Genomic DNA, 44197 nt, shown 5'->3' on the forward strand with positions numbered 1-44197 from the left:
TTAATAGCTTCTAATTGATGCTCTTTTGCAAAGTCTTCATCTTCTTTGCTAAGATGATTAACACTCAATAAGGCTTTATATTTATTTTTCTCGTATTCTTGCTGGTCAATTTGCAAAGGTTTATCGTTTTTATAAACCTTGGTTTTTGCATGAGCATAGAATATATCACCTTTTGATGGATTTTGTATGAGTGATAAAACAGGGCGATTGTCATGAACCAAACTTATCATAACGCAAAATTCATCACTGCCTTTTAAAAAACCACTTGTTCCATCAAGAGGATCGATAAGCCAAAAAGTTTTTAATTCTTCACACTCTTCTTTGCTGAGTAATTTTTCTTCTGATAGAATTTTAATATCCGTAGAACCCAAAATATCATTTAGAATTTTATTAGAAGCAAGATCTGCTGATGTAAGCGGGCTTTTATCTTCTTTTTCCCAAGTTTTGAAATTTTTTCTCTCTTCTAAAATAGCTTTAGAAGCTTGATTGCTAGCATTTATAGCAATTTCTAAAAATTTATCAAGATTAAGCATGATTATAAACTTTCTATAAGATTTTTTAAAATTATACAAGAAGATTTTGTGGAATTTTTAATTTCCACAAAAATTTTAATTAAATTTTACTAGTTTCACCCAAATAAAGTTGTCTTGGACGGACTATTTTAAGACTTTCTTGCTCTTTTTGTTCTATCCACTGAGCTATCCATCCTGGGGTGCGCCCTATAACAAATAAAGTAGCAAACATTTCATTTGGAATACCTAAGGCTTTTAAAATAAGTCCACTATGAAAATCAACATTCGGATATAACCCTCTTTGAACAAAATAATCATCGCTTAAAGCAATCTCTTCTATACGCGTTGCTACTTTAATAAGATTGGTATCAATACCCAACTCATCAATAAGTTGATCACGAAGCTTTTTCAGTACTTTTGCTCTAGGATCAAAATTTTTATAAACCCTATGCCCAAAGCCCATCAAGCGGAAAGGATCGTTTTTATCCTTAGCTCTTTTGATGAATTCATCTACCCTATCAACACTACCTATTTGCTCAAGCATTCTAATAACACCTTCATTAGCTCCACCATGTGCATGACCCCAAAGCGCACCAATACCTGCTGCTATACAGGCATAAGGATGAGCATGAGTTGAACCCACAGCACGAACTGTTGAAGTTGAAGCATTTTGCTCATGATCTGCATGAAGCATAAAAACTGTATCAAGTGCTTTTACTTCTATAGGTTTAAGCTCTACATGATCGTAAGGATAGGTTCTTAACATATATAAGAAATTTTCTGTAAAACCACGATCTAAATTTGGATAAGCCATAGGAAAGCCGTGTTTATATCTATAAGCGGTGGCCACTATAGTAGGGATTTTAGCTACTATTCTAGCTGCCATTTCCATATATTCTTCTTTTACATTCATGTTTAAATGATCAGGATAAAAAGCACTAAGCGATGAAACAGCACCTTGTAAAACTGCCATAGGATGAGCATTATCAGGGAAAGAATCAAAAAGACGGTGCATACCTTCATGGATAAAAGAACGTTTTTTCATTTCATAACGAAACGCTTCAAGACGCGTAGCATCAGGTAGTTCTTTATAAAGTAAAAGATGAACCACATCTAAATAAAGTTTGTTTTCAGCAAGCCACTCTATAGGATAGCCACGGTGCATTAAAATTCCGTTTTCTCCATCAATATAAGTGATTTTTGATTTACAAGTAGCTGTAGAAGTTAAGCCCTCATCATAAGAAAACATTCCTGTTTGTTTATAAAAACTTGACATATCTACAACGCTTGGCCCAGTTGTACCATCATATATAGGAAATTCATAGCTTTTTCCATTTCTATTATCGGTTATAGTAACGGAATTTGACATTTTCGCTCCTTTTATTGTTACTTTTATTAATTCTAACAAAAAAGGACGATTATGAGTTTTTTTATTATTAAATTTTTAAGATTTTGTTTGCTTTTTTGAGTAAAAAAGTAACTTTCATTTTTTAGAATTAGAAAGAAATTTAATCATACTCATAACAATAATAGCCTCAAATAACGCTGTTAAAATAAGCGCTGAATAAAGCTTCTCATCAATAACCTTGCCCGAATAACCCAGAGTAGCTGTTGCTATAAGCAAGGTTAAAGGCATAGAATGACTAAGACCAAATAAAATCATATTTTTAAAACCAATTCTTTTTAAAAAAACACTTGCACATAAAATTCTTAAACCCACCATAACAAACATAAGTAAAAATGCTTGTAAAACGATTTTATAATCTAAAATCATTTTAAGATCAAAGGTTGAACCTATATGGATAAAAAAAATAGGGATCAAAAACCCGTGTCCAAAAGTAGAAAGCTTGTGCTCAAGATCTTTTTTATGATCAAAAAAAGTAGCTATAAATGAACCTGCTATAAAAGAACCAAGAACGATTTCAAGTTTTGTAATAACCATAGCAACAATGATCAGTATAAAAATGGCCATACAAAATCTTATATCTTTTTCATTTTTATCTTCCCATGGCATAAGCACAACTTTAAGCTGAGGATACCACCAAAAAAGCACACCAAGCATTTTAAATCCAAGCAAACAAAGCCCCAAAAAGATATTAAGATATAAAATACTTTGCGCTACATCAATAATACCTGTTCCTTCGCGCAAAAAAGCTCCCGCTATAGTCAAAAGCACAATAGAAATCACCTCAGCTAAAGTAGCTACTATCATAGCAATATTTAACCAGTAACACTCTTTTCCAAAATCCTTAAAAAGTAAAGATAAAAGCCCTACACTCATCACAGGTATAATGATAACAAATACTAAAGAAAGTCCAAAAATCCATACTATAAAAGAAGATAAAGCATAAAGTAAAAAAATATAAAAAAAACTTTTTTTAGCAATTTCTTTATCCATATTAAAGAAGGCTCTTAAATTTACCTCCATACCCGCTATAAACATTAGATAATAAAAACCTACATTGGCTAAAAGTGCAAAATTTTCACTTTTTCCTATGAAACCAAAATGCGCTATTATCGCTCCTAAAATAATTTCAGTAGCCGAAAGAGGCAAGCGTAAAATTTTTGCAATATGCGGAGAAAAAAGTAAGCATAAAGCTATAACGATAAGAATTTTTAAATCAATTAAAGCCTGTGTATCAATGACACTCTGATGCAAAAGTAAATCCCATTTCTTTTAATTTTATTATATCTTGACTTGGTTCTTCACCTTTAGTGGTTAAATAATCCCCTATAACAATAGCCCCAGCACCTGCTTGAAAAATTTCATATTGTCTTTCTTGTAATACCACTTCACGCCCACCTGCTACCATTACCACGCTTTGCGGTAAAGCCTCTTTGGTATCACGAACAATTTTTAAGGCTTCATCAGCGCTAAGTCTTGGAACTTGTAGTTTTAAATTTTCATTTGCTATAAAAAAATTAATAGGCGTTGAAAAAGGTTGTAATTCTTGCAAAGATTTTCTAAAACTTAGCCTATCTTCTTCACTCTCACCCATACCATAGATTCCACCACAACAAAGCATAAGCCCTGCTTCTTTAGCGTTTAAATTGGTTTGAAATCTACTTTCCCAAGTATGCGTGGTGCAAATTTGTGGAAAAAATTCCTTAGAACTTTCAAGATTGTGATTATAAGAAAAAATTCCTGCTTTTTTAAGTTCTTTGAGTTGTTCCACGCTTGCCATACCATTACAGGCAATTAAAAGCAAATTAGGCACTTCTTTTTGCACAGCCTTAGCAGCTTCGCAAACATACTCAAGCTTTTCATCATCAAGCCCAAGTCCTGCTGTAACCAAACAAAAACCCAAGGCTTCATTTTTCTTTGCCATTTTTGCTTCTAAAACGATTTGTGAAAGTTCTTTACGACGATATTTTTGAATATCTGTTTTTACATGAGCGCTTTGGGTGCAGTATTTACAGTCTTCTGAACAATTTCCACTCGCTATATTTGAAATAGCACAAAGCATGATTTGCATTCTAATCCTTCATTTCTTTTTTGATTTTACACTTTAAACATTCTAAGAATGTACCTTTTTTAAGCTCTTTTATCACTAAAGTTTCGCCACACTCTTCGCATTTTTCTTCACTTGGTTTGTATTTGCTTATAAAATTGCATTTTGGATAAGCACTACAGCCATAAAATTTACCACGTTTTGAAAAGCGTTCTACGATTTCACCTTTTTGACAACTTGGACAAGTAATGCCTGTACCATTAGCTTTAGCTTTTGCGGCTGTATTTTCGCTTTCGTTTTTGCTTTCACTTTTTAAATTTCTTGAATACTTGCATTTTGGGAAATTTAAACACGCTACAAATTCTCCAAAACGCCCTTTTCTAATAGCAAGCTCTCCGCCACAATCAGGACAACTTTCGCCTAGTTTTGTGACAGTTTTTTGACTAGCTATTTTTGTTTTTCCTTCTTCGATTTTTCTCATAAAAGGATAGTAAAATTCTTTTAAAGTTTCTTGCCAATCTGCCTTATCTTCTGCGATTTCATCTAGGGTATTTTCAAGGTTTGAAGTAAATTTACTATCTACTATATCGCTAAAATTTTTCTCAAGCACTTCGGTTACATTAAAAGCAACATCGCTAGGAATGAGTTGTTTTTTATCTATTGTTACATAATCACGGCTTGTAAGTATAGAAATGGTTGGTGCATAAGTAGAAGGGCGACCTATGCCTAAACTTTCAAGTTTTTTTACAAGTCCTGCTTCTGAATACCTTGAAGGTGGTTCGGTAAAATGTGAGTTCATTTCTAAATTTTGCACTTTTAAATTTTGGCCTATTTTAAAATTTGGCAAAATTTTATCCTTATCCATATCACCATAAACTTTATAATATCCATCAAAAAGGATTTTTCTACCGCTTATTTTAAAAACTGCTCTATCATTTTTTACAAATACATTTTGAGTTTGAGAGATAGCAGGACTCATCTGACAGGCTAAAAAGCGATTGTAAATAAGTGTGTAAAGTTTTAACTCATCTTTGTCTAAAAATTTAGCCGAAATTTCTGGAGTAAAACTTAAATTTGTAGGGCGTATAGCTTCATGAGCTTCTTGAGCGCCTTTAGTCTTTGTAGTATATACATTTGCTTTGCTTGGAAGATAGTCTTTGCCAAAATTTGCTTGTATGAATTTTCTTGCATTTTCTACTGCTTCTTTGGCTAAATTTAAACTATCGGTTCTCATATAAGTAATAACCCCCATCACGCCTTCATGGGTATTTACTCCTTCATAGAGCTTTTGAGCTATCATCATGGTTTTTTTAGGGTTAAAACCAAGGCGATTGCTGGCACTTTGTTGTAAAGTTGAAGTCATAAAAGGAGGCGGCGGAGCGATTTTTCTTTCTTTGCTTTCAATGTCACTTATACTATAAACTTCATTTTTACAAGCTTCTAGTATAAGTTTAGCACGATCTTTGTTGGTAATGGTAAGTTTTTCTATCTTGGCTTTATCAAACTCAACTAGTTCTGCATCTAAATCTTTTTGAAAAATCATATCAATACTAAAGTATTCTAGGGGTACAAAGGCACGAATTTCTTTTTCACGATCGACTATGATCTTTAAAGCCGCACTTTGAACACGCCCAGCACTAAGTCCTCTTTGAATTTTTTGTCCTAATAAAGGGCTGAGCTTATACCCTACAATGCGATCTAAAAGACGTCTGGTTTGCTGAGCATTTACAGAGTGCATGTTTAATTTTCTTGGATTTTTTAAAGCATTTTCTATAGCGCTTTTAGTGATTTCATGAAAAACAATGCGTGGTAAGGTGTTTTCATCTTTTCCTATAGCTTTTGCAATATGATAGGCTATAGCCTCTCCTTCTCTATCTTCATCCGTTGCAAGATAGACTTCTTTGGCATCTTTGGCTTTGCTTTTAAGTTCTTTAACTAAGGCGCTATGATCACTTGTGATTCTATACTCAGGGATAAATTCATCATCTTCTATTTTAATCCCAAAGCTTGATTTAGGCAAATCTCTAATATGTCCTTTAGAAGCGATAACTTCATAATCTTTTCCCAAAAAATTTCCTATGGTTTTAGCTTTTGCAGGAGATTCTACTATGATTAAATTTTTCTTCATTTTGCACCCTTGTTAAATAAAAAGCTGAATTTAGCTAAAAATATTTAAAATTCTACTTATAAAATATATTTTAATCAAGCTAAAATATTTTAAAAACAAAACTATCATAACAAAATAAATAAAATATAATTTTAAGTAATTTTAAATACAAACCATAATTTTTGGAGTATAATAAAATAAAAAAGGTAAAAATTATGAATGACAAAACTTATAAATTTCATCCAAATGACACAAAAATGGATAAAAAAATAATTCAAATTACTGAAAAGTCCGGATTTAAAGCAGCTGTGTTTTCTATGGCTGCTATGACTATGCTAGGAAGTGTGGTCATTTCATCTGCTCTACCTGCTATCAACAGACATTTTGAAGAACTTTTAACCCAAAGTGGCGCTACTCTTGCTTCAAGTTTCACATTAGCTCATCTTGATATACTTGTTCGCTTAGTTTTAACCATCCCTGCTATTTTTGTTGTCATTTTATCTCCATTTGCTGGTATTTTAATGGATAAATTTGGCAAATTAAAATTCATTCTTCCAGCTATGGTGGTTTGGACTATTTCTGGAGTAAGTGGCTTTTTCTTAAATGATATTTATGCTATACTGACTTCAAGAGCTATTTTTGGTATGGCAACTGCTTTTATAATGACAGGCGCTTCGGCTTTGCTTGGGGATTATTATAGTCGTGGTGGCTTTAATCGCAGAGAAAATGCTTTAAGTCTTCAAGGATTTTTTTGTGCGGTAGGGGGTGCTGTTTTTATTTCTATTGCGGGATTTGTTTCAAGTTATTCTTGGCGTTATCCTTTTTTGGTATATGGACTTGGAATTTTAATTACCTTAATGGCTATCATTTATCTTTTTGAACCTAGAAAATTTAAATTCTATAATCATACAAAAATAGAAACAAAAACAAATTATTGGCAATTTTTCCCTATCTATTTTATAGGTTTTTTTATCATGGTAGTTTATTATATTTCGCCAACTCAACTTCCTTACTATATAGAAGAACATTTGGGATTGGATCCTAAATATATAGGTATTTCGATGTCTGTATCTGCACTATGTTATGGTTTTTTCTCTCTAAGCTATAGATATATTATAAAATTCTTAAGTATTAAAACTATCTATGTTTTAACTCTTTTTATCGTATCTTGTTCTTTTTTGCTGCTTTTTTTAGTAGATAGCTTTTTCACAGTTTTAATCGCCTTAGCTTTGCTTGGAATGGGTGGAGGTATTATGCTTGTAAATAATACGGCTTATCTTTTTTCAATCTGTCCTGAAAATGCTCGCTCTAGGGCTTATGGAATTTTAGCAAGTTGTATATTTTTAGGACAATTTTTAAGTCCTATTATCTCTCAACCTATCGTTAGACAAATGGGTCTTGTAGATGCTTTTTTAATATGGTCAATAGTAATTTTTATAGTGTGCATTGTGTTTTTATTTTTAAAGCAAAAACCTAGGATAAATTAATCTTCAAGCATTGCATCTGTTTCTAAAAAGTTTCCAATATTTGATTTAATTTTAAAAATTTTCCAAAATATAGAGCTTGGATATGTTAAAAATTAACAATTTAAATAAGAAATTTGGGAACAGTGAAATTTTAAAAAACATCAATCTTGAAATTAAAGAGGGTGAATTTTTAACCTTAGTTGGAGAAAGCGGAAGTGGCAAATCAACTCTTCTGAGAATTATAGCCGGCCTTGAAGAGCCAAGTCAAGGTGAAATTTTAAACCTTAACAATCAAGATATAAGCAAACAAAATCCAAGAGATAGAAATTTTGCTATGGTTTTTCAAAGCTATGCCTTATATCCTCACTTAAGCGTGAGAGAAAATCTTGCTATGCCTATTAAAGCAAGAGCTAAATTTATCCATAAGCTTCCTCTGGCTTCTTTTTATATTAAGTCCTATAAAGAGTTTAAAACTCATTTGGAAGAAAAAATTGAACAAGTAGCAACAAAACTTAAAATTACACACCTTTTAGATAAAAAACCCAAACAACTCTCTGGAGGACAATGTCAAAGAGTCGCTCTAGGTAGGGCTATTATAAGAGAACCTAATATATTTTTAATGGATGAACCTTTATCGAATTTGGATGCTAAATTACGCATTCACACAAGAGCTGAATTAAGTGCTATGCATAGAGAATTAAATAAGACCTTTATATATGTCACGCACGATCAAAGCGAAGCTATGACTATGAGCGACAGAATAGCTTTTTTGGTTGATGGTGAGCTTTTGCAAGTTGCAAGCCCTGATGAAATGTATAACAACCCCAACCATTTAAAAGTTGCTCAATTTATAGGAACACCTACAATCAATACCTTATGCGTTGAATTAAAAAGCTATGGTTTTGCTTTAATCAATAAAAACTTATCTAAACATAAAAAAGTCTAGCCATAAGAGCAGAAAATTGTTTTATAGATCCGCATTCACAAATTAAGGCCAAAATTTATAATATTGAAAATATGGGAAATGAATATTTAATTTATACCAAACTCTTAAAAAATGATAATAATTTTATTTTAAGTTTAAATACACAAGAAGGTAAAAAGCTTCAACTAGACTCTGTTGTAGGAATTAACCTTGATTATTCAAAAGCCTTTATCTTTGATGAAGAAGGTAAAAGAATGGATATTAAACTTTATAATTTGAGTTTTGCAGCATGAAAAATTCACTTGCGACTTTTTGTTTTATTTCTCCTGCTGTTTTATTAATGCTTTTATTTTTGATTTTACCTATTATATGGGTAATTATTTTAAGTTTTAGTGACTATCAGCTTGGAAACGGCGATTTTCATTTTGTAGGATTGATTAATTATAAAGCCTTACTAAAAGATCCTGTTTTTTTCGCTTCAGTAAAAAATACTTTAATTTACGCCCTTATTGTTCTACCTTTAAGCGTTTTGGGAGGTTTGGCTTTAGCCTTGCTTATAGAATCTAAAAATAGTGCAAAATCATTTTATAGAGCTGTCTTTTTTCTACCTGTTATGGCAACCTTGATAGCCATGAGCATGGTTTGGGAATATATTTTACATCCGGATATAGGAATTTTTAATAAAATTCTTGCTTTATTTGGGGTTAATGCAATCAATTGGCTTTCAAATAAAGACACAGTTTTATATACTCTTGCTGGGATTGGAGTATGGCAACAACTGGGCTATAATATGATCTTATTTACAGCTGGATTAATGAGCATACCTACTTCGGTATATGAAGCAGCAAAACTCGATGGATTAAACAAAACTCAAATTTTATTTAAAATCACCCTACCCTTGCTTTTACCTATTTTATTTTTTGTTTTAATTATAAGTTCTATAAAAGCTTTTCAAGTTTTTGATACCGTTCAGGTTCTAACAAATGGAGGGCCAAATCATTCTAGCGAGGTTTTATTATTTACTATTTATCAAGAAGCTTTTATGTTTTTTAGAACAAATTATGCCTCAGCTATTTCTGTAATATTTTTATTATTTATTTTGATTTTAACTCTTCTTAAAATTAAATTTTTGGATAAAAAGGATTGATTTATGTTTAGAATTTTGCGCCATCTTATTTTGGGTATATTGTCATTATTTTTTATTTTTCCTTTTGTATGGATGGTTATAACTAGTTTTAAACCTGAAAATGAAATTTTTTCCAATGCTTTTCATTTTTTCCACAAAATTTTACCCTAATTGAAAACTACACAAAAGCTTTTAAGGAAAATGACTTGTTGCACTTCCTTTTTAATGGATTTTTTGTATGTTTTGCCATTTTATTAATACAAATTATAATCGCTTATCCTTGTGCTTATGCTCTATCCAAATACAAATTTAAAGGACAAAAGTTTTTGCTTGTTATTATAGTGTGCTCTTTGCTTATTCCAACTCAAGCTATTTGCGTTCCTTGGTATATTTTAATGTATTATTTTGGAGTTTTAGATTCATATCTAGCTCTTATTTTGCCTTTTAGCATTTCAGTCTTTGGGATTTTTTTAATTAGGTAATTTATCAATTGTATTCCCAATGATATAATTTATGCAGCAAGAATGGATGGTTTAAATGAATTTAGCATACTTTGCAAAATTATATTGCCACTAACCACCCCTGCTTTGATTTCTTTTGGAATTTTTTCCATAGTTGCTCATTGGAATGATTATTTTTGGCCTTTAATTGCTGTAAGTTCCCCACAATATTTCACTCCAACCCTTGGAGTAATTTCTTTTAAAAACAATGAAGCAGGTACGGATTATGGAACCTTAATGGCCGCCTCAACAATAGTAGTAGCCCCTCTAATAGGTTTTTTACTTGCACAAAAAAGATTTATACAAGGTATTGCCAATACAGGCATAAAATAGCTTGTTAAAACTTATTAGAATTACATTATTCTAATAAGTTTTAACAATTTTAAAGGATTTAAAATGAAAAAAATATTTTTCACCTTAGCTCTTTTTGGAGCTTTAAATTTAGCCCAAGCAAAAACAGAACTTGTTGTTTCTTACGCTTATCCTTGGTTTAAAGATTTGCACGAAAAACTTAAAGAAGATTTTGAAAAACAAAATCCAGACATAGAAATAAGATTTTTAGCACCCGCACAAAACTATGAAGAACAAAGTGCTAGACTTTTAAGAGAAAAAATGATCAACAAACTCCCTGATGTAAGCTTTAACAGCTATAGCCATTTACCTACATTGGTAAATAAAAATATTCCTAAAGATTTAACACAAAATCTTATCAATAAAAAAGAATTAGGCTTTAATGATAATGCTTTTAAAGCAACCACTTTAGAAAACAAAATATATGCTATTCCTTTTGCAAGCTCTTTACCTGTTGTATATTATAATATGGATTTAGTCAAACAAGCAGGATGGAATAAAGAACTTCCTAAAACATGGGATGAACTTTTTGATTTAGCTCAAAAAATCAACTCATTAAAATGGAAAAAGCGGGGTGTATTTTGGAGAAACAGATACTTGGCTTATATTAGCTTTAAGTCTTGAAAGAGGCGGAAAACTCATTAATGAAAAAGGCAAAGTAGATTTTAACAATAAAGCATGGCAAGAAACTTTTAAACTTTTAAGTGATTTTCACACTTTAGCAAAAATGCCAGCTATAAAACGCTCTGAAGCTATAAGCTCATTTTATGCGGGAAATTTAGGCATACTTATACAAACCTCAGCAGCTCTAACTCAAACAGAAAAAAGCATTAACTTTCCTCTAAAACTTTCTAAATTTCCAGGTGTTCAATCAGGAGGAGAATTACCCGTAGGTGGATCCGTAGTTATGCTAACTAATGATAAAAATAAAGAGGCAGCTTTAAAATATATTCATTTTGTAACAGGGAAAGCCAACGCTTATGTACCTCAATATACAGGCTATATGACTAGCAATTTATTGGCCAATGCAAAATTAAAAGATTTTTATAATAAAAATCCAAATTATACCATTGCTCCTTCTCAAATAGAACTCATGGGAAATTGGCCTTCATTTCCAGGAGATAATGCTCTAAAAGCTACAAATACTTTATGGAATTATGCTGAAAAACTCCTTATGGGAACAAGTACAAATTATGAAGAGATTGCAAAACAAGCCCAAGAAGAAATCAATGCTTTATTACCTTAAAAGGGTATAAGATGATATTTTTTGATTTTGATGGTGTTTTGGTTGATAGTTTAAAACTTTGGGAGCAAGCTTGTCAATTTAGTGCAAAGAAATTGGGTTTTAAAGGAGTATTTCCTCAAAAACCTTATGCAAAATTAAATCCTGTTGCTCACAAAGAAATTGGGAGAATTCTAGGTTTTAATCCTTTAGAATTTGAAAAAATAGCGGATGAGTATTTTTTAGAACACATCCATACTTTAGTCTTTTTTGATAAAACAAAAGAATTATTAAAGGATTTGAGTTTAGATTTTAAACTTTCCATATTAAGCGCTAGTAATGAAAATTTAGTTCGAATTCTCCTTGAAAAAGAACAAGTTTTGAAATATTTTACCAATCTTCATTGTACAAGCTCGATACCAAAAGCACAGACGCTCAAAAAATTTAAACAAAATCACTCTATCATGATAGGTGATTGTATTAGCGATATAGAAGCTGCACTAGAAGCTAATGTTTATTCTATAGGAGTGCTATGGGGTTGGCAAGATAAAATCATGCTTGAAAAAGCTAATATCTTAGTCAATAATCATGCTCAATTAAAAAATGCTATAAGGAGTTTTTATGAAATTCATCCATTTAACTGATATACACTATGGCGATAAAAAAGAAGCCATTTACTCAAGAGAACCATCAGCTATGATGCGTTTAGCTATAGAAGATATCAATAAAAATCATAGCGATGCTGATTTTGTATTTATAACAGGAGATTTAACTCACAAGGGGAGTTTAGAATCTTACACTCTTTTAAAACAAGATTTAACCAAACTTAATATGCCTTATTATTTGATCTTAGGCAATCATGATGACAGAGCTAATGCATTAGAGATTTTTGATAATTTAAAGCAAGATGAAAATGGTTTTATACAATATGAAATACAATGTAATGACAATAATGTTTTTTTAGTACTAGACACTATAAAACTTAAAAGTCACGGAGGTGAGTATTGTCAAAAACGCCAAATTTGGCTAAAAAATGCCTTAGAGAGAAACCAAAACAAAAATATATTTATTTGCTTACATCATGCTCCTTTTAAAACTGGCCTTAGAGCTATGGATTTTATAGGACTTGATGAAAAACACTCTTTAGAACTTTATAAGCTATTTAACTCATATAAAAATATAAAACACTTATTTTTTGGGCATTATCATAGCACTCTTTGTGGAAGATGGAAAGATATTTCCTTTTCTTCTCTTAAAGGTATCAACCATCAGGTTAAATTTAATTTAAATAGCAATGAAATATTATTAGAATTTAGAAATCCAGAATATGCTGTCGTTTTACTCAATAATGAAGTTTTAAATATTCATTACAATGATTTTACTTTTGATAAAAATTTAATTTTTCATGAAAAATAAATTATCCAAGCAGGAAAAATTTCCTGCTTGGATAATTTTAAATTACAAACCTACCGCACTTAAAGTTTGGTATTTACTCATATAAATTTGAGCTTCAATTTTTCTCATCGTATCAAGTGCTACTTGAACTACAATAAGTACAGAAGTACCGCCAAAATGAAAAGGTACACCCATAAATTTCACCAAAACCCAAGGTAAGGTTGCAACAAGCCCTAAATAAATAGAACCTGATAAAGTTAAACGAGAAGCCACTTCGTTAAGATAACTTGAAGTTCCTTCACCTGGACGAATTCCAGGGATAAAACCGCCTTGTTTTTTCAAATTTTCTGCTATGTCTTTAGCGTTAAATACGATAGAAGCATAAAAATAAGCAAAGAAAATTACAAACAAGAAAGTTAGAACATGAAACAAATAACCATTTGGATTTAAAAAGTCATTAATGGCTTGTAGATAAGGATTTGTACTAGTTTGTAAAATTGTTGTTGGAAACATCAAAATCGCACTAGCAAAAATCGGTGGAATAACCCCACTAAGATTGAGTTTAATAGGAATATAATTCATAATGCGTTTGTTTTGATTTTGCATTACAACTTTACGAGAATAAGAAATAGGAATTCTTCTTTCTCCAAGTTCTATATAAATAATCACCCCTATGGTGATTAAAATCAAAGCAAAAATTGCAAAAGCGGTTAAGAAATTCATCTCGCCTGAATTGATTTGTCCTACAGTTCCTGAAATCGCTCTTGGAATACCTGAAACAATACCTGCAAAAATGATTAAAGAAATACCATTTCCTATACCTCTTTGTGTGATTTGTTCGCCAAGCCACATTAAAAGCATAGTTCCAGCAAGCATAGAAATAGCACAAAGTGCGATAAACATATTTAAATCTTCCACCATTATAGCCCCTGCACCACCACGACCGTGCAAGCTTTGCAAACCTATAGCAACGCCTATACTTTGAACCAAAGTAATCACAATAGTCGCATAACGGATAATTTGCATATATTTTTGCATACTATCACGCTCTTTTTTCATCTTACCAATATTTGGAAAAGTTGCTGCAAGAAGCTCCATAATAATAGAAGCAGTGATATAAGGCATAATACCTAAAGAAATGATAGAAAAGCGTTCAGCCGCTCCACCACTAAAAACATTAAATAAACCCAAAGCATTGTTTTGATTGTTATTAAAAAATTCCGCAATCACATCAGCATTGACGCCAGGAACTGGCACATAAGCCAGAACCCTATAAGCAAATAAAAATGCTAAGGTGATTAAAATCTTATTCGTCAATGCTCTATTCATTATTTTGATCCGGTGACGCTAATATTCTCGTCTTTGATTTTTGATACTAAGTCTTTTGCACTTGCACCAATTAATTTGATTTTATTCACAGATTTTGAAATTTTGTGAACACTTTTAATGCTCTCAAATGTAATTTCACTAAGCTCTTTTACAGCTGTGATTTTTTCAACATTGATCACATAAGGTTTTTGAATTTTAGAAGTAAAACCTACTTTTGGTAGTCTTCTTTGAAGTGGTTGTTGACCCCCTTCAAAACCTCTTTTTTCATTATAACCTTTTCTAGCAGTTTGACCTTTACCCCCTTTAGTAGCAGTCTTACCCATGCCAGAACCTTGACCACGGCCAATTCTTTTAGTTTTATGCGTTGAACCCGCTGCTTTTGTTAAATTCATCTTCTTATCCTTTTAACATTGTTAAAGCTTTGATTGTAGCACGAACCACATTAGCTGAATTATTTGAACCCAAAGACTTGGTTAAGATGTCTTTAATACCTGCAAGTTCCACGATAGGGCGTGTAGAACCACCTGCAATAACTCCTGTACCTTCACTAGCTGGTTTAAGTAAAATTCTACTTGCGTTATATTTTACCTCTACATCGTGAGCGATAGTTGAGCCTTTAGTTTTAACTTCAACGATATTTTTAAACGCATCGTCAACAGCTTTACGGATGGCATCTGGAACTTCCTTAGCCTTACCATAACCAACACCTACTAAACCTTTGCGGTTTCCAACGATAACTAAAGCAGTAAATCTAAATCTTCTACCACCTTTAACAACCTTAGTAACTCTGCCGATATCGACGATTACTTCTTCAAATTCTTCTCTATTATATTTTTCCATCGATTTACCCCTTATAGCCTAATGCCATTTTCTCTTAAAGATTCAGCCAATGCTGCGATAACACCATGATATACATAACCATTTCTATCAAAAACAGCTTGTTCTATCTTTTTAGCTTTTAAAGTTTTAGCAAATTCAGCAGCGATTTTTTTAGCACCTTCTTTATTTGCTTTAACGCCAAGTTTGCGTCCATCAACTGCTGCTAAAGTTACAGCTTTTACATCATCAATCGCTTGGATATATAGAGTTCTGTTTGATTTAAATACAGAAATTCTTGGAAAATTTTCACAACCTGAAATTTTCGCTCTAATTCTTTTTTTTCTTTTGATTCTTAAAGTTAGTTTTCTTTTTAATACATTTGCTCTCATATTCTACCCTTACTTCTTAGATGTCTTACCAGCTTTGCGGATAATGCGTTCATCAGAATACTTAACGCCTTTTCCTTTATATGGCTCTGGTGGTCTAAATTCACGAATTTGAGCAGCAACTTGACCTACAACTTGTTTATCACTTCCTTTAACTGCAATAGTATTTTTATCCACTACAATTTCAATTCCTTCTGGAATATCATAATTAATAGGATGAGAAAAACCAAGGCTTAGTTCTAAAACTTTACCTTTTAAAGCTGCTTTATAACCAACTCCATTGATTTCAAGAGTTTTTGAAAAACCTTGAGTTAAACCTACAACGATATTGTAAGCTAAAGCTCTGTAAGTTCCCCAATAAGCTCTACTTTGTCTGTCTTCACCTTTTGGAGAAAAAAGAATATTATTATCTTTAATCTCAACATTTACATTTGCTTTAGTATCAAGTTCTTTTGCTAAATTTCCTTTTTTAAATTTAAGCAAATTTCCTTCTAATTTTACTTCTACTCCTGCTGGAATAGCAATCGGTTGTTTACCTATACGAGACATATTTTTCCTTTTTATTTGTCTAGGATATTTCTACTTTTTTAAAAGAATGGATACCCAATGCCATAAAAAGCAGATTTTTTACCAAATGGTACATAAAATTTCGCCGCCAACACCTGCTTTATAAGCTTCATCATTAGCTAAAACGCCATGACTTGTGCTAACTACGATAGTACCATAACCATTTTTAAAACGCTTGATTTCATCTTTACCTTTATAAACACGACGACCAGGCTTAGAAATTCTTTTAAGCTCATTGATAACACTCTTACCTTTTTCATCGTATTTTAAAACTACATTGATAAATTTCTTTTTATCTTCTTCAATAACATTAAAACTCTCAATATAGCCCTTAGCTTGAAAAATTCCAACTAAAGCTTCTACAACTTTAGAATGTAAAAGCTTGGTTGTTTCAAGCTTTCTCATTCCTGCATTTCTGATACGAGTGAGTGAATCTGAAATAATATCATTTATCATATTTTATCCTTACCAACTTGCTTTCTTAAGACCTGGAATCAAACCTTCGTTGCCCATTTTTCTTAAGCAAACTCTGCAAATTCCAAAATCTCTATAAACCGAATGCGGACGCCCACAAATTTGGCATCTTGTATAAGCTCTAACTTTAAATTTAGGCTTGCGTGCCGCTTTTGCAATCATTGATTTTTTAGCCATCTTACTTTCCTTTTGTAAATGGCACACCGATAAGTTCTAATAACTTTTGTGCCTGTTTGTCATTTTGTGCTGTTGTAACTATAGAAATGTTCATACCATGAGTTCTTAAAATTTTATCATACTCCACTTCTGGGAACATCAACTGCTCATCAAGACCGAAGTTATAGTTTCCGCGTCCATCAAAACCATCTCTACTTAAACCTCTAAAGTCTTTCACCCTTGGCAAAGCAATAGAAATTAATTTATCAAGAAAAGCATACATATTTTCTTTTCTTAAAGTTACCATTACACCCACAGGAAAACCTTCGCGAACTTTAAATCCTGCAACTGATTTTTTAGCTTTAGTAATCACAGCCTTTTGTCCTGCAATTAAAGAAATAGTATCTGCAACATTTTGCAATACTTTTTGATCTTTAGCCAACTCACCAGCACCTACGCTGATAACTACTTTTTCGATCACAGGGATAAGCATAGGATTTTTAATATCAAATTCTTTAACCAATGCAGGTTTAATGCTTTGATTATATTTTTCTTTTAATCTCATCATCGCTTACTCCTGAACTTTTGCCACATTGGAAATATCCATTGGCATTTCTTTATTGATAAAACCACCATTTGGATTTTTCTCACTCGGCTTAATAGCTTTTTTAGCGATTTTACATCCTTCAACTACCACTTTAAGTGTTTTTGGATATACCGCTAAAACTTTACCTGTTTTACCTTTATCATCGCCTGTGATAACCTTAACGCTATCACCTTTTTTGATTTTTAATTTAACCGCCATTATAATACCTCCGGTGCTAGTGAAACGATTTTCATAAAGCCACCATATCTAACTTCTCTGCCCACTGGCCCAAAGATACGAGTTCCGATAGGCTCTCTTTTGTTGTCAAGAATAACCGCAGCATTTTCATCAAAACGAATCAAAGAACCATTATCTCTATGAATTTCTTTTTTAGTTCTAACGATAACCGCTTTTACCACTTGACCTTTTTTAACTTTTCCATTTGGTAAAGCTTTTTTAACAGATGCAACGATTACATCACCTACGGTAGCGTATCTTCTTTTGCTACCCCCTAAAACCTTGATACACATTAATTCTTTTGCACCGCTATTATCAGCAACTGCAAGTCTTGTAAAACTTTGAATCATTACTCAACTCCTGTAGCTAATACAGATTTTAAGCGAAATGATTTTCTTTTTGAAAGTGGTCTGCATTCTACTGCAACAACAGTATCACCCACTTTAACTTCATTTCTCTCATCATGAATTAGATATTTTTTAAAGCGTTTAACAATTTTTCTATATCTTGGATGAACCACTTTTCTTTCAACCAAAACACTTGCGGTTTTTTCACCAGCGATTTTAACAACAACGCCTTGAATTTCTCTTTTAAATGCCATTTTCTATCCTTATCTTAAAGCGTTAATTGCTGTATTTATTCTAGCAATGTCTTTTTTTACTTGGCTAATCTCTTTTGGATTAGTAAGTTGCATTGTTTTTAGCTTTTGTTTTAAAGTGAATAAAAGCACCTTTTTTTCTTTTAGCATTGTTGCAAGCTCAGCTGCTGTTTTATCTTTAATCTCAGTATATTTCATTTTGGCTCTCTCTTGTAACAAACTTAGTTTTAAATGGAAGTTTATGCATAGCTAAAGTCAATGCTTCTCTTGCCATTTCTTCGCTTACTCCTGCCATTTCATAAATAATACGACCTGGCTTGATATTCATTACCCATTCTTCAACAGCACCTTTACCTTTACCCATACGAGTTTCTAAAGGTTTTTTTGTCAAAGGCTTATCTGGGAAAACTCTAATCCAAGTTTTTCCTTGTCTTTTAACAAAACGAGTTAAAGCGATACGCGCTGCTTCGATTTGGCGTGAGTTAATGCGTCCTGCTTCAGTTGCTTTTAATGCAAATTCACCAAAAGTAAATTCTGTTCCACGATTAGCATAACCTCTGTTACGCCCTTTCATCATTTTGCGATATTTAGTTCTTTTTGGCATTAACATGATTATTTACCCCTTCTTGTGCGTCTTGGCTTTTTAGCTGGAGCACTTTCTTCAGTTTTTTCAGGTTGCATACCTTTGTGCAATACTTCACCTTTAAAGATCCATACTTTAACCCCTATGTTTCCATAAGTAGTTCTAGCTTCTGCAAAACCATAATCAATTTTTGCTCTTAAAGTATGAAGTGGAACGCGTCCTTCAAGATACCATTCTGTTCTTGCCATTTCAGCACCGCCTAAACGACCAGAAACTGAAACTTTAATCCCTTTAGCACCTGCTTTTTGCGCACCTTGAATTACTTTTTTCATCGCTCTTCTAAAAGCAATTCTTTTTTCAAGTTGAGTTGCAACACTTTCAGCAGCAAGTTGAGCTGAAGCTCCTGCTTTTCTTTCTTCTTTGATATTGATATTTACATCTTTACCGATTAAATCTTGCAATTCTTTTCTTAAATTATCAACATCACTACCTTTTTTACCGATGATGATACCTGGTCTTGCGGCAACTACAGTAACGCGAAGTTTTTTAGCAGTTCTTTCTACTAAAATTTGACTGATTCCTGCGTAATAAAGTTTTCTTTTTAAGAAAGCTCTGATTTTGTAATCTTCACCGATATTTTCTACTAAATTTGCTTTAGTCGGAAACCATCTTGATTCCCAATTTCTATTGATTCCTAGTCTTAGACCAATTGGATTAACTTTTTGTCCCATTAGCTTTCCTTTTTCGCTGTTGCTTTTTTAGTGCTTGTTGTTTTTTTAGCTGGAGCTTTTGTTGTAGTAGTCTTTTTAGCTGCTGGAGCTTTTTTAGCTACTGTTTTTTTCTCTTCAGCTTTCACTTCTGCTTTTGCCACTTCTACTAAAATATGTGAAGTTGGTTTTCTAATACGACTTGCACTTCCTCTAGCTCTTGGTCTAAATCTTTTTAATACCGCAGCTGCGTCAACACGACAACTTTTTACAACCACTTCGTTTGCTTCAAAGCCACCATTTGCTACTGCACTTGAAATTGCATTTGCGATGTATTTTGCACCTTTATTTGGCATAAATTTTAAACTAGCCATAGCTAATTCTGCATTCATCCCCTGAACTTCTCTAGCAATCAATCTTGCTTTAGTTGGAGATAATCTTATGAATTTAATTAATGCTTTACTCATATCTTATCCCTTACTTACCAATTTTCTTTTGCACAGAGCCTTTATGCCCTTTGAATGTGCGTGTTGGAGCAAATTCACCAAGTTTATAACCGATGTGATTTTCAGTAATATAAACCGGAATGAAGCTTTTACCATTATGAACATTAAATGTAAGTCCTATCATATCAGGAGTAATTGTGCTTCTTCTTGACCAAGTTTTAATTGGTTTATTATCATTAGCCTTTTTAGCAGCGATGACTTTTTTCATTACATGATCATCAACAAAAGGACCTTTTTTTAGTGATCTAGCCATCTTACTTTCCTTTTCTTCTTGAAATTATTAGCTTATCGCTAGCTTTTTTACGACGAGTTTTCGCACCTTTAGTTGGTTTACCCCATGGAGTTACTGGATGACGGCCTGAATTTTTCTTACCTTCACCCCCACCGTGCGGGTGATCTACTGGGTTCATTGCAGAACCACGAGTTTGCGGGCGGATACCTCTATGGCGATTTCTACCTGCTTTACCGATAGTTACATTAGCCCATTCTTCGTTACCTACTTCGCCGATACTTGCCATACATTCAGCTAAAACTTGTCTCATTTCGCCGCTTGCAAGTCTTAAAATAACATATTTTTCTTCTTTACCCATAAGTTGTGCGTAAGCACCCGCAGAACGAATCATTTGACCGCCTTTACCTGGCTTTAACTCAACATTATGAACAATAGTACCCACAGGAATGTTTTTAAGTTTCATTGCGTTACCTGGTTTAATATCAAGTCCGCTTTCAGCAGCTGCAACGATATCGCCAACGCTTAATCCACGTGGTTGAAGAATATATCTTTTTTCCCCATCTTTATAAGCAATCAAAGCAATTCTACAATTTCTATATGGATCATACTCGATTGCTTCTACTTTGCCTTCTATACCGAATTTACGACGTTTAAAATCAATAATTCTGTAAAGTTTTTTAGCACCCGCTTCTTTATGACGACTTGTAATTCTTCCATAGCTATTACGACCTGCGTGCACTGGAAGTTTAACAAGTAGTGAGCGCACACTTGGTTTAGCTGTAATATCTTCAGAACTTAAACCTGTGATATATCTTCTACTTGGAGTATATGGTTTATAAGTTTTAATTGCCATCTTAAGCCTCCGTATTTTCTAAGCTAACACCTTCAGGTAGCTTAACATAGAATTTTTTGTAATCGTTTCTTTGACCTAAACGACCTCTAAAACGCTTAACTTTTCCATCCATTCTTAATGAATTGATGCTTTTTGGAGTTACACCAAAATACTCTTTTAAAACCGCTTTTAAGCCTGTTTTAGTCATCTTTGGTGAAGTTTGAATAACTACGACACCTTGCTCTTGCAAATTCAAACTTTTTTCTGTGTAAAGTATAGTCTTTATATCAGTAATATCTGCCATAATTATCCCTCTTTTGTAATAGATTCTAACGCTGATTTTTCTATGATAACAGCATTAAATACAGATACTAAATAAGCATTTACTTCAGTTACATCAACTACATAGCAATTTGCTAAATTTCTGTAAGCTAAAAGTGTTTTTTCATCTAGTAAATCTTTAACGATTAAAGCATCTTTGACGCCAAGTTTTTTAATCACAGCGTTTGCATCTTTTGTTTTACCACTTTCAATAGCCAAAGAATCAGCAGTAAATAATGCTCCCTTAGCTGCTTTATCTGCTAAAGCTCTTTCAAGCGCCAATCTTTTTTGTTTTTTATTTACTTTTTGGAAGTAGTTTCTTTCATTTGTTGGACCAAAAGCAACCGCACCGCCTACCCAAACGTTAGTTCTTGTTGAACCCGCTCTAGCACCGCCACGACCTTTTTGTCTCCAAGGTTTTTTACCACCACCACTTACATCACTTCTACCTTTAGTATGAGCTGTATTTGCTCTTAAACTTGCAAGGTAAGATTTTACATATAAGTAAAGATTGTGTGGATTTACTTCCGCATATTTTGAAGGTAAATCAAGTTCACCTGCTTTTTCTAATTTATCATTTAAAACAACTACTTTACTCATTTTGCAATCCTTATTTTACCCATAGCACCATTATAACCTGGTACTGCACCTTTAACTACTAAAATTTTGTTTTCAGCATCATAAGATACAACTTCGTTTTTAACGGTCACTTTAGTATTTCCATAGTGTCCTGCCATTTTCATACCTGGTTGAACACGACCTGGCCATTCTCTATTGCCAATAGATCCGTGGCGTCTGTGAAATCTAGAACCGTGACTTGCTGGACCCCCTGCGAAGTTATGTCTTTTCATAACACCGCTATAACCTCTACCTTTAGTGTTAAAGCTTACTTTTAAAATTTTTGCTTCATTTAATGGAGTTTCATCTAAATCTCCTGCTTCAGTATTTGCTACTTCTAAAGTCGCAAATCTATTGTATTCTGCAGAAAGATTATACTTTTTTTGTTGTCCTGCGACACATTTATTACTTGCTTTACCTTTTGGATATGCTACTAAAGCCTTTCCGCCTTCAACTTCACATACTTTTGCATTTACAACTCTTAGTAAAGTTACAGCGATACTTGGATTAGTAATTGTTCTGCTCATTCCGATTTTTTCTACAATATATTCCATATCTTATCCTTACTTACCCATAGCTCTTACTTCAACGCTTACTTCTGGCGCTAAATCAAGCTTAGTTAAAGAATCAACTGTATCTGGAGTCGCTGCTACTATATCTAGCATACGTGCGTGAATTCTTATTTCAAACTGCTCACGAGAATCTTTGTTAATGTGTGGAGATTTTAAAACTGTATAGCGTTTGATTTTAGTAGGCATTGGTATCGGACCTCTGATATCCGCACCTGTTCTTTTAACAGCTTCTACGATTGCTGCAACTGTTCTGTCTAGTACTCGATGGTCATAAGCTTTTAGCTTAAGCCTAATTCTTTCCATAATATTTCCTTTAAAAAGAACTCGTTAGTTAAAAACTAACCAATTTATAAAAATTGAAATGAGAGTATATAAAATCTTGTTTTCAAAGTCAAGGAATTTGATGAAATTTTTCTATTATTTTCCTTTTAAAAAGGATAAAAATAGAATTTTTAGAATTTAAAAATTATCATTATTTTTTAAATTTTTGCATATAATGGTCAATATCTTATTTCATTAAATTTCAAAAAATCTCTTAATTTTTCATATTCTCCATTTTCCAAATAGCGATGTTTTCCCGCCTTTAACATACCAAGATCTAAAGCCCCAAAAGCAACACGCTTAAGATCCATGACTTCAAGATCAAAATGTCCAAAAAAGCGTCTAAGCTCTCTATTTTTACCTTCATTTATAACCACTCTAAGCTTAGTATAACCTCCACTTGATCCAAAAATTTCAAAGTCTATAAAAGGAGCAAAACTCATAGAGGTGATTTTGGTTTTTGCGTGTGCGCCTTTTTTTTCATTTTTAATCTCAAGCCCATTTTGCATGGCTTCGATGACTTGTTTGCTCACCGTACCTTTAACTTTAAGGTAGTATTCTCTTTCTAAATCGCTATGCATTAAAGCATCAGCAATCACAGGAGAATCTGTAAGCAAAAGCAAGCCCTCGCTTGCATAATCCAGCCTACCTACGCTAAGCCAAGTACTAAATTGTCTTGGCAAGGTATCGTATATAGTTTTTCTTCCACGATCGTCTTTTTTACTGACAATTTCACCTTTTTGTTTATGGTAGATTATCACGCTAAATTGCGTTCTTTTTTGCACTCTTTTGCCCTTAACAAAGACTTTATCATCAAATTGAACTTCATCGCTTAAAAGGGCAATTTTGTTGTTTATTTTTACTAAGCCTTGTTTGATAAGTTCATCAGCTTCACGGCGTGAATAACGAGTGTTATGGGATATAAATTTATTAATTCTCATTTGATCTTCCTTAAAAGGGCGTTTTTGCCCTTTTTTACATTACAAAAATAGTTGGAACTATGGTTGGGTATTTTTTAATCTTTCTAAAGATATGTTTTCTTAAGACTTGGCGGATTTGATTTTCTAAAAATCTTGGATCATTGAGTACTTCATCTTTAACATTGATGAAAAATTGTCCTAAAACTTCAGCCATATCTTTGCTAAAAGCATGATCGTGTTTGTCAGCTACTAACCCATAGCTAAATACTCTTGGTTTATTGATCAGTGTTTTTGTGGCTTTGTCAATTTGTGCGATAATAACCACTATGCCACTATCTGCAAGTTTTTGGCGATCTATAACTACATCATCGGCGATTTGTTTGTTGATTTGATTATCTACAAAAACTTTACCTGTTTTTACGGTTTTTATGCGTTTGACATATTTTTGGCAAAGTTCTACTTGATCGCCATCACTCATAAGATAAATATTTCTTTCAGGGATACCGCACTTCATCGCTGTTTCTTTGTGTTTAGTGATGTGATTGTATTCTCCATGAACTGGTAGGAAAAATTTAGGCTTAGTAAGGGTTAGCATAAGCTTTTGCTCTTCTATACTAGCGTGTCCGCTTACATGAATTTCACTAAATTCTTGATACGCTACTTTAGCTCCTGCTTTTAAAAGATAGTCAAGCACCGCAGAAACACTTGCCTCATTTCCTGGTATGGCTTTAGCTGAAATAATCACTTGATCTGTAGGTTTGATTTTTATAAATTTATGCTCATCAGTTGCCATTCTATAAAGCGCACTCATGGTTTCGCCTTGACTTCCTGTAGTTACGATAAGCACTTCATTGTCTTTATATTTACTTACTTCATCAGCATCGATGAAAATTTTTCTATCAAGTTTGATGTAGCCTAATTCCATAGTGGTATAAAGATTTCTTTCCATAGAACGACCGATCACACAAACTTTTCTACCGTATTTTAAACCATAAGTGATAGCTTGATAAACGCGGTGGATATTAGAACTAAAAGTACTCATGATCACCCTGCCTTTGGTACGTGCAAAGATTTGATCAAAAGTTGGCCCTACGGAGCTTTCACTTTTTGTATAACCTTCTTTGTACGAATTTGTACTATCGCTTAAAAGACATAAAACCCCTTCTTCTCCATAATGTGCCAAACGTCCTAAGTCTGTTGGATAGCCATCGATTGGAGTTTGATCAATTTTAAAATCACCTGTGTGGATAATCGTTCCTGCTTTTGTTTTGATCGCAAGTGCTGAAGCATCAATGATAGAATGCGTGATGTGGATCCACTCTATATCAAATTCGCCTATCTCATAAACACGGCGTTTTTCTACAGGGCGAAACCATTTGCGTTCTGCTTTTAAGCCATGTTCTTCAAATTTGTTTGAAATCATTCCTAAAGCCAAAGGTGTAGCGTAGATAGGAAATTGGAATTCTTTAAAGAAATAAGGCACTGCACCGATATGATCTTCGTGTGCATGAGTGATCACTATACCACGAATTTTATCTTTAATTTTTCTTACATAGTCAAAATCAGGGATGATAATATCTACCCCATGCATAGTTCCATCAGGAAAACTCATACCTATATCTACTATAATTGCATCTTTATTGGTTTCAAAAACACTGATATTTCCACCAATTTCTCCTAAACCTCCTAAAGGAGTGATGCGGATTTTATGCTCGCTAGAATTATTATATTTTAAAGGGTGTAAGCGGTTTTCATGTGAAACACGGTTAGCTTCTATGCATTCTGCAAGAGCGATTTGCCAATCTTCATTACCTGTGAGTTTTGAAGGAAGATTGCGATTTTTCTTCTTTTTTTTCTCAGTTTTATTTTCTGAGTTTTCAGAATTTTCCTTGTTGGAATTTTGATCAATTTTTGGAGTATCATTTTCATTTTGCAAAGAATCAGCTAATTTTTTTCTACGATTTTTATATTTATAGCGTTTATTGTTTTTTGAATTTGAGTTCGGATTTTGTTCGTTTTTATTTATCTCTTTGTTTTCGTCCATATTCATCCTTTAATTTGTCATAAATTTTAAGGTATAAATCAACGCAAATTTCATGTGGTCTGATGTTTTCTTTTAAGCCAAAAGTGCTTAAAACTTCTAAAACTTTTGCTTTATATGTTTTTAAATTTCCTAAGAGTTGTTTTCTAGGAGCTTTAAAACAATCTTTTAGAAAATTTTTGAAATTTTCTATTTCGCAAAGTTCATCAAAATCCTTAGTTTTAATCAAACTCATCACCGCTGACATAACTTTTGGTGGAGGATTAAAACATTGTGGATCAACATCAAAAAGTATTTTTCTTTCGCAAATCATTGCACTTAAAACACCTAAGGAAGAAAACTCACTATTTCCTTCTTTAGCGCAGAATTTTTCAGCCATTTCCCTTTGTACCATTACAATAAGCCCTAGACAATTTTTATCTTCTAAAGCTTTTAATATAATGTGACTTGCAACATAATAAGGCAAATTTGCAACCAAAAAATATGGTTTTTCATCAAGACTAGGATTAAAAGCTTCGCTTGCATCTTGATGGATCAAGTTAAATTTTCCACATTCAAGTTCTTTTTGAAATTTCTTTTTTAAAATAGGTATGAGATCATTATCGATTTCATAAGCTTTTACTTGAGAAATTTTTAAAAGTTCTTGCGTTAAATCACCTAAGCCAGGCCCAATCTCAATGATATTGTTCATCTCTTTGGGTATGGCTTGGATGATTTTTGCTAATACGCTTTTATCGATTAAAAAATTTTGTCCGTATTGTTTTTTTGCTTTAACCATAAGAAATAATTTTATCTAAAAATTCTTAATTAAGTCTTTTTAGGTAGAATTATTTTTTGTAAAATTTCATAAGGATCAAAATGATTGTTTGTGCGGGTGGAAATGAAAATTTTTCTTTTGCAAAAGCTATAGGCATAGGTTTGGTTGAATCAGCTTTTCATTTGAGTCAACTTTGCTTCAAAGAAAAACCATCAAAACTTATATTTATAGGAACTTGTGGGCTTTATGATAAGGGAGAGATTTTAGAAATTTATAGAAGTTCGCACGCTTTTAATGTAGAATTTTCTAAAATTTCACATGCATTTTATACTCCTGCAAAATATGAAATTTGCTTAGAAAAAGAAAATGTTTCTCGTGAAACAATAAAAATCAATTCTTCAAATTATATTTGTCAAAATTCAAAAGCAGCAAAAGAATTTTCAAAATTAGGTTTTTTTGCAGAAAATATGGAAGCCTTTTCTGTTTTGAGCGTAGCTAAAAATTTAAATATTGATGCAGAGTGTATTTTGTGTGCAACAAATTTTTGCAATGAAAACGCTCACGAAGATTTTATAAAAAATCATCAAAAGGCAAAAGAAAAATTAGAAGAATACTTAAAAAAATATCATTATATTTAAAAATTCAAAAAAGGAAAATAATTTTGAAAGAGCTTGTTAATATTTTAGATTTTTTACCTGAAGAATTAGGAGAAAAAATCAAACCGATGTTTCGTGTGAAACAAATTTATCAATGGATTTATCAAAAATACGCCAATAATTTTTCCGATATGTCAAATTTACCAAAAGATCTACGTTTAGAACTTGCGCAAAATTTTCATTTCTCTCCTGTAAAATGTGTTAAAAATGAGCAAAGTAAAGATGGAAGTATAAAATATCTTTTTGAACTCGTTGATGGTTTAAGGATAGAAAGTGTGCTTTTGCCTATGAAAGAAGAAAAAATAGACGAAGAAGGCAAAAGAATTTCTCATGCGAGATATACTATCTGTGTTTCTTCTCAAGTAGGTTGTAAAAGTGGATGTAGTTTTTGTCTTACTGCCAAGGGTGGTTTGAAAAGAAATTTAAGTGCAGGTGAGATAGTCGGACAAATTTTATGGATCAAAAAACAAAACAATATCCCTTATGAACGCCGTGTAAATATAGTATATATGGGTATGGGCGAGCCTTTGGATAATCTTAAAAATGTTTCTAAAGCGGTAAAAATTTTAGCGCAAAATGAGGGACTTGCTATAAGTCCTCGCCGTCAAACCATCAGTACTAGCGGTTTGGCAAAACAAATCAAAGAATTAGGTCAAATGAACTTAGGTGTTTTACTTGCTATATCATTGCATGCGGTTAATGATGAGCTTCGAACCGAACTTATGCCTATCAATAAAGCTTATAATATCGCTGCGATTATGGATGCGGTGCGTGAATTTCCTATAGATCAAAGAAAAAGAGTGATGTTTGAATATCTTTTAATTGATGGTATCAATGATAAGCTTGAACACGCTAAAGAATTAGTCAAGCTTTTAAATGGCATTAAAGCCAAAGTGAATTTAATACTCTTTAATCCACATGAAGGAAGTTTATATAAACGCCCTAGTTTAGAAAATGCGATTAAATTCCAAGATTTACTAAGTAATAAAGGTGTAACTTGTACTATAAGAGAAAGTAAAGGACTTGATATCTCAGCTGCTTGTGGACAGCTTAAAGAAAGGGCAAAAGAACAATGACGATGTTAGATATTTTCGAAATCATTTTTATAACAACTGTTGTAATTATAGGTTTTGGTGGAATTGTTTTTGTAGTAACAAAAGAAAAAAAATAATTATTACACTTAATGGTGTCAAGGGGGAGACTTGAACTCCCGACCTCCGGCTTATGAGACCAGCGCTCTAACCAGCTGAGCTACCCTGACTAAAAATAAAAATATAATTATACTACTTTTTACTAAAAATTTTCTGATTTTTAAAAAAAATAATTTTATTTTCAATATTTAAAAAATTTCTTTATTTTTAAAGCTTTTATAGATATAATAAACGCTTTATTTCATAGACAGGTGTCCGAGCGGTTGAAGGAGCACGCCTGGAACGCGTGTAAAGTGCAAGCTTTCGAGGGTTCAAATCCCTTCCTGTCTGCCATTCTTATTTTTAATATTTAAAATACTATTGTTTTGTCAAAAGTTATTTTATTGTTTATAAATTCTTAAATTTTTGATAAAATATTAAAAATTTTATTTATTAGGTTTTTTATAATGCTACAATCAAGACTTTTGATGAATTTAAGAGGAATAGGAATATCTTTTATACCAAGATATTTTTTTCAAATAAATTTAGATAAAATTTTTAATGATATTTTAAAATACAATATTAAAGACTTAGAAGAAATACAAACTCGAGTTAAATATTATAATCAAATAAATGAATTTTTTACACCTACAGCAAAGGAAAAAATAGGAAAATTTCCTTTTAAAAGCACCTCTTATGCTTTTGATGCTTATGAAGTCAGTAAATACTTCAAAGATGAATTTTTATGGAATAAAGAATTTGGCGATGTAAGACATACTTTTAAAGAAGCAACTATTTGCAAATCGAGATCTTTGGAAAATAATATAAATAATATTTTATTAAAACTTGATAAAAATAGGCACTTTTGCTTTTTAAAAGATAACATAAACTATGAAAATAAAAAGGATATAGCAATATTTAGAGGAGCAGTATATCAAAATCATCGAAAAGAATTTTTTGATTCTTATTTTGGTAGAACTTTTTGCGATATAGGAGATACTTCAAAACAACCTAGCCAATGGAAAAAAAACTTTTTAAACAAAAAAGAACAAATGAAATATAAATTTATAATTTCTTTAGAGGGTAACGATGTAGCAAGCAACTTAAAATGGGCTATGAATTCTAATTCTTTAGTTTTAGCTCCAAAAATAACTTGCGAAACTTGGTTTATGGAAGGAACTTTAAAACCAAATTATCACTTTGCTTTGATTGATAATGAGAATTTGTCAGCAGTAATTGAATATTTTAAAAGTCGCCCAAAAGATGCATTGGAAATTATTAATAATGCTCATCAATATATTAAGAAATTTTTAGATAAGAAAAAAGAATTCCATATAGGAATTTTGGTTTTGACCAAATATTTTTATTATTCTAGACAGCTTGAACTTAACAAAAAAAGAGATATTTTAGAATTAATCAAATAGTAAAATTACTCTCATTAATTCTCTAATTTTTCATAAAAAATAAATCTTTTTATACATATATTACATCATAAATTAAAAATTTGATTTTAGTTTTCAGCCAAAAACAAGTAATATTGCGATAAAATCTCAGACTTATAAAGGGGCATTAGCTCAGCTGGGAGAGCACAACGCTGGCAGCGTTGGGGTCAGCGGTTCGAACCCGCTATGCTCCACCATATGGTTCCGTAGCTCAGCTGGTAGAGCACTACCTTGACATGGTAGTGGCCGTTGGTTCAAGTCCAATCGGAGCCACCATCACCCTTCCTTATACAAAGGATTATCATGCAAAACACTATCATACAAAAAGCCGTCAATAAAGATTTAAATTCTATACTTGAAATCACAAAAGATGCTTTAAATGCTATGAAAGCTATGAATTTTCACCAATGGGATGAGAATTATCCCAATGAAATAGTTTTTCAAGAAGATATACAAGCACAAGAACTTTATGTGTTTAAAGAAAATGATGAAATTTTAGGCTTTATCTGTATCAATGAAAAATTTGAACCTGAATTTTACAAACAAGTTATTTTTAACAAAAATTATGATGATAAAGCCTTTTATCTACACCGTTTAGCTGTCAAACAAAATGCAAAAGGCAAAGGCGTGGCACAAAAACTTTTAAATTTTTGCGAAAATTTTGCCTTGGAAAATCACAAGGCAAGTTTAAGAGCAGATACTCATAGTAAAAATTTTCCTATGAATTCGCTTTTTAAAAAGCTTGATTTTAATTTTTGTGGAAACTTTGACATACCTAATTACCAAGATCCTTTTTTAGCTTATGAAAAAATTCTAAACCAAAAAGCTTTTTGAGTTTTTTTCATAGGCTTTGATTTGTGCTTCATGTTTTAAAGTTAAAGCTATATTATCAAGTCCTTCCAAAAGACAAATTCTGTGAAAATCATCTAAATCAAAAGAAAAAATCTTATCTTTAAAAAATACTCTTTTTTCCAACAAAGAAATTTCTATATTTTTATCTTGGGATTTTTTTAACTCATCAACTATTTCCAAAACCTCATCTTTAGCAAGTTCTATAGTGAGCAAACCGTTTCCTAAGGCATTGTTTTTAAAAATATCCGCAAAAGAAGGTGCGATAATAGCTCTAATACCATAATCAACCAAAGCCCAAGGCGCATGCTCTCTTGAAGAGCCACTACCAAAATTTTCAAAACTCACCAAAATAGAGCTATTTTGATATTCTTTTTTATTGAGATTAAAATCCATATTTAAAACACTTTCTTTATCATCTAAATAACGCAAATCATGGAACAAATGCTTGCCAAAACCTTGCTTAGACACTGCAAGTAAAAATTGCTTAGGTATAATTTGATCTGTGTCTATATTGGCATATTCTAAAGGACAAGCTATACCTTTGTGTATAATAAATTTTTGCATATTAAACTCCTAAATACTTTCTATTATCACAAATAACACCTTCTATGGCACAAGCTGCTGCACTTGCAGGACTCATCAAATGAGTGATAGAACCTTTGCCTTGTCTGCCTACAAAGTTACGATTTGAAGTTGAAGCAACTCTTTGACCTGAATTTGCTTTGTCATCATTCATACCAAGACACATAGAACACCCTGCATATCTCCACTCACACCCTGCCTCGATAAAAATCTTATCAAGTCCTAAATTTTCAGCTTCTTTTCTTACTTGCATTGAACCAGGCACAATTAAAGCTTTAACATTTTTATGAATTTTGCGCCCTTTTAAGATATCAGCGGCTATTTTAAGATCTTCTAAACGCCCATTTGTGCAAGATCCTATAAATACAATGTCGATTTTTACCCCTTCTATAACTTGATCTTGCTCTAAATTTACATAATATAAAGCATCAAACAAAGATTTTTGCTCGCTTTGATTTTTAAAATCACTTATTTTTGGAATTTTTTCATCTATGCCAATCACTTGCGAAGGATTTGTTCCATAGCTAATTTGTGGTTTTATCTTGCTTACATCTAGAGTAATACTCTCATCATATTTTGCTCCTTCATCACTTCTTAAACTCTTCCAATACTCACAATACTTTTGAAATTCTTCTCCTTTAGGTGCAAATTCCTTTCCCTTAATATACTCAAAAGTGATCTCATCAGGAGCTATCATACCTACTTTCGCTCCAAATTCTATAGCCATATTACAAAGAGTCATTCTAGCTTCCATACTTAGATTTCTTATAAGTTCTCCGCAAAATTCTATAGCATAGCCTGTGCCTTTTGCTGTGCCGTATTGTGCGATCAAATACAAAATCAAATCCTTAGCATAAACGCCTTTTTGAAACTGCCCTTTACATTCGATTTTCATAGTTTTAAGTTTGGCTTGTTTTAAAGTTTGCGTTGCCATGACATGCTCTACTTCACTCGTGCCTATACCAAAGGCTAAAGCTCCAAAAGCCCCATGTGTTGCCGTATGAGAATCCCCACAAACTAAAGTAACCCCAGGTAAAGTAAAGCCAAGCTCAGGACCTACTATATGAACTATGCCTTGATTTTTATCTCCAAGTCCTAAAAGCCTTACTCCAAATTCCTTAGTATTTTGCATCAAAGTTGTAATTTGCTCTTTTGCCATATCAGAACAAGCATTTAAATCCACGCTTTTAGTTGAAACATCATGATCTATGGTAGCCAAAGTTAAATCCGCTCTTGCCATTCTACGCTTAGCCATTTTAAGCCCTGAAAATGCTTGAGGGCTTGTTACTTCATGGATTAAATGTCTATCGATATAAAGTATAGGAAGTTCGTTTTTGCCTTCATAAACCACATGAGCATCAAAGACTTTCTCATATAAAGTTTTAGCCATTATTATTCTCCTTTAAAATTTCTAAAATACAATCCCCCATTTCATCGGTATTTAAATACGACTTAGCATTTAAATCCTTAGTCATTTTTCCTTGTGCCAATGCTAAAGATATAGCATTTTCTATATCCTGTGCGGCTTGTTCTTCTTTGAAACTATACTTTAACATCAAAGCCGCACTTAAAATTTGAGCTATGGGATTAGCTATATTTAAATGAGCTATATCAGGCGCACTTCCACCTGCTGGCTCATAAAGTCCAAAACCTTTATCGTTTAAACTTGCTGAACTTAACAAACCCAAAGATCCATTAATGGCAGCTAACTCATCACTCAAAATATCACCAAAAAGATTTGAACAAAGCATAACATCAAAAATGCTAGGATTTTTTACAATCTGCATCGCAGCATTATCCACATACATGTACTCTAAGTTTATATCTTGATAATCTTTTGCAACATTTGCCACCACTTCTCGCCACAAAATAGAACTTGCTAAAACATTCGCCTTGTCGATTAAATGCACTTTTTTCTTTCTTATTCTTGCACTTTCAAAAGCGATATGAGTTATCCTTTCTATCTCTTTTTTAGTGTAAATTTCAGTATCATACGCACTTTCTTTGCCTAAATCTTGCTTACCAAAATAAATCCCACCTGTAAGCTCTCTAACACATAAAATATCCACTCCTTTTTGGATAATCTCATTTTTTAAAGGTGAAGCATGAGTTAAACTTTCATAAATTTTACAAGGACGCAAATTTGCAAACAAATTAAAATGCTTTCTTAAAGGCAAAAGCGAGGTTCTTTCAGGTCTTTGATCTATGGGTAAATTATCCCACTTAGGCCCACCCACAGAGCCAAATAAAATCGCATCACTTTGCTCACAAAGCTTTAAAGTTTCATCACTTAAAGCCACTCCATAAGCATCTATACTTGCACCGCCTATTTTAGCTTCATTAAATTCAAAACTAAAATTGTATTTTTGTGAGATAAAAGTTAAAATTTTTAAAGCTTCTTTCATCACCAAAGGCCCTATGCCATCTCCTGCTAAAACAGCTACTTTATAAGTTTTCATGCCATTTTCCTTTCTTCTACTTTTAAAGAGCGATAAATCGCATTGTAAGCACTCACAAAAGCTTGTGCTGAAGCTTCTATAACATCTGTTGAAAGTCCTTTTCCATGGAATTTTCTCCCTTTAAATTCCAAATCCACATCCACTTGCCCTTGAGCATCTACTCCTGAACTTTTTGCATTGATACTATAAGCTTTTAACACAGGCTTTAAATTTGTTATCCTAGCAATGCAGTTAAAAACTGCTTCAACAGGACCATTTCCTGTGCAAGCTTCAGTTTTTAGCTCTTCTTTGATACGCATACAAACACAAGCGGTTGGGATATTGCCACTAATCACGCTTAATTTTTCAAGTATAAATTCATTTTCTTCTTCATTTTCATAGCTTAAAAACATCAAAGCTTCCAAATCATAATCATATACTTGACCCTTTTTATCCGCAAGGCGTAAAAAACGCTCATAAACATCATCTAAATTATAAGTATTTTCATCATAGCCTAAATTTTCAAGGCAAGTTTTTATCATAGCCCTTCCACTTCTTGCCGTCATTAACATACGATTGTCATGAATTCCTATGGCACTAGGGCTTATGATCTCGTAAGTTTGCCTATTTTTAAGCACTCCATCTTGATGAATGCCTGAACTATGAGAAAACGCATTGCTACCCACTATAGCTTTATGCGAAGGTATGCTTTCATTAGTGATAGCTGAAACTAATTTTGAAGTTTTAAAGATATTTTCACATTTAATATCAGTATAAAAACCTTTTAAATAATCTTTCCTAGTTTTTATCGCCATAACCACTTCTTCTAAAGCACAATTGCCCGCCCTTTCGCCAAGTCCATTTATAGTGCACTCTATCTGTCTTGCACCTTGTAAAATAGCACTTAAGCTATTGCCCGTTGCCATACCTAAGTCATTGTGACAATGCACAGAAATGATAGCTTTGTCTATATTTGGCACTTTGTTAAATAAAATTTTGATGATATTAGCAAATTCACTTGGCAAGGTATAGCCTACGGTATCTGGGATATTTATAGTTTTAGCGCCTGCTTTTATCGCATTTTCCACCATAAAACAAAGATTATCTATCGGAGTTCTTCCTGCATCTTCGCATGAGAATTCTACATCATCAGTATAAGATCTTGCTCTTATAATCGCTCTTTTTGCCATAGACAAAATTTCATCAAAATCTTTTTTTAATTTATCTTGCATATGCAAAGTCGAAGTGGCTATAAAAGTATGAATTCTAAAATGCTTTGCCACTTTTAAAGCTTCATAAGCCATATCTATATCTTTATCCAATGCTCTAGAAAGTGCACAAATAGTTGAGTTTTTAACCTTAGAAGCGATCTTTTGCACCGCTTTAAAATCCCCTTGTGAAGATACCGGAAAACCTGCTTCTATAACGTCTACGCCTAAATTTTCAAGCGCTAAAGCGATTTGTAATTTTTGATTGATACCCAAAGAACTGCCTAAAGCTTGTTCTCCATCACGCAAAGTGGTATCAAAGATTATGATTTTATTATCTTTCATGATTTAATCCTTTAAAACCAAACAGACTGAATGAATTAAAAATTCAAAAACTTAACAACAATGATAAAAAATTAAAAATGTAAAAAATGATTAAAAATAAAATTGAGTTTTAGAGTGAGAGTTGCAGTAGCAGATTAAAAGTATTGTCTTTACTTTTTTGTTGGACTGAATTTGAAATTTCAAAAATTTGTTTCATCTTTTCCTCCTTTGTTAAAATTAATACTTAATGTATCATATTTTTAGTAAATGTGTTTGTAAAATTCTTAAATTAAGAAAATTATTGATATAATTGTAATTTTAAGTAACAAAAAGGAAGTTGATGTTAAAAGAACTCTTAGAGATTAAAAAAGAAATGGAACCTGTTATCCACGAAGCCAATGTGAAATTAAATGTCCTAGCTCGTGAAGTCATAGTCCGAAAAAAAGAATACGAAATTTATGGGCCTATGGTAGATCGTGTTTATCTTGATAATGCCATTTATGTTAAAGTTATGTCAAGTGGACGCGATGTAAAAACAGACAATGTGACTATAAAAAATGGTTTTTATATGGTTTTTGTTGCCCCTGAAAAAGAAAGTACAAAAGATATCAAAAATAAACTCAAAGTAGCTTATGAAGGACTTGATAACAAATTTATCGCTACACTTATACGATCTTGCCAACGCTTTAAAGAGATCATAAACAAAACCCAAGCTACACTTGCTAAAGCTTCTAAAATGAATGTGGTAGTAAAAACGAATTTAGGTGAAGCAAGTGCTGCTCTAAAATTTAACATCACTATAGAATATACTAAAGAGAATCAAAAACTCACTCGTGAAAATTCAAAATCAGCAGGAAGTTTCAGAGATACTAAAACTTATATCAATCTTGTAGTAGAAAAAAATACAGATTCTCAAATTTGTGAAAAACTACTTGATGATGTTGAAAAATACTTTATCGGTGGAGGTTGATTTCATTAATGCAAGTTATAAAAACTTGCATTAGATTAAAATTTATAATTATATCCTAAATATACACCATAATTTGTTTGTTTAGGATCGTAAAAGTTTGAACCCACTTTATTTTGATAAAAATTTCTAGAATTATAATGAATTTGCTCTGCTTTAAAGCCTAATTCTATTTCATTATGTGGTGTCAAATCATATAAAGCACCTATTTTCGCTCCATAAAAATAACCGTCAAAATTTTGCGATAAAGATAAAAAGCTTGTTTTTAAGGTAAGATCTGTTCTTGCATATCCTCCATACACACCTAAAACAGCTCTGGTTTTTTCAAAAAGCTTAGGAGTAAAATCATAACCTGTTAAAAATTTATGTGTAGTAAAATCACCTTCGATTTGAATTTTAGGAGTTTTGATAAAATCACTAAATTCATCAGAATAATTATAACCAGCATAAATTCTATGATTTTCATTTAAACGATATCCAAGTTTTAGACCAAACGATGGTATATTACCTGAAATATCTCCATTAAAATTTTGCTTTGTATTCTTATGTTTTAACTCACTTTTTACTTGAGCATGCATCCAAGCTGCATCAGCACCTATAAAAAAACCAGAATTCTCATCTGCTAAAGCCAAATTTGAAAACAAAGTAGCACTTGCGATAATGCTTAATAATTTTTTATTCATAACCTAACTCCTTATAATAAAATTCGATCTAAAAAATTTAGATCTTTTTATATTATATATTCTTCAAAGATTAAATAAGAATTTTTTATAAAATACTTAATCTTTACATAAAAATATGTTAATATTTTACTTAAATATTATTTTGGCACTACCATATCGCTACGACATTCTATCACCGTATGCACATTTCCACGCGGGTTAAAATCCCCCACAACTTTAATCCATTTTGGTTTTAATTTATCTTTTAAAGTATTATAAATTTCATTGATACTTGCTTCATGTGAAACATTTCTATACATAAAAGTATTGATATAAAGTTTTATCGCCTTAAGCTCAACCACAAATTTATTAGGCATATACTCAAGATAAATCGTCGCAAAGTCAGGATAACCCGAACGCGGACAACAACACATAAATTCAGGCAAAGTGATTTTAATGATATAGTCATTTTTGGCATCATTTGGCCAAATTTCCATATTTTCTACATCAAATTCTTTGATTTCTTTTTCACCATAACGCATGAGCTTTCCTTATTGAAAATTTTTAGAAAATTATATAAAAAATTACTTTTAGAGCAATTGAAAAATAAACATTTTTAGCAAATTGCATAAAAAAGACAAATATTATATTAAATAAAGCTTTTTATACTAGAATAAGGCAAATCTTTCAAAAGGAAAAAAATGAGAAAATCAATTGCAATTATAGGCGGTAGCATCGCAGGACTTAGCGCGGCTTTATTTTTCGCTTCAGCTAAAAATGAAGAACTTGACTTTGATATCACTGTTTTTGATGAGGGTAAAGCAGATTTAAAAGCAGCAGCAATTTACAATGTTCCTTTTTTCCCAAAAGGTGCAAAAGCAGATGAAATTTACACTCACATAAAAGCACAAATTGCTTCTATGCTCGAAGTAAAATACATCGATTCAAAAGTAGTAAGCATAAGCGGAGAAAAAGGAGATTTTACTGTTAATGATGAGCAAGGCTTGGGTATAAAAGCAGATTATATCATCGTAGCAACAGGGGCAAACAAAAGCGATATCAAAGAACTTGAAGATTTTGTAATACCGCATGAGCTTATACCAAAACCAAACAAATTTTGCTTCAAACATCACGGGAGACAGATTATCAAAGAAGGAATTTACGCAGCAGGACTTGCTTCAGGTGTTACGACTATGGTAGCTTGCGCGATGGGAAGTGCCAATGAAGCAGCTTGCGCGATTTTAAGCGATATCAAAGGTGCAGTAAGCGTATATCACGATACACCTACTACAAGAGTTTAAATCATCAAAGCACAAAAGGTGTGCTTTGATACACATCATAATTGAGCCAATTTGCAAAAATGGTATTTGCATTTGAACGCCAATTGTATTTTATATTGCCCTTTTTATCATAATAATTTTTAGCTTTTTGTATGAAATTATCTCTTACATATTCTTGATGTAAAGTCTCTTTAAAATATTCCAAATGCCCTAAAATAAAAATATTCTTTTCATCTCTTAATAAAGCCGAACCGATTTTTTTATTTCTAAGCAAAATTTTTAATTTCCCTTGTTTTTGTAGCGCTAAAATTTGCTCTTCATCCATGCTAGAATGTCTTGAATGAGGCATTAAAACCTTTTCATCTAAATTTGTTAAAAGCAGATCAGGCGAAACTTTATCATGCTTATAGACTCCAAAAATTTTCTTATCTAAAGAGATTTTATCCACACCATAAAAGTATTTTAAAGCAGCCATGGCACCCCAACAAATATACATAGAACTTGTTACATTTTGCTTTAAAAAATCAAAAATTTCTAGCAATTCTTCCCAGTAAGCAACCTTTTCAAAATCCATTTGTTCCACAGGAGCTCCCGTAACGATAGCACCGTCAAATTTATGTTTTTTAACCTCTTCAAGACCCTTATAAAATTTTTCCAAATGAGTAAAAGGAGTATTTTTACCCACATAGCTAGTCGTGGCTAAAAGTGTGATATTTACTTGCAAAGGAGAATTTGCAAGTAAGCTTAGAATTTGATTTTCTGTTTCAATTTTTTTTGGCATAAGATTGACAATCAAAATTTCTTGCGGCCTGATATCTTGATGCTTTGCTCTCCTTAATCCCATGATAAAAGCATGCTCTTTTAAAAGCTCATAAGCGGGTATATTTTCTGGAATAATCAGTGGCATTTTTTCTCCTTTATTTAATAAACCTTATTTATGATAAAGCATGGTGGAATTTTTATCTCATTCCACTCAATGCAAACACACTTTTAACTTTCTATAGCTTGTTTTAAATCCGCTATCAAATCATCGCTATTTTCAAGTCCTATGCTTAAGCGTATAGTAGCTTTCGTAATGCCTGCTTTTTGGAGTTCTTCTTCGCTTAGTTGCGAATGAGTAGTAGAAGCAGGATGGATGATCAAAGACTTGCTATCACCCAAATTTGCAGCAAGTAAGAAAAGTTGAGTTTTATCACAAATTCTTCTAGCATGCTCATAATCTTTAGCTTCAAAGCTTAAAAGCCCGCTAGCAAAATTTTTATCAAAATATTTTTTAAATAAATTATGATAAGCATTACTTGCTAAAGTAGGATAATTTACGCCCTTGATATCAGGATGAGAATTTAAAAAATTCGCAACTTTTTCAGCATTTTGACTGTGTTTTTCTATACGCACTGCCAAGGTTTCAAGTCCTTGTAAAAGTAACCAAGCATTTTGAGGTGCTAAGCTAGCTCCTAGATCTCTAAGCCAAGTGATGATGACTCTAATACTAAAAATCGGCAAATCAAGTGTATTTAAATTCAGTCCATGATAACTTGGATCAGGAGTGTTAAAAGCTTTATATCTATCGTTATTTTTAAGCAAGTCGTTTAAATCTTTTCTTTCTATAAGTGCTCCACCCAAAGCAGTGCCTTGACCGCTTACATATTTACTTAAACTATGCACGATTACATCCACGCCATGTTTAAAAGGTTGGAGTAAGAAAGGAGTAGCAACGGTATTATCACAAATGCTAACGATTTTATGTTTTTTTGCTATTTGGCTTATTTTTTCTATATCAGCTATGGCAATTTGAGGATTTGAAAGACTTTCGAAAAAAATCGCTTTTGTGTTTTGATCTATAACTTTTTCCAAGCTATCTAAATCATCGATATCAAATTCCCTAGCTTCTATGCCAAAATTTTTAAGTGTGTGAGAAATTAAAGTTTGAGTCCCACCATAAATTTTGTTCGAATACGCGACATTATCTCCCGAACTTGCTAAATTGATAAGAGCATAAAAACAAGCTGCCATACCGCTAGCAACAGGAATTCCAAAAGCCCCTCCTTCGACATTAGCAAGTCTTTGTCCTAAAACATCGCTTGTAGGATTGCTAAGTCTTGAGTAAATATTGCCAAGTTCTTGAAGATTAAACCTTGCTGCAGCTTGATCCAAATTTTCAAAATTATACGCAGTGTTTTGATATATAGGCACACTAATACTTCTTTGAGTATCAAAATTATAAGCTCCGTGTAATGCTAAAGTTTCTTTATTGAAATTCATTTTTTATCCTTATTGTATCAATGAAAAAATGTTAAAAAGCTTTTTATCGGCTTTAAACTAGGCTATTTGAAAATGTAAATTTATAGAATATGAGTATATACGAGTAGATTAAGCGTGCCAAGCACGCATACAGAAAGAAGAAAGCATTAAGTTAAAACTAATATAAGACATTTTTTCTCCTTTCTAAAAAATTATTGATTATTCTATCTTTAAAAAATAAAATTAAAATTAAATTTTAAAAAATTTATATCACATTGCTTAAAATTTTATTGCAACTCACCCCTAGCAAGAGTGAGTTAGCAATAAATTGAAGGCAGTTCAAGCCTAAGCCTAGTATTACAAGACTACCAAGATAGGCTTGTAAAGCAAGGCTTGCTCCCTTAAGGGAGCAAAAAACAATATTTTATAGAATACTAAGCTTAAATTATTGTTTAAGCTGGATTAGAGTTTGAAGCATTTGATCACTCGTTGAAATGGTTTTTGAATTTGCTTGATAACCTCTTTGAATGATAATAAGCTCTGTTAAAGAACGACTTAAATCCACATTTGACATTTCAAGAGCTGAGGTTTTCATTTCACCACGACCTCCTGTTCCTGCTTCACCTACTACGATATTACCACTATTTGCAGTGACTTTAAAAAGATTTCCACCAATTTCCTCAAGACCTGAGTTATTTGCCACTGAAGCCATTGCTATTTTTGCTACAGCAAAGGTTTTGCCATTAGTAAATTCACCTAAGATATTACCTTTGTCATCCACACGGATAGCATCAGGTTTTAAGTTACCTGAAGTATAACCATCAGTTGCCTGTCCTGTTAGAGTTGAAGCAGAATTTGAGCTTACAAGGCCGTCATTGCTTCCACTTGTTCCAAAGGAAAGTTTGATTTGTTGATTTGGTGCGGCACCATTATTTGGTGAAAAATTTATCGTTCTTGGATTATAATTTGACAAAGATCCATCATTATTAAATCTTGCTGTTCCTACGATGATATTGTTTGGTCCTTCGCCTGTAGTGTTAATCTCTGCAGGTTCGGGTACACGGATGATCATTTGCCATTCATTACCCCCATCTTGAGTGGTGCTTTGCTTAACAAACTGCACTTCTAAAGTGTGTTTTGAACCTAAAGAATCATAAATTTCAAGTCCTGCTGAAAAAGCAGAAAGTTTTAGAAGTTCACTTTGCTTAACCTGATTGCCTGCAGGGAAAGAACCATCAAGTCCTTTAAAGATTTTAGTAAAAGCATCATTAGTACTTACTGTTCCTCTTTCATCTGTATAAGCAGTGATATTGAAATTCATATTATGAGGGCCAAAAGTCAATGGTCCTTGACCACCTGTAACAAGTGTTGGACTATTTGAAGTTTCATTAACATTTGTAAGAGAAAAAGCTCCTGAAGAATTTACTACAACTTTAACATTTTCATTGACATCTGCTGCAGCAAAAGTTCCGCTTCCATCATAATCAACCCCATATCTAGCATCTCTTTGTAAAAGCTCTCTTAAATCTTCAGTAGTGTGAAAAGTCCTTATATTAGTATTTAATAAAGAACCATTCATTACTGCATTATAATAATTTTGCGAACCTATAGTAGCAGTATCTGTACCATTCCAAGTAGGTCCACCACCACCTTGTGTACCAGGTATATAAGCAAAACCTCCATCGGGATTATACATAGGAGGAAGAGTTTGAGGCGAAGAACTATAGATATATTTATGCGCTGTTATTATTTGAGCACTTCTACCACCTGTTAAATTATTTGCTGTTCCAGCTTGACCACCTGTAGCTGTCCATAAAGAAGCATTATTTTGTTGTATTGGAGTATATTGATTGAATGTATTTGTTGCAGCATCCCAAGTAGCTGTCCAAGCTTCACCTGCTGTATTGGTAGCATTAACTACAAGATTAATATTTTTCATATTATCTGTAGTACCATCAGCATTATCATTGACAAAATCTATACCCGAGCCATCTGCATTTTTAACCGCTCTTACTCCTGTTCCCTGTCTTGCATCCGTTGGTGCGGTAAAGGTATTGATATAAGCGATAGCCTCATCTATACTGCCTATAGTATCATTTTGAATAGTAACTCCATTAATCACTATATCTAATCTTGTCTTTTGATTACCATTGCCCCAAAAAGCAGCGGTTTGAGTTTGATGTAAATTTGGATCAAAAGCATTGACTCCAAGTTGATTCGTAGAATATTTAGCATCCGCATAAGATACCCAAATCCCTTGCCCATCTCTTAAATTTAAACCCTGTCCATTAGCATTAAAAAGTGATCCTGCATCCACACCCTTTTCCGTCACTTCTACAGCATTTTTAGAAGTCGTATAAAACTGAGTAGTTCCTGTATCATTTTCATCTTTAGTTTCACCTGTTTTTTGATTAAAACCATGCACAGAATCAAGAGAATACAAAGGACGACTTGCTGTTCCTATATTTAAACCACTATTTAAATTCGCTTTGATGGCTACTTCTGTGGATTTTGCTGCAGGGATATGCATACCGGGATCGATAAAAATATTTTGCGGAGTTCTTGAGCTATCTATACTTTGAGTATCCCAGTTGATATTCCACCCTTGGACAACAAAACCTGCATTATTAACAAAATTTCCATAAGCATCGAGTTTAAAATCCCCGCTCCTTGTAAGATAGTTTGTAAGACCACCATCATCACTCACCATAAAAAAACCATCACCATTTATAGCAACATCAGTGTTTTTATCTGTGGTTTGAACTGAACCTTGAGAATGAATTCTAGTTGTAGAACTTACTGAAACACCAAGACCGATTTGAAGTGGATTAGATCCGCCTCTTCCATCAGTTGGAGCTGTAGCGATTTTCACAGTTTGGCTAAACATAGTCCCAAAATCTGCACGAGAGTATTTAAAACCAGTGGTATTAACATTTGAAATGTTATTACCTTCAACATCCATCGCAACTTGATGTGCTTGTAGTCCGCTTACGCCAGACCAAAGTGATCTCATCATCTTAAATCCTTTATAAAATATTGCTTTAAAAAATTTAACGCTTTGGCTTTAAAAAACTTTTGCGTTTATGTGAAGTTTATAAGCAAGTTCTGTTCCAACTTTTGAAATTTTTTATGAATTTTTTAAAAATTTATAGAAAAAATTTAAAGGTATTTTGGGAGTTTATGAAGCTTTGGGCTTTTGTGTAATAAAAATTACTAAAATCACACCCTAACTCTTAAATTTGCCGCATGGGTTAAAGCTACTGCAATAGCATCTGTGATATCCAAAGGCTTGATATCTTTACTAAGTCCTAAAAGCCTTTTTACCATAAAAGCAACTTGTTCTTTAGTTGCTTTGGCTTTTCCTGTAACGGCTTTTTTTACTTGTAAGGGAGTGTATTCTGCAAAATCTCCATGAATTTGAAGAATTTTTAAAGATAGGGCTCCGCGAAATTGTGCGAGTTTTAAAACGGTTTTTGGATTGTAAGCAAAAAAGATATCTTCTATAGCCACCTCATCAAAAGAATGATTTTTAAAAATCAAGTCCAAACCCTCGCAAAGCTCTGTGATTTGATACTGTAAGGTACTTGGCTTTATCTTTATAAGTCCTGCTTCTATGAGAATGTTTTTTCCTTTGTCAGCTTCTATGATAGCATAACCGCAATTTCTTGAACCTGGATCTATACCTAAAATTTTCAAATTCATACCTTTTGAAAAATAAAATACAAAAGCGGATTTTAACCTTTTTTTATGAAATTTAAGATAAAATTTATACATTATGCAAAATTTAAAGAGAGATT

Annotated in this window: 56 protein-coding genes and 4 tRNA genes (1 of these 60 running past the window's edge); 20 read left to right on the forward strand and 40 right to left on the reverse strand. The window is 32.5% G+C overall.

All coding sequences use genetic code 11. From position 1 onward, the window contains the following. The 5 genes from FBF06_RS09260 to topA all read right to left on the reverse strand — a co-directional run. Nucleotides 1-533, reverse strand: the 5' portion of a protein-coding gene (locus FBF06_RS09260) for a 3'(2'),5'-bisphosphate nucleotidase CysQ (protein ID WP_002868269.1). It extends 232 nt beyond the left edge of the window; only the first 533 of its 765 coding nucleotides appear in the window; the start codon lies at nt 531-533; its stop codon lies off the left edge, out of view. 79 nt (nt 534-612) lie between these two features. Further along, entirely contained in the window at nt 613-1881 is a 1269-nt protein-coding gene (locus FBF06_RS09265) for a citrate synthase (RefSeq protein ID WP_002851494.1), read from the reverse strand. A 114-nt stretch (nt 1882-1995) separates the two neighbouring features. Next, nucleotides 1996-3171: a cation:proton antiporter gene (locus tag FBF06_RS09270; RefSeq protein WP_002855678.1), complete on the reverse strand. Its 1176-nt coding sequence runs from the start codon at nt 3169-3171 to the stop codon at nt 1996-1998. Next, nucleotides 3152-3988 carry a biotin synthase gene (locus FBF06_RS09275; RefSeq protein ID WP_002902898.1) on the reverse strand — a complete coding sequence of 279 codons (837 nt, stop codon included), beginning with the start codon at nt 3986-3988 and terminating at the stop codon, nt 3152-3154. Before FBF06_RS09275 ends, FBF06_RS09270 begins: the two co-directional genes overlap by 20 nt. A 1-nt stretch (nt 3989) precedes the next feature. After that, the gene (topA, locus tag FBF06_RS09280; RefSeq protein WP_002902895.1) at nt 3990-6092 is read right to left on the reverse strand and encodes a type I DNA topoisomerase; all 2103 of its coding nucleotides are present in this window, start codon (nt 6090-6092) and stop codon (nt 3990-3992) included. A 194-nt stretch (nt 6093-6286) separates the two neighbouring features. Between topA and FBF06_RS09285 the strand changes: the two genes are divergently transcribed. From FBF06_RS09285 to FBF06_RS09325, 10 genes are all read left to right on the forward strand, one after another. After that, on the forward strand, nt 6287-7558 hold the full coding sequence (locus tag FBF06_RS09285; protein WP_002902893.1) for an MFS transporter: 1272 nt from the start codon (nt 6287-6289) through the stop codon (nt 7556-7558). 82 nt (nt 7559-7640) lie between these two features. Beyond that, a complete protein-coding gene (locus FBF06_RS09290; RefSeq protein ID WP_168977636.1) occupies nt 7641-8483 on the forward strand; it encodes an ABC transporter ATP-binding protein in 843 nt (280 codons plus the stop codon). Between the two features lie 53 nt (nt 8484-8536). Continuing rightward, nucleotides 8537-8755, forward strand: a complete 219-nt coding sequence (locus tag FBF06_RS09295) for a hypothetical protein (protein WP_323469407.1) — start codon at nt 8537-8539, stop codon at nt 8753-8755. Then, nucleotides 8752-9609, forward strand: coding sequence for a sugar ABC transporter permease (locus tag FBF06_RS09300; RefSeq protein WP_038401939.1), 858 nt, complete (start codon nt 8752-8754; stop codon nt 9607-9609). The genes FBF06_RS09295 and FBF06_RS09300 overlap by 4 nt, the downstream gene beginning before the upstream one ends. A gap of 3 nt (nt 9610-9612) precedes the next feature. Next, the gene (locus tag FBF06_RS09920; RefSeq protein WP_002902884.1) at nt 9613-9759 is read left to right on the forward strand and encodes a hypothetical protein; all 147 of its coding nucleotides are present in this window, start codon (nt 9613-9615) and stop codon (nt 9757-9759) included. A 353-nt stretch (nt 9760-10112) separates the two neighbouring features. Continuing rightward, nucleotides 10113-10421, forward strand: coding sequence for an ABC transporter permease subunit (locus FBF06_RS09925; protein WP_229150571.1), 309 nt, complete (start codon nt 10113-10115; stop codon nt 10419-10421). 63 nt (nt 10422-10484) lie between these two features. Then, nucleotides 10485-11063 (forward strand): extracellular solute-binding protein, encoded by a 579-nt coding sequence (locus FBF06_RS10070; protein ID WP_168977637.1) that lies wholly within the window; start codon nt 10485-10487, stop codon nt 11061-11063. Further along, entirely contained in the window at nt 11014-11685 is a 672-nt protein-coding gene (locus FBF06_RS10075; protein WP_168977638.1) for an extracellular solute-binding protein, read from the forward strand. The genes FBF06_RS10070 and FBF06_RS10075 overlap by 50 nt, the downstream gene beginning before the upstream one ends. 11 nt (nt 11686-11696) lie before the next feature. After that, the gene (locus FBF06_RS09320; RefSeq protein ID WP_002902882.1) at nt 11697-12305 is read left to right on the forward strand and encodes an HAD family hydrolase; all 609 of its coding nucleotides are present in this window, start codon (nt 11697-11699) and stop codon (nt 12303-12305) included. After that, complete coding sequence (locus tag FBF06_RS09325; protein WP_052796091.1) at nt 12283-13077, forward strand: phosphodiesterase; 795 nt, start codon at nt 12283-12285, stop codon at nt 13075-13077. Before FBF06_RS09320 ends, FBF06_RS09325 begins: the two co-directional genes overlap by 23 nt. Before the next feature lie 42 nt (nt 13078-13119). Here FBF06_RS09325 and secY read toward each other — a convergent pair whose 3' ends face one another. The 24 genes from secY to rsmA all read right to left on the reverse strand — a co-directional run bounded on the left by secY (nt 13120) and on the right by rsmA (nt 26639). Further along, nucleotides 13120-14385 carry a preprotein translocase subunit SecY gene (gene secY, locus FBF06_RS09330; protein WP_002864789.1) on the reverse strand — a complete coding sequence of 422 codons (1266 nt, stop codon included), beginning with the start codon at nt 14383-14385 and terminating at the stop codon, nt 13120-13122. Continuing rightward, on the reverse strand, nt 14385-14777 hold the full coding sequence (rplO, locus tag FBF06_RS09335; RefSeq protein ID WP_002851292.1) for a 50S ribosomal protein L15: 393 nt from the start codon (nt 14775-14777) through the stop codon (nt 14385-14387). The genes secY and rplO overlap by 1 nt, the downstream gene beginning before the upstream one ends. 4 nt (nt 14778-14781) lie before the next feature. Beyond that, nucleotides 14782-15225, reverse strand: a complete 444-nt coding sequence (gene rpsE, locus FBF06_RS09340; protein ID WP_002779428.1) for a 30S ribosomal protein S5 — start codon at nt 15223-15225, stop codon at nt 14782-14784. An 11-nt stretch (nt 15226-15236) separates the two neighbouring features. Then, entirely contained in the window at nt 15237-15593 is a 357-nt protein-coding gene (rplR, locus tag FBF06_RS09345) for a 50S ribosomal protein L18 (RefSeq protein WP_002785535.1), read from the reverse strand. 9 nt (nt 15594-15602) lie between these two features. After that, nucleotides 15603-16139 carry a 50S ribosomal protein L6 gene (gene rplF / locus FBF06_RS09350; RefSeq protein ID WP_002851302.1) on the reverse strand — a complete coding sequence of 179 codons (537 nt, stop codon included), beginning with the start codon at nt 16137-16139 and terminating at the stop codon, nt 15603-15605. Between the two features lie 78 nt (nt 16140-16217). Then, a complete protein-coding gene (rpsH, locus tag FBF06_RS09355; RefSeq protein ID WP_002851353.1) occupies nt 16218-16613 on the reverse strand; it encodes a 30S ribosomal protein S8 in 396 nt (131 codons plus the stop codon). 9 nt (nt 16614-16622) lie between these two features. Next, nucleotides 16623-16808 carry a type Z 30S ribosomal protein S14 gene (locus tag FBF06_RS09360; protein ID WP_002851478.1) on the reverse strand — a complete coding sequence of 62 codons (186 nt, stop codon included), beginning with the start codon at nt 16806-16808 and terminating at the stop codon, nt 16623-16625. Nucleotide 16809: 1 nt separating this feature from the next. Continuing rightward, complete coding sequence (rplE, locus tag FBF06_RS09365; RefSeq protein WP_002851453.1) at nt 16810-17355, reverse strand: 50S ribosomal protein L5; 546 nt, start codon at nt 17353-17355, stop codon at nt 16810-16812. A gap of 3 nt (nt 17356-17358) precedes the next feature. Then, nucleotides 17359-17592 carry a 50S ribosomal protein L24 gene (gene rplX / locus FBF06_RS09370; protein ID WP_002779437.1) on the reverse strand — a complete coding sequence of 78 codons (234 nt, stop codon included), beginning with the start codon at nt 17590-17592 and terminating at the stop codon, nt 17359-17361. Then, nucleotides 17592-17960, reverse strand: coding sequence for a 50S ribosomal protein L14 (rplN, locus tag FBF06_RS09375; RefSeq protein ID WP_002779438.1), 369 nt, complete (start codon nt 17958-17960; stop codon nt 17592-17594). Before rplN ends, rplX begins: the two co-directional genes overlap by 1 nt. Continuing rightward, nucleotides 17960-18211, reverse strand: coding sequence for a 30S ribosomal protein S17 (gene rpsQ, locus FBF06_RS09380; protein WP_002851549.1), 252 nt, complete (start codon nt 18209-18211; stop codon nt 17960-17962). Before rpsQ ends, rplN begins: the two co-directional genes overlap by 1 nt. Nucleotides 18212-18220: 9 nt before the next feature. Then, nucleotides 18221-18406 (reverse strand): 50S ribosomal protein L29, encoded by a 186-nt coding sequence (rpmC, locus tag FBF06_RS09385; protein WP_002851566.1) that lies wholly within the window; start codon nt 18404-18406, stop codon nt 18221-18223. Continuing rightward, nucleotides 18393-18818 (reverse strand): 50S ribosomal protein L16, encoded by a 426-nt coding sequence (gene rplP, locus FBF06_RS09390; RefSeq protein ID WP_002779441.1) that lies wholly within the window; start codon nt 18816-18818, stop codon nt 18393-18395. Before rplP ends, rpmC begins: the two co-directional genes overlap by 14 nt. Nucleotides 18819-18820: 2 nt before the next feature. Further along, complete coding sequence (rpsC, locus tag FBF06_RS09395; protein ID WP_002851138.1) at nt 18821-19522, reverse strand: 30S ribosomal protein S3; 702 nt, start codon at nt 19520-19522, stop codon at nt 18821-18823. Then, nucleotides 19522-19965: a 50S ribosomal protein L22 gene (rplV, locus tag FBF06_RS09400; protein ID WP_002855723.1), complete on the reverse strand. Its 444-nt coding sequence runs from the start codon at nt 19963-19965 to the stop codon at nt 19522-19524. Before rplV ends, rpsC begins: the two co-directional genes overlap by 1 nt. Before the next feature lie 10 nt (nt 19966-19975). Next, the gene (gene rpsS / locus FBF06_RS09405) at nt 19976-20257 is read right to left on the reverse strand and encodes a 30S ribosomal protein S19 (protein WP_002851509.1); all 282 of its coding nucleotides are present in this window, start codon (nt 20255-20257) and stop codon (nt 19976-19978) included. A 1-nt stretch (nt 20258) separates the two neighbouring features. Next, nucleotides 20259-21089 carry a 50S ribosomal protein L2 gene (gene rplB / locus FBF06_RS09410; protein ID WP_002869292.1) on the reverse strand — a complete coding sequence of 277 codons (831 nt, stop codon included), beginning with the start codon at nt 21087-21089 and terminating at the stop codon, nt 20259-20261. Between the two features lies 1 nt (nt 21090). After that, nucleotides 21091-21372: a 50S ribosomal protein L23 gene (locus FBF06_RS09415; RefSeq protein WP_002856384.1), complete on the reverse strand. Its 282-nt coding sequence runs from the start codon at nt 21370-21372 to the stop codon at nt 21091-21093. 2 nt (nt 21373-21374) lie between these two features. Then, on the reverse strand, nt 21375-21989 hold the full coding sequence (rplD, locus tag FBF06_RS09420) for a 50S ribosomal protein L4 (protein ID WP_002791636.1): 615 nt from the start codon (nt 21987-21989) through the stop codon (nt 21375-21377). Continuing rightward, the gene (gene rplC / locus FBF06_RS09425) at nt 21986-22561 is read right to left on the reverse strand and encodes a 50S ribosomal protein L3 (RefSeq protein ID WP_002779987.1); all 576 of its coding nucleotides are present in this window, start codon (nt 22559-22561) and stop codon (nt 21986-21988) included. Before rplC ends, rplD begins: the two co-directional genes overlap by 4 nt. A gap of 9 nt (nt 22562-22570) precedes the next feature. Continuing rightward, nucleotides 22571-22882 (reverse strand): 30S ribosomal protein S10, encoded by a 312-nt coding sequence (rpsJ, locus tag FBF06_RS09430; protein ID WP_002779353.1) that lies wholly within the window; start codon nt 22880-22882, stop codon nt 22571-22573. Nucleotides 22883-23079: 197 nt separating this feature from the next. Further along, a complete protein-coding gene (locus FBF06_RS09435; RefSeq protein ID WP_002859704.1) occupies nt 23080-23841 on the reverse strand; it encodes a pseudouridine synthase in 762 nt (253 codons plus the stop codon). A gap of 34 nt (nt 23842-23875) precedes the next feature. Further along, nucleotides 23876-25870 carry a ribonuclease J gene (locus tag FBF06_RS09440; protein ID WP_002860132.1) on the reverse strand — a complete coding sequence of 665 codons (1995 nt, stop codon included), beginning with the start codon at nt 25868-25870 and terminating at the stop codon, nt 23876-23878. Beyond that, nucleotides 25839-26639 carry a 16S rRNA (adenine(1518)-N(6)/adenine(1519)-N(6))-dimethyltransferase RsmA gene (gene rsmA / locus FBF06_RS09445; protein ID WP_032586412.1) on the reverse strand — a complete coding sequence of 267 codons (801 nt, stop codon included), beginning with the start codon at nt 26637-26639 and terminating at the stop codon, nt 25839-25841. Before rsmA ends, FBF06_RS09440 begins: the two co-directional genes overlap by 32 nt. An 80-nt stretch (nt 26640-26719) precedes the next feature. On the opposite strand from rsmA, the gene FBF06_RS09450 reads away from it, so the two are divergent. Genes FBF06_RS09450 through FBF06_RS09460 form a run of 3 tightly spaced genes read left to right on the forward strand, consistent with a single transcriptional unit; the run spans nt 26720 to nt 28445 of the window. Then, nucleotides 26720-27256 (forward strand): purine-nucleoside phosphorylase, encoded by a 537-nt coding sequence (locus FBF06_RS09450; protein ID WP_002859707.1) that lies wholly within the window; start codon nt 26720-26722, stop codon nt 27254-27256. 23 nt (nt 27257-27279) lie between these two features. Continuing rightward, a complete protein-coding gene (gene rlmN / locus FBF06_RS09455) occupies nt 27280-28350 on the forward strand; it encodes a 23S rRNA (adenine(2503)-C(2))-methyltransferase RlmN (protein ID WP_032587514.1) in 1071 nt (356 codons plus the stop codon). Further along, the gene (locus FBF06_RS09460; protein ID WP_002860136.1) at nt 28347-28445 is read left to right on the forward strand and encodes a hypothetical protein; all 99 of its coding nucleotides are present in this window, start codon (nt 28347-28349) and stop codon (nt 28443-28445) included. The genes rlmN and FBF06_RS09460 overlap by 4 nt, the downstream gene beginning before the upstream one ends. A gap of 13 nt (nt 28446-28458) precedes the next feature. Here the strand turns inward: FBF06_RS09460 and FBF06_RS09465 are convergent. After that, a tRNA-Met gene (locus FBF06_RS09465) sits at nt 28459-28535 on the reverse strand. Between the two features lie 135 nt (nt 28536-28670). Between FBF06_RS09465 and FBF06_RS09470 the strand changes: the two genes are divergently transcribed. From FBF06_RS09470 to FBF06_RS09490, 5 genes are all read left to right on the forward strand, one after another. Further along, nucleotides 28671-28758 (forward strand) — tRNA-Ser (locus tag FBF06_RS09470). Between the two features lie 113 nt (nt 28759-28871). Next, nucleotides 28872-29828, forward strand: a complete 957-nt coding sequence (locus FBF06_RS09475) for a glycosyl transferase family 90 (RefSeq protein WP_002884197.1) — start codon at nt 28872-28874, stop codon at nt 29826-29828. Nucleotides 29829-29967: 139 nt separating this feature from the next. Beyond that, nucleotides 29968-30043, forward strand: a tRNA-Ala gene (locus tag FBF06_RS09480). Nucleotides 30044-30046: 3 nt separating this feature from the next. Then, nucleotides 30047-30122: transfer RNA gene (locus FBF06_RS09485), tRNA-Val, on the forward strand. 27 nt (nt 30123-30149) lie between these two features. Further along, nucleotides 30150-30680: a GNAT family N-acetyltransferase gene (locus FBF06_RS09490; protein WP_002867511.1), complete on the forward strand. Its 531-nt coding sequence runs from the start codon at nt 30150-30152 to the stop codon at nt 30678-30680. Here FBF06_RS09490 and leuD read toward each other — a convergent pair. The 4 genes from leuD to leuA are packed head-to-tail and all read right to left on the reverse strand — an operon-like array spanning nt 30660 to nt 35271. Further along, entirely contained in the window at nt 30660-31262 is a 603-nt protein-coding gene (gene leuD, locus FBF06_RS09495; RefSeq protein WP_002853150.1) for a 3-isopropylmalate dehydratase small subunit, read from the reverse strand. The two genes, FBF06_RS09490 and leuD, sit on opposite strands and share 21 nt — an antisense overlap. A gap of 1 nt (nt 31263) precedes the next feature. Continuing rightward, a complete protein-coding gene (gene leuC, locus FBF06_RS09500; RefSeq protein WP_074471020.1) occupies nt 31264-32676 on the reverse strand; it encodes a 3-isopropylmalate dehydratase large subunit in 1413 nt (470 codons plus the stop codon). After that, nucleotides 32663-33739, reverse strand: coding sequence for a 3-isopropylmalate dehydrogenase (leuB, locus tag FBF06_RS09505; protein WP_032587517.1), 1077 nt, complete (start codon nt 33737-33739; stop codon nt 32663-32665). The genes leuC and leuB overlap by 14 nt, the downstream gene beginning before the upstream one ends. Next, nucleotides 33736-35271 carry a 2-isopropylmalate synthase gene (gene leuA, locus FBF06_RS09510; protein WP_032587519.1) on the reverse strand — a complete coding sequence of 512 codons (1536 nt, stop codon included), beginning with the start codon at nt 35269-35271 and terminating at the stop codon, nt 33736-33738. Before leuA ends, leuB begins: the two co-directional genes overlap by 4 nt. A gap of 319 nt (nt 35272-35590) precedes the next feature. Here leuA and FBF06_RS09515 point away from each other — a divergent pair, with 319 nt between their 5' ends. After that, nucleotides 35591-36220 carry a hypothetical protein gene (locus FBF06_RS09515; protein ID WP_002853105.1) on the forward strand — a complete coding sequence of 210 codons (630 nt, stop codon included), beginning with the start codon at nt 35591-35593 and terminating at the stop codon, nt 36218-36220. A 35-nt stretch (nt 36221-36255) separates the two neighbouring features. On the opposite strand, the gene FBF06_RS09520 is transcribed toward FBF06_RS09515, so the two are convergent. Both FBF06_RS09520 and queF read right to left on the reverse strand, forming a co-directional pair. Further along, nucleotides 36256-36900 (reverse strand): outer membrane beta-barrel protein, encoded by a 645-nt coding sequence (locus FBF06_RS09520; protein WP_002866807.1) that lies wholly within the window; start codon nt 36898-36900, stop codon nt 36256-36258. Between the two features lie 137 nt (nt 36901-37037). After that, nucleotides 37038-37421 (reverse strand): preQ(1) synthase, encoded by a 384-nt coding sequence (gene queF / locus FBF06_RS09525; protein WP_002783530.1) that lies wholly within the window; start codon nt 37419-37421, stop codon nt 37038-37040. A gap of 159 nt (nt 37422-37580) precedes the next feature. On the opposite strand from queF, the gene FBF06_RS09530 reads away from it, so the two are divergent. Continuing rightward, entirely contained in the window at nt 37581-38180 is a 600-nt protein-coding gene (locus tag FBF06_RS09530) for an NAD(P)/FAD-dependent oxidoreductase (protein WP_002783528.1), read from the forward strand. A gap of 4 nt (nt 38181-38184) precedes the next feature. Here the strand turns inward: FBF06_RS09530 and metA are convergent, their stop codons facing one another. The 4 genes from metA to ruvC form a co-directional block, all read right to left on the reverse strand. Continuing rightward, a complete protein-coding gene (metA, locus tag FBF06_RS09535; RefSeq protein ID WP_002783526.1) occupies nt 38185-39066 on the reverse strand; it encodes a homoserine O-succinyltransferase in 882 nt (293 codons plus the stop codon). Between the two features lie 83 nt (nt 39067-39149). Then, nucleotides 39150-40421, reverse strand: coding sequence for an O-acetylhomoserine aminocarboxypropyltransferase/cysteine synthase (locus tag FBF06_RS09540; RefSeq protein ID WP_052798384.1), 1272 nt, complete (start codon nt 40419-40421; stop codon nt 39150-39152). Nucleotides 40422-40845: 424 nt separating this feature from the next. After that, nucleotides 40846-43416 (reverse strand): flagellar hook protein FlgE, encoded by a 2571-nt coding sequence (gene flgE / locus FBF06_RS09545; RefSeq protein WP_052853407.1) that lies wholly within the window; start codon nt 43414-43416, stop codon nt 40846-40848. A gap of 203 nt (nt 43417-43619) precedes the next feature. Next, nucleotides 43620-44102 (reverse strand): crossover junction endodeoxyribonuclease RuvC, encoded by a 483-nt coding sequence (gene ruvC, locus FBF06_RS09550; protein ID WP_010891952.1) that lies wholly within the window; start codon nt 44100-44102, stop codon nt 43620-43622. Nucleotides 44103-44197 lie beyond the last annotated feature (95 nt).

This window comes from Campylobacter sp. CFSAN093227 (assembly GCF_012897855.1).
Classification (GTDB): Bacteria; Campylobacterota; Campylobacteria; order Campylobacterales; family Campylobacteraceae; genus Campylobacter_D; species Campylobacter_D jejuni.

Excerpts from the sequence above, each read along its gene's own strand:
- FBF06_RS09265 (WP_002851494.1), bottom strand. The coding sequence starts at position 1,881 with ATGTCAAATTCCGTTACTATAACCGATAATAGAAATGGAAAAAGCTAT.
- FBF06_RS09275 (WP_002902898.1), bottom strand. The coding sequence starts at position 3,988 with ATGCAAATCATGCTTTGTGCTATTTCAAATATAGCGAGTGGAAATTGT.
- topA (WP_002902895.1), bottom strand. The coding sequence starts at position 6,092 with ATGAAGAAAAATTTAATCATAGTAGAATCTCCTGCAAAAGCTAAAACC.
- FBF06_RS09285 (WP_002902893.1), top strand. The coding sequence starts at position 6,287 with ATGAATGACAAAACTTATAAATTTCATCCAAATGACACAAAAATGGAT.
- FBF06_RS09290 (WP_168977636.1), top strand. The coding sequence starts at position 7,641 with ATGTTAAAAATTAACAATTTAAATAAGAAATTTGGGAACAGTGAAATT.
- FBF06_RS09300 (WP_038401939.1), top strand. The coding sequence starts at position 8,752 with ATGAAAAATTCACTTGCGACTTTTTGTTTTATTTCTCCTGCTGTTTTA.
- FBF06_RS09920 (WP_002902884.1), top strand. The coding sequence starts at position 9,613 with ATGTTTAGAATTTTGCGCCATCTTATTTTGGGTATATTGTCATTATTT.
- FBF06_RS09925 (WP_229150571.1), top strand. The coding sequence starts at position 10,113 with ATGGATGGTTTAAATGAATTTAGCATACTTTGCAAAATTATATTGCCA.
- FBF06_RS10070 (WP_168977637.1), top strand. The coding sequence starts at position 10,485 with ATGAAAAAAATATTTTTCACCTTAGCTCTTTTTGGAGCTTTAAATTTA.
- FBF06_RS09320 (WP_002902882.1), top strand. The coding sequence starts at position 11,697 with ATGATATTTTTTGATTTTGATGGTGTTTTGGTTGATAGTTTAAAACTT.
- FBF06_RS09325 (WP_052796091.1), top strand. The coding sequence starts at position 12,283 with ATGAAATTCATCCATTTAACTGATATACACTATGGCGATAAAAAAGAA.
- secY (WP_002864789.1), bottom strand. The coding sequence starts at position 14,385 with ATGAATAGAGCATTGACGAATAAGATTTTAATCACCTTAGCATTTTTA.
- rplO (WP_002851292.1), bottom strand. The coding sequence starts at position 14,777 with ATGAATTTAACAAAAGCAGCGGGTTCAACGCATAAAACTAAAAGAATT.
- rpsE (WP_002779428.1), bottom strand. The coding sequence starts at position 15,225 with ATGGAAAAATATAATAGAGAAGAATTTGAAGAAGTAATCGTCGATATC.
- rplR (WP_002785535.1), bottom strand. The coding sequence starts at position 15,593 with ATGAGAGCAAATGTATTAAAAAGAAAACTAACTTTAAGAATCAAAAGA.
- rplF (WP_002851302.1), bottom strand. The coding sequence starts at position 16,139 with ATGTCTCGTATAGGTAAACAACCGATTGCTATTCCAGCAGGAGTAGAA.
- rpsH (WP_002851353.1), bottom strand. The coding sequence starts at position 16,613 with ATGATAAATGATATTATTTCAGATTCACTCACTCGTATCAGAAATGCA.
- FBF06_RS09360 (WP_002851478.1), bottom strand. The coding sequence starts at position 16,808 with ATGGCTAAAAAATCAATGATTGCAAAAGCGGCACGCAAGCCTAAATTT.
- rplE (WP_002851453.1), bottom strand. The coding sequence starts at position 17,355 with ATGATGAGATTAAAAGAAAAATATAATCAAAGCATTAAACCTGCATTG.
- rplX (WP_002779437.1), bottom strand. The coding sequence starts at position 17,592 with ATGGCGGTTAAATTAAAAATCAAAAAAGGTGATAGCGTTAAGGTTATC.
- rplN (WP_002779438.1), bottom strand. The coding sequence starts at position 17,960 with ATGATTCAAAGTTTTACAAGACTTGCAGTTGCTGATAATAGCGGTGCA.
- rpsQ (WP_002851549.1), bottom strand. The coding sequence starts at position 18,211 with ATGGCATTTAAAAGAGAAATTCAAGGCGTTGTTGTTAAAATCGCTGGT.
- rpmC (WP_002851566.1), bottom strand. The coding sequence starts at position 18,406 with ATGAAATATACTGAGATTAAAGATAAAACAGCAGCTGAGCTTGCAACA.
- rplP (WP_002779441.1), bottom strand. The coding sequence starts at position 18,818 with ATGTTAATGCCAAAAAGAACTAAATATCGCAAAATGATGAAAGGGCGT.
- rpsC (WP_002851138.1), bottom strand. The coding sequence starts at position 19,522 with ATGGGACAAAAAGTTAATCCAATTGGTCTAAGACTAGGAATCAATAGA.
- rplV (WP_002855723.1), bottom strand. The coding sequence starts at position 19,965 with ATGAGTAAAGCATTAATTAAATTCATAAGATTATCTCCAACTAAAGCA.
- rpsS (WP_002851509.1), bottom strand. The coding sequence starts at position 20,257 with ATGGCTAGATCACTAAAAAAAGGTCCTTTTGTTGATGATCATGTAATG.
- rplB (WP_002869292.1), bottom strand. The coding sequence starts at position 21,089 with ATGGCAATTAAAACTTATAAACCATATACTCCAAGTAGAAGATATATC.
- FBF06_RS09415 (WP_002856384.1), bottom strand. The coding sequence starts at position 21,372 with ATGGCAGATATTACTGATATAAAGACTATACTTTACACAGAAAAAAGT.
- rplD (WP_002791636.1), bottom strand. The coding sequence starts at position 21,989 with ATGAGTAAAGTAGTTGTTTTAAATGATAAATTAGAAAAAGCAGGTGAA.
- rplC (WP_002779987.1), bottom strand. The coding sequence starts at position 22,561 with ATGGAATATATTGTAGAAAAAATCGGAATGAGCAGAACAATTACTAAT.
- rpsJ (WP_002779353.1), bottom strand. The coding sequence starts at position 22,882 with ATGGAAAGAATTAGGCTTAAGCTAAAAGCTTATGACCATCGAGTACTA.
- FBF06_RS09435 (WP_002859704.1), bottom strand. The coding sequence starts at position 23,841 with ATGAGAATTAATAAATTTATATCCCATAACACTCGTTATTCACGCCGT.
- FBF06_RS09440 (WP_002860132.1), bottom strand. The coding sequence starts at position 25,870 with ATGAATATGGACGAAAACAAAGAGATAAATAAAAACGAACAAAATCCG.
- rsmA (WP_032586412.1), bottom strand. The coding sequence starts at position 26,639 with ATGGTTAAAGCAAAAAAACAATACGGACAAAATTTTTTAATCGATAAA.
- FBF06_RS09450 (WP_002859707.1), top strand. The coding sequence starts at position 26,720 with ATGATTGTTTGTGCGGGTGGAAATGAAAATTTTTCTTTTGCAAAAGCT.
- FBF06_RS09460 (WP_002860136.1), top strand. The coding sequence starts at position 28,347 with ATGACGATGTTAGATATTTTCGAAATCATTTTTATAACAACTGTTGTA.
- FBF06_RS09475 (WP_002884197.1), top strand. The coding sequence starts at position 28,872 with ATGCTACAATCAAGACTTTTGATGAATTTAAGAGGAATAGGAATATCT.
- FBF06_RS09490 (WP_002867511.1), top strand. The coding sequence starts at position 30,150 with ATGCAAAACACTATCATACAAAAAGCCGTCAATAAAGATTTAAATTCT.
- leuD (WP_002853150.1), bottom strand. The coding sequence starts at position 31,262 with ATGCAAAAATTTATTATACACAAAGGTATAGCTTGTCCTTTAGAATAT.
- leuB (WP_032587517.1), bottom strand. The coding sequence starts at position 33,739 with ATGAAAACTTATAAAGTAGCTGTTTTAGCAGGAGATGGCATAGGGCCT.
- leuA (WP_032587519.1), bottom strand. The coding sequence starts at position 35,271 with ATGAAAGATAATAAAATCATAATCTTTGATACCACTTTGCGTGATGGA.
- FBF06_RS09515 (WP_002853105.1), top strand. The coding sequence starts at position 35,591 with ATGTTAAAAGAACTCTTAGAGATTAAAAAAGAAATGGAACCTGTTATC.
- FBF06_RS09520 (WP_002866807.1), bottom strand. The coding sequence starts at position 36,900 with ATGAATAAAAAATTATTAAGCATTATCGCAAGTGCTACTTTGTTTTCA.
- queF (WP_002783530.1), bottom strand. The coding sequence starts at position 37,421 with ATGCGTTATGGTGAAAAAGAAATCAAAGAATTTGATGTAGAAAATATG.
- FBF06_RS09530 (WP_002783528.1), top strand. The coding sequence starts at position 37,581 with ATGAGAAAATCAATTGCAATTATAGGCGGTAGCATCGCAGGACTTAGC.
- metA (WP_002783526.1), bottom strand. The coding sequence starts at position 39,066 with ATGCCACTGATTATTCCAGAAAATATACCCGCTTATGAGCTTTTAAAA.
- FBF06_RS09540 (WP_052798384.1), bottom strand. The coding sequence starts at position 40,421 with ATGAATTTCAATAAAGAAACTTTAGCATTACACGGAGCTTATAATTTT.
- flgE (WP_052853407.1), bottom strand. The coding sequence starts at position 43,416 with ATGATGAGATCACTTTGGTCTGGCGTAAGCGGACTACAAGCACATCAA.
- ruvC (WP_010891952.1), bottom strand. The coding sequence starts at position 44,102 with ATGAATTTGAAAATTTTAGGTATAGATCCAGGTTCAAGAAATTGCGGT.